47 protein-coding genes and 1 CRISPR repeat array (2 of these 48 only partly in view) are annotated in these 57,671 nt (G+C 36.6%); of the genes, 28 read left to right on the plus strand and 19 right to left on the minus strand.

The window, feature by feature from the left end; genetic code table 11:
* Positions 1-13: a CRISPR direct-repeat array (repeat unit 30 nt); it begins 5,187 nt to the left of the window's first position.
* Between the two features lie 99 nt (positions 14-112).
* The 4 genes from JKA74_RS01245 (at position 113) to JKA74_RS01260 (ending at position 2,798) form a co-directional block, all read left to right on the plus strand.
* Positions 113-1,165: an aminotransferase class V-fold PLP-dependent enzyme gene (locus JKA74_RS01245; RefSeq protein WP_201429332.1), complete on the plus strand. Its 1,053-nt coding sequence runs from the start codon at positions 113-115 to the stop codon at positions 1,163-1,165.
* Positions 1,166-1,213: 48 nt separating this feature from the next.
* Positions 1,214-1,777, plus strand: a complete 564-nt coding sequence (locus tag JKA74_RS01250; protein WP_201429333.1) for a MarC family protein — start codon at positions 1,214-1,216, stop codon at positions 1,775-1,777.
* The gene (gene rnhA, locus JKA74_RS01255) at positions 1,777-2,247 is read left to right on the plus strand and encodes a ribonuclease HI (protein ID WP_201429334.1); all 471 of its coding nucleotides are present in this window, start codon (positions 1,777-1,779) and stop codon (positions 2,245-2,247) included. Before JKA74_RS01250 ends, rnhA begins: the two co-directional genes overlap by 1 nt.
* A gap of 77 nt (positions 2,248-2,324) precedes the next feature.
* On the plus strand, positions 2,325-2,798 hold the full coding sequence (locus tag JKA74_RS01260) for a hypothetical protein (RefSeq protein ID WP_201429335.1): 474 nt from the start codon (positions 2,325-2,327) through the stop codon (positions 2,796-2,798).
* 83 nt (positions 2,799-2,881) lie between these two features.
* Here the strand turns inward: JKA74_RS01260 and JKA74_RS01265 are convergent, their stop codons facing one another.
* Both JKA74_RS01265 and JKA74_RS01270 read right to left on the minus strand, forming a co-directional pair.
* Positions 2,882-3,610, minus strand: a complete 729-nt coding sequence (locus JKA74_RS01265; RefSeq protein ID WP_201429336.1) for a tetratricopeptide repeat protein — start codon at positions 3,608-3,610, stop codon at positions 2,882-2,884.
* A gap of 4 nt (positions 3,611-3,614) precedes the next feature.
* Positions 3,615-4,196: an RNA polymerase sigma factor gene (locus JKA74_RS01270; protein WP_201429337.1), complete on the minus strand. Its 582-nt coding sequence runs from the start codon at positions 4,194-4,196 to the stop codon at positions 3,615-3,617.
* A 101-nt stretch (positions 4,197-4,297) separates the two neighbouring features.
* Between JKA74_RS01270 and JKA74_RS01275 the strand changes: the two genes are divergently transcribed.
* The 5 genes from JKA74_RS01275 (at position 4,298) to JKA74_RS01295 (ending at position 11,213) form a co-directional block, all read left to right on the plus strand.
* Positions 4,298-5,305 carry a hypothetical protein gene (locus JKA74_RS01275; RefSeq protein WP_201429338.1) on the plus strand — a complete coding sequence of 336 codons (1,008 nt, stop codon included), beginning with the start codon at positions 4,298-4,300 and terminating at the stop codon, positions 5,303-5,305.
* Positions 5,306-5,402: 97 nt separating this feature from the next.
* On the plus strand, positions 5,403-5,606 hold the full coding sequence (locus tag JKA74_RS01280; RefSeq protein WP_201429339.1) for a hypothetical protein: 204 nt from the start codon (positions 5,403-5,405) through the stop codon (positions 5,604-5,606).
* A 188-nt stretch (positions 5,607-5,794) separates the two neighbouring features.
* Positions 5,795-7,765: a PKD domain-containing protein gene (locus JKA74_RS01285; RefSeq protein WP_201429340.1), complete on the plus strand. Its 1,971-nt coding sequence runs from the start codon at positions 5,795-5,797 to the stop codon at positions 7,763-7,765.
* A gap of 25 nt (positions 7,766-7,790) precedes the next feature.
* Positions 7,791-10,370, plus strand: a complete 2,580-nt coding sequence (locus JKA74_RS01290) for a CHAT domain-containing protein (protein ID WP_201429341.1) — start codon at positions 7,791-7,793, stop codon at positions 10,368-10,370.
* 135 nt (positions 10,371-10,505) lie between these two features.
* Positions 10,506-11,213: a tRNA1(Val) (adenine(37)-N6)-methyltransferase gene (locus JKA74_RS01295; protein ID WP_201429342.1), complete on the plus strand. Its 708-nt coding sequence runs from the start codon at positions 10,506-10,508 to the stop codon at positions 11,211-11,213.
* A gap of 13 nt (positions 11,214-11,226) precedes the next feature.
* On the opposite strand, the gene JKA74_RS01300 is transcribed toward JKA74_RS01295, so the two are convergent.
* The gene (locus tag JKA74_RS01300) at positions 11,227-12,555 is read right to left on the minus strand and encodes a saccharopine dehydrogenase family protein (protein ID WP_201429343.1); all 1,329 of its coding nucleotides are present in this window, start codon (positions 12,553-12,555) and stop codon (positions 11,227-11,229) included.
* A gap of 433 nt (positions 12,556-12,988) precedes the next feature.
* On the opposite strand from JKA74_RS01300, the gene JKA74_RS01305 reads away from it, so the two are divergent.
* The 10 genes from JKA74_RS01305 (at position 12,989) to JKA74_RS01350 (ending at position 25,720) form a co-directional block, all read left to right on the plus strand.
* Positions 12,989-13,819, plus strand: a complete 831-nt coding sequence (locus JKA74_RS01305; RefSeq protein WP_201429344.1) for a CheR family methyltransferase — start codon at positions 12,989-12,991, stop codon at positions 13,817-13,819.
* A gap of 22 nt (positions 13,820-13,841) precedes the next feature.
* Positions 13,842-14,438 (plus strand): chemotaxis protein CheB, encoded by a 597-nt coding sequence (locus tag JKA74_RS01310; RefSeq protein ID WP_201429345.1) that lies wholly within the window; start codon positions 13,842-13,844, stop codon positions 14,436-14,438.
* Positions 14,439-14,781: 343 nt separating this feature from the next.
* Positions 14,782-15,615: a GAF domain-containing protein gene (locus JKA74_RS01315; RefSeq protein ID WP_201429346.1), complete on the plus strand. Its 834-nt coding sequence runs from the start codon at positions 14,782-14,784 to the stop codon at positions 15,613-15,615.
* An 18-nt stretch (positions 15,616-15,633) separates the two neighbouring features.
* On the plus strand, positions 15,634-19,083 hold the full coding sequence (locus JKA74_RS01320) for a PAS domain S-box protein (protein WP_201429347.1): 3,450 nt from the start codon (positions 15,634-15,636) through the stop codon (positions 19,081-19,083).
* 94 nt (positions 19,084-19,177) lie between these two features.
* Positions 19,178-19,720 carry a SiaB family protein kinase gene (locus JKA74_RS01325; protein WP_201429348.1) on the plus strand — a complete coding sequence of 181 codons (543 nt, stop codon included), beginning with the start codon at positions 19,178-19,180 and terminating at the stop codon, positions 19,718-19,720.
* A gap of 35 nt (positions 19,721-19,755) precedes the next feature.
* Positions 19,756-20,118: a DUF1987 domain-containing protein gene (locus tag JKA74_RS01330; RefSeq protein ID WP_201429349.1), complete on the plus strand. Its 363-nt coding sequence runs from the start codon at positions 19,756-19,758 to the stop codon at positions 20,116-20,118.
* Between the two features lie 140 nt (positions 20,119-20,258).
* On the plus strand, positions 20,259-23,354 hold the full coding sequence (locus tag JKA74_RS01335) for an ATP-binding cassette domain-containing protein (protein ID WP_201429350.1): 3,096 nt from the start codon (positions 20,259-20,261) through the stop codon (positions 23,352-23,354).
* Between the two features lie 160 nt (positions 23,355-23,514).
* Positions 23,515-24,417, plus strand: a complete 903-nt coding sequence (locus JKA74_RS01340) for a hypothetical protein (RefSeq protein WP_201429351.1) — start codon at positions 23,515-23,517, stop codon at positions 24,415-24,417.
* Between the two features lie 8 nt (positions 24,418-24,425).
* Positions 24,426-24,854, plus strand: a complete 429-nt coding sequence (locus tag JKA74_RS01345; protein ID WP_201429352.1) for a hypothetical protein — start codon at positions 24,426-24,428, stop codon at positions 24,852-24,854.
* A 233-nt stretch (positions 24,855-25,087) separates the two neighbouring features.
* Positions 25,088-25,720, plus strand: a complete 633-nt coding sequence (locus JKA74_RS01350) for an alpha/beta hydrolase (RefSeq protein ID WP_201429353.1) — start codon at positions 25,088-25,090, stop codon at positions 25,718-25,720.
* On the opposite strand, the gene JKA74_RS01355 is transcribed toward JKA74_RS01350, so the two are convergent.
* Positions 25,715-26,482 (minus strand): polyprenol monophosphomannose synthase, encoded by a 768-nt coding sequence (locus JKA74_RS01355; protein ID WP_201429354.1) that lies wholly within the window; start codon positions 26,480-26,482, stop codon positions 25,715-25,717. The genes JKA74_RS01350 and JKA74_RS01355 overlap by 6 nt on opposite strands.
* 70 nt (positions 26,483-26,552) lie before the next feature.
* Between JKA74_RS01355 and JKA74_RS01360 the strand changes: the two genes are divergently transcribed.
* The gene (locus JKA74_RS01360; protein ID WP_201429355.1) at positions 26,553-27,062 is read left to right on the plus strand and encodes a D-glycero-alpha-D-manno-heptose-1,7-bisphosphate 7-phosphatase; all 510 of its coding nucleotides are present in this window, start codon (positions 26,553-26,555) and stop codon (positions 27,060-27,062) included.
* A 390-nt stretch (positions 27,063-27,452) separates the two neighbouring features.
* Here JKA74_RS01360 and purB read toward each other — a convergent pair whose 3' ends face one another.
* Both purB and JKA74_RS01370 read right to left on the minus strand, forming a co-directional pair.
* Positions 27,453-28,796, minus strand: coding sequence for an adenylosuccinate lyase (gene purB, locus JKA74_RS01365; protein WP_201429356.1), 1,344 nt, complete (start codon positions 28,794-28,796; stop codon positions 27,453-27,455).
* A gap of 66 nt (positions 28,797-28,862) precedes the next feature.
* Positions 28,863-29,207 carry a DUF3817 domain-containing protein gene (locus JKA74_RS01370; protein ID WP_317193542.1) on the minus strand — a complete coding sequence of 115 codons (345 nt, stop codon included), beginning with the start codon at positions 29,205-29,207 and terminating at the stop codon, positions 28,863-28,865.
* 86 nt (positions 29,208-29,293) lie between these two features.
* On the opposite strand from JKA74_RS01370, the gene JKA74_RS01375 reads away from it, so the two are divergent.
* Entirely contained in the window at positions 29,294-29,689 is a 396-nt protein-coding gene (locus tag JKA74_RS01375) for a DUF3127 domain-containing protein (RefSeq protein WP_201429357.1), read from the plus strand.
* Positions 29,690-29,843: 154 nt separating this feature from the next.
* Here JKA74_RS01375 and JKA74_RS01380 read toward each other — a convergent pair whose 3' ends face one another.
* Positions 29,844-30,914: an isoaspartyl peptidase/L-asparaginase family protein gene (locus tag JKA74_RS01380; RefSeq protein WP_201429358.1), complete on the minus strand. Its 1,071-nt coding sequence runs from the start codon at positions 30,912-30,914 to the stop codon at positions 29,844-29,846.
* A 144-nt stretch (positions 30,915-31,058) separates the two neighbouring features.
* Here JKA74_RS01380 and JKA74_RS01385 point away from each other — a divergent pair, with 144 nt between their 5' ends.
* Positions 31,059-35,798, plus strand: a complete 4,740-nt coding sequence (locus tag JKA74_RS01385; protein ID WP_201429359.1) for a tetratricopeptide repeat protein — start codon at positions 31,059-31,061, stop codon at positions 35,796-35,798.
* Positions 35,799-35,906: 108 nt separating this feature from the next.
* Here the strand turns inward: JKA74_RS01385 and aroQ are convergent, their stop codons facing one another.
* Positions 35,907-36,326, minus strand: coding sequence for a type II 3-dehydroquinate dehydratase (aroQ, locus tag JKA74_RS01390; protein ID WP_201429360.1), 420 nt, complete (start codon positions 36,324-36,326; stop codon positions 35,907-35,909).
* Positions 36,327-36,346: 20 nt separating this feature from the next.
* Between aroQ and xerD the strand changes: the two genes are divergently transcribed.
* On the plus strand, positions 36,347-37,246 hold the full coding sequence (gene xerD, locus JKA74_RS01395; RefSeq protein ID WP_201429361.1) for a site-specific tyrosine recombinase XerD: 900 nt from the start codon (positions 36,347-36,349) through the stop codon (positions 37,244-37,246).
* Positions 37,247-37,309: 63 nt separating this feature from the next.
* Here xerD and coaD read toward each other — a convergent pair whose 3' ends face one another.
* From coaD to JKA74_RS01415, 4 genes are read right to left on the minus strand one after another with little or no spacing between them, the layout of a single operon-like run.
* Entirely contained in the window at positions 37,310-37,768 is a 459-nt protein-coding gene (gene coaD / locus JKA74_RS01400) for a pantetheine-phosphate adenylyltransferase (RefSeq protein WP_201429362.1), read from the minus strand.
* Positions 37,769-37,770: 2 nt separating this feature from the next.
* On the minus strand, positions 37,771-38,658 hold the full coding sequence (locus tag JKA74_RS01405; protein WP_201429363.1) for a DUF3822 family protein: 888 nt from the start codon (positions 38,656-38,658) through the stop codon (positions 37,771-37,773).
* Positions 38,659-38,661: 3 nt separating this feature from the next.
* Positions 38,662-39,234, minus strand: coding sequence for a hypothetical protein (locus JKA74_RS01410; RefSeq protein WP_201429364.1), 573 nt, complete (start codon positions 39,232-39,234; stop codon positions 38,662-38,664).
* 42 nt (positions 39,235-39,276) lie between these two features.
* Positions 39,277-39,783, minus strand: coding sequence for an NUDIX domain-containing protein (locus JKA74_RS01415; protein WP_201429365.1), 507 nt, complete (start codon positions 39,781-39,783; stop codon positions 39,277-39,279).
* A 44-nt stretch (positions 39,784-39,827) separates the two neighbouring features.
* On the opposite strand from JKA74_RS01415, the gene JKA74_RS01420 reads away from it, so the two are divergent.
* The 4 genes from JKA74_RS01420 to JKA74_RS01435 all read left to right on the plus strand — a co-directional run bounded on the left by JKA74_RS01420 (position 39,828) and on the right by JKA74_RS01435 (position 43,501).
* Positions 39,828-40,289, plus strand: a complete 462-nt coding sequence (locus JKA74_RS01420; RefSeq protein ID WP_201429366.1) for a PaaI family thioesterase — start codon at positions 39,828-39,830, stop codon at positions 40,287-40,289.
* Positions 40,282-41,685, plus strand: coding sequence for an ATP-dependent DNA helicase (locus JKA74_RS01425; RefSeq protein ID WP_201429367.1), 1,404 nt, complete (start codon positions 40,282-40,284; stop codon positions 41,683-41,685). The genes JKA74_RS01420 and JKA74_RS01425 overlap by 8 nt, the downstream gene beginning before the upstream one ends.
* A 60-nt stretch (positions 41,686-41,745) precedes the next feature.
* Entirely contained in the window at positions 41,746-42,141 is a 396-nt protein-coding gene (locus tag JKA74_RS01430) for a DUF1573 domain-containing protein (RefSeq protein ID WP_201429368.1), read from the plus strand.
* A 175-nt stretch (positions 42,142-42,316) separates the two neighbouring features.
* Positions 42,317-43,501, plus strand: coding sequence for a thiolase C-terminal domain-containing protein (locus JKA74_RS01435; RefSeq protein ID WP_201429369.1), 1,185 nt, complete (start codon positions 42,317-42,319; stop codon positions 43,499-43,501).
* 166 nt (positions 43,502-43,667) lie between these two features.
* On the opposite strand, the gene JKA74_RS01440 is transcribed toward JKA74_RS01435, so the two are convergent.
* Both JKA74_RS01440 and JKA74_RS01445 read right to left on the minus strand, forming a co-directional pair.
* Entirely contained in the window at positions 43,668-45,518 is a 1,851-nt protein-coding gene (locus JKA74_RS01440; RefSeq protein WP_201429370.1) for a PLP-dependent aminotransferase family protein, read from the minus strand.
* A gap of 111 nt (positions 45,519-45,629) precedes the next feature.
* Complete coding sequence (locus JKA74_RS01445; RefSeq protein WP_201429371.1) at positions 45,630-46,241, minus strand: transposase; 612 nt, start codon at positions 46,239-46,241, stop codon at positions 45,630-45,632.
* Between the two features lie 127 nt (positions 46,242-46,368).
* Between JKA74_RS01445 and JKA74_RS01450 the strand changes: the two genes are divergently transcribed.
* The gene (locus JKA74_RS01450; RefSeq protein WP_201429372.1) at positions 46,369-50,871 is read left to right on the plus strand and encodes an ATP-binding cassette domain-containing protein; all 4,503 of its coding nucleotides are present in this window, start codon (positions 46,369-46,371) and stop codon (positions 50,869-50,871) included.
* Between the two features lie 277 nt (positions 50,872-51,148).
* Here JKA74_RS01450 and tnpA read toward each other — a convergent pair whose 3' ends face one another.
* From tnpA to JKA74_RS01475, 5 genes are all read right to left on the minus strand, one after another.
* Complete coding sequence (gene tnpA, locus JKA74_RS01455; protein ID WP_201429373.1) at positions 51,149-51,607, minus strand: IS200/IS605 family transposase; 459 nt, start codon at positions 51,605-51,607, stop codon at positions 51,149-51,151.
* 788 nt (positions 51,608-52,395) lie between these two features.
* Positions 52,396-54,387 (minus strand): elongation factor G, encoded by a 1,992-nt coding sequence (locus JKA74_RS01460; RefSeq protein ID WP_201429374.1) that lies wholly within the window; start codon positions 54,385-54,387, stop codon positions 52,396-52,398.
* Positions 54,388-55,096: 709 nt separating this feature from the next.
* Positions 55,097-55,708, minus strand: coding sequence for a TIR domain-containing protein (locus tag JKA74_RS01465; RefSeq protein WP_201429375.1), 612 nt, complete (start codon positions 55,706-55,708; stop codon positions 55,097-55,099).
* Positions 55,709-55,710: 2 nt separating this feature from the next.
* Positions 55,711-57,153, minus strand: a complete 1,443-nt coding sequence (locus JKA74_RS01470; protein WP_201429376.1) for an SIR2 family protein — start codon at positions 57,151-57,153, stop codon at positions 55,711-55,713.
* Between the two features lie 98 nt (positions 57,154-57,251).
* Positions 57,252-57,671, minus strand: the 3' portion of a protein-coding gene (locus JKA74_RS01475) for a toll/interleukin-1 receptor domain-containing protein (RefSeq protein ID WP_201429377.1). It continues 165 nt past the right edge of the window; 420 of the gene's 585 nt are visible here — the last part of the coding sequence; its start codon lies beyond the right edge, outside the window — the gene reads right to left on this strand; it ends in the stop codon at positions 57,252-57,254.

Raw genomic sequence — 57,671 nt, forward strand, 5'->3', positions numbered from 1 at the left:
CTGGAATTGAATCATCACTCACTCCTTAAATAATAAAACCTACTATTTAGAACCCACAAGGTTTCTAAAACCTTGCGGGTTTGTTTAACTTTACCCTCTCAACAACATATCCATGATCAACTTCTATCCCGGCCCATCCAAACTCTATCCTGAAATAGGTACTTATTTACAGGAGGCTTTTCAATCCGGTATTTTGGAAATGAACCATCGATCTGAAGCTTTCATGGAGCTTTATGCAAGCACCAAAAATTTACTGAAAGAAAAATTGAACATTCCGGAAGATTATGAAATTGTGCTGGTTTCTTCTGCTACAGAATGTTGGGAAATTATTTCCCAGTCCTTTGTAGAGAAAGCAAGCGTACATTTATTCAATGGAGCTTTCGGAGAGAAATGGTTTGACTATGCTAAAAAAATTCATTCGGCCTCATCGGCTGTATGTTTTGAAGCTCATGAACTGCCTGTAATGCAGGAAATGCCAAAAGCAGAGTTGTTGGCACTAACACATAATGAAACTTCTAATGGAACCGCTCTGCCAGACAGCTTTCAGGTGCAATTAAGGAAAGAGTTTTCCCACAGTTTAATTGCCTATGATGCCACGTCTTCTATGGCAGGCTATAATTTGCAATGGAAAAATGGAGATATCTGGTTTGCTTCAGTGCAAAAATGCTTTGGGTTACCGCCTGGTTTGGCGATTATGGTAGTGAGTCCGGAAGCTGTGGATAGGGCAGCATTCATTAAAGATGATCGCTATTACAATTCCTTTAATTACATTTTAGGAAATGCCCGGAAAAACCAAACTCATCATACACCCAATATTAGTAATATATACTTACTCAAAAGTACATTAAGACAGAGAGCAGATATTGAAAATATCCATCAGGATTTAATGGAGCGAAAACTTCATTTTTTTGAAGAAATGAAACAGTTTCCTCAATTGCAGAATTATATTTTATCATCTGATCAGCAATCTGATACTGTTTTTTGTCTGCGGGCTGAAGAACCTGCTATTGTAAAGCTGAAAAATGCTACCAAGGAAAATGGTATACTCCTTGGCAATGGTTACGGTAGCTTAAAAAACACCACCTTCAGAATTGCTAATTTTCCTGCTTTATTACAGGCAGATTTTGACCGTTTACTCCTGTTTTTTGCTCATTTTTTTAAATAACATTAATATATCAATCCGTTATTGTACCTTTGCGCGAAATTTAAGTAAATGCTCAATTTTAAAGAAATTATTTCTGTCTCGCTGATCCTGTTTTCAGTGATTGATATTTTAGGTTCAGTGCCCATTGTAATTGATTTGCGTAAGAAATTAGGCCATATTCAATCGGGTAAAGCTACCATTGTGGCTGGTGTAATTATGATAGGTTTTCTCTTCTTAGGAGAATCTATTTTAAAGTTATTTGGTATCGATATTGGCTCTTTTGCTATTGCCGGTGCTATTGTAATGTTCCTTATTGGCCTGGAAATGGTTTTGGGAGTTACGCTCTTTAAACATGAAGAAACCACAGCTTCAAGTGCTTCCATCATGCCAATTGCCTTTCCTTTAATAGCCGGTGCGGGTACCATGACAACCCTTATCTCCTTAAGGGCTGAATATTCTCAAATCAACATTATAGTAGGAGTGGCATTGAACCTGGTTCTGGTATTCATCGTATTGAAAACCTGCGGCTGGCTGGAGCGGAAAATTGGCCAGGCAGGATTTAGTATATTGCGAAAAGTATTTGGGATTATTTTATTGGCCATCTCAATCAAACTCTTTAAAAACTTCTTTTAATGATTACAATCTACACAGACGGATCAGCTTTGGGCAACCCGGGACCCGGGGGCTATGGTATAGTGATGCGTTTTGGAGAAAAGAAAAAGGAAATTTCTGCAGGTTACAGGAATACCACCAATAACAGAATGGAGTTGATGGCTGTTATAGTGGCTCTTGAAAGTTTAAAAACAAATAAATATCCGGTACATATCTACAGTGATTCTAAATATGTAATTGATTCTATTTCCAAAGGCTGGTTAGCCAACTGGGTAAAGAAGGGATTCAAGGGGAAGAAGAATGTAGATTTGTGGAAAAAATACCTCCAGGTTTCCAAACCTTATCAAATAGTTTTTCATTGGGTAAAAGGTCATGCCGGTAACCCTGACAACGAAAGATGTGATCGATTGGCAGTTGAAAAAGCTGAAAATGGACCTCATTTAATAGATGAACCATTCGAGAGTAATCAATCTTCATCTAACCTTTTGTAGTGCTTATCGTATTCATAAAGCAATTCGTCTGCTTTGGCAGGGAGGGATTTTTTTAACTAAAACAATTTGATATGAACATGAAAAAGTGCGTAATTTTTATTGGCTTATTGGGACTATTGTTCACAACTAAGGCGTATTCACAGGATTACACAAGATCCATTGGTTTAAGGGGGGGCTATCCTACTGCACTAACGGGTAAATTTTTCACTAGCCAAAATGTGGCTTTAGAAGGTATGCTTACCGGCTATCGGGGCGGGTTTGAATTTACAGGACTATACGAAATGCATAAAAATGCCTTTGATGTTCCTTATTTAAATTGGTATTATGGCCCGGGCTTTCATATTGGAGCTTTTGATGACAGATATGATAACTATTACTACAATAATAGGGGAGATGGATTTGTAGTAGGGTTTGATTTTATTTTAGGCCTGGAATATACTTTAACAGATATTCCTTTTGTTATTGGTATCGATTTTAAACCGGGTCTGGATATTGTTCCTAATTTCAGAGGTAATTTTGGAGCAGGTGTTTCACTGAGATTCTATTTTTAAAAAATTAAATTAATTGATTACAGATAAAAAAAGGCGCTTGTAAGCGCCTTTTTTTATACCTGATTTTGTAGGGGATTTAACTATCATTCCAACCTATCAAGCAGCTTCCTGGCTTCAGCATACTTTGCTTCTTCTTTTGGAATGGTTTTTAATATTTCTGCGGATTCCTGATACTTCTCCTGTTTTAATCTACTGAGTGCTTTGTACCACACTGCTTCATATTGATAAACAGATGTGCTATTGCTAATTTCATCTAAAATTTCCTCTGCTTTCAGGTAATTTTCTGTTTCAATCAGAGAAATAGCCCGGTATAGTTTCAATTCATGATTGTTATCATCATCCTCCAGTATTTCTTCAAAATACTTTTCCGCTTCCTGGTACTTTCCTGCATTAAATGCTTCTTCTGCTTTGAACAGTAATTCATTTTCAGCTCCTCTTTCTGTCAGGCTAATAGCCTGATAGTTGGCAAACTCCTGATAACCTGGTCGTGAAAATTGTTGAAAAAAGTAAAGTCCAACAAACAATAAAATGCAGGCTGCAGCTGCCACTTTCCACCACAAGGAACGATTGTTTGAGGAGTTGTTCTTATTGAAATAGTTCTCTGATATATTTTTTAAATTTCCTTTAAAGGATATCAATTCATCTTCATTTTTATATTTATTTTCAAGAAAACCGGAAGTCTCTTTATATAACTCAAATGCATGTGAAAACTCAGGATCAGCTTTAAGCCTCAGCTCAAAAGCTTTCAATTCCTCGTGAGACAAGTTCCCCGAGAGGTAATCCTCAAATAAAATGTAATCAGCATCTTTCATCAGTTTATGGTTTTATTCGGTTATACATAGGCGACTCCTTGATCATTTTTGTAAGGTTCCCAATACATAATGATTTCTTCTTTCGGGCATAGGCATAGCTCACGTTTAATTTTTGAGCAACCTCTTCCATTGATTTTGTTTGAAAAGCTGTTTTAAGTAAGTCTTTACAAGCTTTGCCTAATTTTTCAAACATCTGATTAAAAAGTTGCTCCTGCTCCTCAAATAATTCAGTTGCCTGGGCTTCCTCAGAAGTTTTGTCATCTATAGATGTGGTCTCTTCATTAATTGTTACCACTGTTCCACTACTTTTCTTTAATTCATTTAGCCATTTTCTCTTGCACAGCAGGAAAAAATAGGCATCAAAAGGACAGCTTAGTACTAAATTTTTATGCTGGGCTTGCTTAAAAATGATGATGAGTACTTCTTGAATAACATCCTGTGCAGCATCCCTGTCTCCGTTATTCTGACAAATATAATTGATCACCTTGGGAGCGAAATCTTCATATATGGAGCGAATAATAAATGAATTGTTTGCCAACAATCCTTCAATATAACGCTGATCCGGATGGGTATCTTTTTTAGTCATTAAATAAACTTTCCCTACAAAAGTAAAAAAAAGATTGAGAATAGGGGTAACAAAAATAAAAGCCATTGATATAGGGGAGTAAAACAAAAAATATAAAAATCATGAAAAATCTAAAACACTTATTTCAATGGATAATTTTGGCATGCATAACTACTATGATGGCTTGCAACAATGAGGATGATGGTACTGCTGTAATTCCGGATGACCCCACCATAGAGGCACCTTCCAAAGAGGATTTCAGCATTATGAGAGAAGATGCGCTTAATGGCATCAGGCAATCAGCCAGCTTTAATGCGGGGGAAGGGATTAGCTTTACTTCCGAAAATGGTGTGGTATTAAACATTAATGCCGATTGTCTTACTTTGGATGACGATAATGTTACCGGAGAGGTTGAGCTGGAGTTTATTGAACTTTTTGACAGGGGCACTATGCTCTCCACTAATAAACCTACTATGGGCATTACTCCTGAGGGCGGCCGGTCACTTTTGATTTCAGGAGGAGAGTTCTACATCAACGCTACCCAAAATGGACAATCATTGGAATTGTCTTGCGGAAATATGCAATTGATAGTTCCAGCTGATCTTAGCGGGGGTGCAGATCAGGAGATGACTTTATGGAGTGGCATAATTGACGATGATGGAAATTTAGCCTGGGAAGAAGATAAATTTGAGGACAACCCTGATGGTGTTGGTGGTGACAGGCTTTTTGTTGAAGGGGATCAATATTTTGCTTTTGTTGGGGATTTTGGCTGGACCAATGTGGATAGATTCCACAGTGATCCAAGACCTAAAACCACTGTTCAGGTAGAAGTTCCTGAGGGATACGATGCAGAAAATAGTGCTGTTTATTTATCATATGATGGCGAAGGGAATGCATTGGCACAATTGGACACTTACGATCTTAATACGGGTATCTTTTCAGAGCATTATGGTATGATTCCGATTGGATTGGAGATGCATATAATTTTCATCACGGAAGAAGATGGTCAATGGAAGTATGCCATCAAAGGAGTGGTAGTGGAAGAGGATGATATTTACACCTTTACTTTGGATGAAACCACTACCGGTTCCGAACAAGATCTTAACAATGCAATTAATGCATTGCCTTAATTAGACCAACAGGAAGCCCTGCCTATTTTTATAGCAGGGCTTTTTTATCCTTTTTCTGAAAGATTTTATTTAAGCACAATAATTTAATACAAGTCCCATGGAAAGATTAAAGTTGATTCTAATTCTTTTGTTATTTATGTCTGCGGTACTTTTGGAATGCGATAAAATAAAAGCAAGACATGAATTTGTTTTGACTGATTCTCTGGAGTTTTCAAATACTTATGCAAACATAGATGATGGTAAAGCAGATAGCTTAAAAATAGAGCCTGAATTTCCTCAATCGGGAAGTAAATGGTATTAACAATCTTCCTTCTCCCATCAGAGAAGGACAAAAGGTTGAGGTTTGAATAAAATCTTAACTTATAGCATTAACCGGGAAATGATCGGATAGTGGATGTGAAAATATAGATTTACAATAATTACATCAGTATTCAATTGCGATAGCATAAAAAAATTACCATTTTTACTTTTTATAATAATAAGATTTCTATGAAAACGCTTCTTTCTCTTCTGATATTTTTTTTCTTAACCTGTCATATTATTGTAGCTCAAAGTTCTCAAAATACAGATACACTAAGAGTAGCTACTTTTCAATATGATTTGATGGGAAATGAAATTAGCCTGACACCTGAAACCCCACCTTTGCAACCCATTGCGGGTGCTCCAAAAGGTTTTTATACCTACTATTGGGAGTTTGGAGATGGTGCTTACAGCAAAGAAGAAAAACCGGTTCACACTTATAGAAAAAAAGGAACCTATGAGGTGAAGCTTTGGGCTACCAATAACTATGATGCAGGAAAACCGCCAGCTACCCGCCCTCAGCAGGTTAAGGTGAAGAAAATCACCAACGAAACACTTGAATCTGCTTCCATGACTGAGGATTTTATACTTCAGAAAAACAGGGAGCCTATTCCTAATGAGGAGTTGGTGTTAATATTGAGCTATAAAAATTCTAAAAATTATCTAACGAATGGTAAAATCTACCTCTTTTTTAACGAGAAAAAGTATAAAGCCAACAATTTTGAGTTGAGTGATATGCGCTTGCACCATGGGGAAAATCTGGTTACAGAAGAAGCTGTTGCTGCAATTAATGGAATCAATCCCTACGGAACATTTTTGGCTTCTGCCCAAGAGGATTTATTTATTGCTCATTCCTTGCCGGGCGATTCCACTGAAAAAGTGAATCTTCCACTTACGTTGGAAGAATCCAGGGCCAGGTATAAAGACTGGCGAATTTTAAACTTTGATCAATTAATGCCGGGGGAAGAGCGCAATATCTTTTTTACCCTTCGTGCTACTCCTGAAATGTTGAAAGACACCAGTGCTATCATTAGCGTGCGGGGCATATATGTTCCTGATGGTAAATATGACAATCATAAAGTAAAGGATATGGAAATGGAAATAGTTACTTCCCATGATCCCAATAAAATGTCGACTAGTGCTAATTTTATAAATTTTAGAACTGTCAGGAATAAAAAATTCAAATACAAAATTAAGTTTCAGAATAATGGCGAAGGCCCGGCCAATACCATCCGACTAGAAACAGAGGTTCCGACCATGTTCAATAAAAACACGATTGAAGTGACGGATATGTACCCGGAATGTCCTATATGTCCTAAAGATGAAATAGTGAGCTATAGTTGCATTGATACTACATTCACAAATGAGAAAGCAATTTTTACTTTTAAAAACATCTACCTGCCAGGTAGCAGACAAGAAAATGTACAGGAATATGATTCTACCAAAGGCTTTGTAGCATATAACATTCAACTGAACGATAAAATTGAAAAGCGGAAGACAAAGACTAAAACAGCCATCTATTTTGATAAAAATGAGCCGATTATTACCAATTATGCCACCACAAGATTTTTGCCCGGGATTTCTATTGGTGCTAAAGTGGGATTTATGAATGTATCGGCACGTAATGACTACCAGGAATTTTTCTTCGGGGCCACCATTTCCCCATATAAATCCTACAGAGGCTATCTTCAGGCGGAACTACTATTTTCTACCAATTCCTACACAGAATCCAGGCAATATACAGAGACAACAGATGTAGATGATGTGTTTACCGATTCATATGATTATGATGAATTCAGTGAGTTTAACAATACCTCCATTTACCTTATTCCGGCATCTTACCGTTACAATTTAAATAAGTTTTTGGCATTGGGAGCCGGCATGCAATTTAGGTGGGATCTCGTAAGCAGGCAAACTATTGAAACAAGTGGTGAATATACAGAAGTCATTAGATCTGAGAATTTTGAAAGAAGAGATGAATCAAGAGACACATTCACAACGGATGAAGTAAGGAGTAGCTTCAGTAACCTGCAAACCGGGGCTTTTATTGACCTTAGTGCAGGACTTGTAAGGATTGGCCCCAGCATAGGAATGCGTTATGTACATCATTTTTCAACTCCCAATAAGCAATTACAATTCTATGCCATCTGGAAATTTTAAAAATAGATGATTCTGATAAATGACTATGATTAGATCATTCTTCATTTTCTTGTTCTTAACAACAAGCATGGGGGCTTTTTCCCAAAGTCTCACTGATTCTATTTATAATGACCTGGATACTTTTATTGCCAATAAACCCAATGAAAACTCATTGCATGCTTTAGGTGAAAGAGCACTTCATTATACAAGTAGGGTGGAAGAAAAAGAAGAAAAACTTGCCTTGGTTATTTTACAATGCAATTTGGCCTACTATCATAAATCATTTGACCATCATACGGAGGCCATCAATTTATATGAAAATGCCTACAGGAATTACTCAGGAAATCAATTAATCGGTTATGATATCATTGAATACTGCTTAAAGCCCTTGGGAAATCTTTACACCATTCGGGGGGATTTTACTAATGCTGAAAACACCATTAAACAATATATTTTTATGGCCGGCAAGCAAGGTGACGAGCCACAAAAAATAGCAGGTATAATTAATCTTTCAGTAGTATACCATAATACTGGAAATTATGATTTGGCCATTAAAATACTGAAAGAGGCCATTAAAAATCCCGAGATAGGCACAGAGCAAAAGAATTTGTTGGAGAATAATCTTACCGCTAATTTGATAGCTCTCCATAAAATAGAGGAGGCACAAAAGACATTGAGTCTTGGTCAGGAAGAAAACAATTCTGTTGAAGATTATAAAAATGCGGCTCAAATGGCTTTCAGAGAGCAGGATTTTGATCAGGCATTGCATTATCTGGAAAAAGCTGGAAGCAAGCTTATCAAAAGCCCTGATTTCACAGCACGCCAAATAGCTAAAATTTACGTTGAGCAATCTGATGTGTACCTGGCTTCGGAGCAATTTCAGAAAGCCGATTCAATCTTGCGTGCTGCTTTAGCTATTTTAATTCCAGTTTTTGATGGTAAGAAAGGGCCTGTTGAGGAGGAACTTTATCCTGAAAATACTTTGCTTGACATTTTCGATGGTTTAGCCTATTTAGCAACAGATTGGCAAGAAGCTTTAAAATATTACGATTTAAGTTTTTACGTATCTCATTTACTTCAGCAGCCAATAAATACTCAGGAAGCCAGGATTATCAATCAAAGGGAGAATAGAAAAAGAAGTGAAAAATGCATTGAATTATTGTATCAGCATTACCAAATCACGGGAGAAACAGAGATATTAAAAAAGGCATTTGATTATGCCGAGAGTAGCAAAGCGGTGGTCTTGAAAGAAGCCTTGAACAGGAAATCCCTTCTAAAACAATATCCGAAGGACTCTTTACTCATTGCAGAAAAAGAACTTGCCTCTAAACAAGAAACTACTATAGACTTATTAGTACGAAGTCAGTTGACAAATTCCTCAGAAGAAACCATTCAAGCAATTATTACTGAGCTAAACAGAATTAATTTTTCACTCAAAAAGGTGAGAAGAAGTATTTCGCAAAAATATACAGAGGATAAAATCCCGCGTTTTACAATTGAACAAATACAGGAAAAATTGAAAAATGAAAAGGCCGGAATGTCCTTCTACTTTTATGGACAAGATGCTATTTACCAGTTTATAATAACAGAAAGTTTGGCAGATCTGAAGCAAATCCCATTTGACAATGATTTGAAAATATCTATTCAGAACTTCATTGCTTTTTTTGATACACCTTCGGCCATTAATAATAATATCAATTCCTATAAAACAACTGCTTTTGAATTATACCGGAAACTTCAATTAGATCAATTGAATGAGGTGGAGAATTTGCTTATTATTCCTGATGGCGTCTTAGGGTTCATCCCTTTTGAAGCGCTTCTCACACATAAAACACGGACGAATATTTATAAAGAAATGCCATTCTTAATGAAACATTCAAAAATGTTCTACAATACTTCAGCTGCTTTTTATATGAATGCACAGGTCAGGGAGAAAGGTGAAAAGGTATTGGGGATTTTCCCTGTTTTTGAGGGGAGAAAAAGAATGTTAAAGTATTCTCTGGATGAAGCCGAATTGATGAGAGCTAATCCTAAAGCGCAGATTTTTGTAAGAGAAGAAGCAACAAAAGCCAATTTTTTAAAACAGCTTGGGCAAAATGATATATTGCATTTATCCACACATGCCAGTGGAGGCAATTTTGTTGTGCCGGCCAATATAGAGTTTATCGATGATGTAATGTTGGTTCATGAGTTGTATGGGTTGTCTATCGATCCCTATTTGGTGGTGCTGAGTGCTTGCGAAACTGGAGTTGGTAAGCTTCAGAAAGGGGAAGGAGCAATGAGTATTGCCCGCGCTTTTCAATATGCCGGAGTCCAAAATTTATTATTCTCTTTATGGCAGGTGAATGATTACTCTACAGCCCGGCTGATGCAGGAATTTTATCAAAGTTACGATAAAACCCACTCGGCCTTTGTGGCTAATCAGCAATCCAAGTGGCATTATTTGGAAAATGAGGAAATTAGCAACCCAAAGAAATCACCTTATTATTGGAGTGCTTTTGTTTACTATGGAGTGCCTGAAACTGTTGAGTCGGGAAATGGATATTTTTACATCATAATCATCTCCACTCTATTGAGTATTTTAATAATAGCGATAGCTCTGAAGTATAAAAAGCCCAAGGGATAGATTTAATAAGAACGGTAACAGCTTTTATCATTGGAAGAAAAACATTGAAGTATAGCCCTTCTTCCAGGAAAAACTATTGGTCAGAATAATTTAAAGAGCAATATTTGTCCTGCCCTTAACCAGTGTGTAATCCCAATGTCTATTTTCCAATTCAAACAATTTACCTTAACTCAATCTGATAGCGCAGCAAAGCTCACCACAGATGCAACAATTTTTGGTGCCTGGATGCCAGTTGAAGCCAATGTGCAAAATGCTTTGGAAATAGGGGCTGGTACTGGAGTACTTTCATTAATGCTCGCTCAACGGTTTCCTTTTGAAATAGAAGCAGTAGAAATAGATGAAAAAGCTTTCCTGGAAGCAAAAAGGAATTTCCTGAATTCACCATGGAGTAACAGACTAACAGTTGTTCATCAGGATTTTAAAAGGTTTAATTCTAACAAAAAGTATGATTTAATTTTCTCTAATCCCCCATTTTTTACCAAAAATCTGCAATCACCTAAAAACGCAGAAAAAAACACGGCTTATCATACCAATCAGCTTCCTCTTCAGGCATTGTCCGATGGTATTAATGAGCACTTAACGAAGGATGGAACAGCCTATATTATGCTTCCCACATATGAGATGGGGCAGTTTGAAAAATTAATGAAGCAACATGGATTATTAGTGACCCGATCTGCTACCATCCATCATAACCATCAAAAAGCTGCCTTAAGAATAATTCATGCTTTTTCCCGATCAGAAAAAAAGGATGATGAAATAAAAAAGCTGTACGTAAGGGATGAAAATTCTCATTTCCATCCCGATTACATACAGCTTTTAAAGCCATTTCTCACTATTTTCTAGATAAGAAGCATTCTTAAGAATGTGTTTCGTTGATAGAAACGCCATGGTGTACCAATTCCTTCAAAATGGGTTCATATAACTCTTTCACGATGGGAATATGTACTCCTCTAAGTTTGATATTTCCATTTAAAATGTTTTTAACAGCAATCCCAATAGGTAAACCTACTGTTTTGGCCATTGCAGTTTCATGTTCATTTTCACCATATGAAACAATGGATGAGTCTATATAGTGCTTTTTCCCATCTAACAAATACTCAAACTGATGTTGCATCACTATCATGTCCTTATCACCTTCTTCAAGGCTTAATTTTTTCTCACATATTGCCTGAAGCACTTGTGCAGGAGATCCTTTTTTAAGAGGTAATTCGGTTTCATCGAAAATTCCCAGCCATTTTAATTTCTCGAAAGTCTCGGAATTTCTTTGAATGCCTACATATTCACAAAGTTTGTCTTCAATGGATTGCGTTTCTTCATATTTCAGGAATGCATTAACAAAATCACGATTGGTCATGCTCTCCAATCCCTCAATTTCATAAGTGTCATCGGTAATACCTATTTGTACAAATACATTCCAGGCTTCTGAAAAGCCTACTTTACGCAAAGTTCCTCTCAATAATGTAGGTATTTTCTCCAATCCGTAAATTTTCCTATAGGAAAGTGAATCGCGGTTGGGGTAACCTTCAAAATCGCCCAATCCATTTACGTGTATTTGATCCAGTCTGGTGAACAATCTGTGATAGGGAATATATTTATATCTTCCATTTCTGATGAACTTAGCAGCTCCCTGTCCTGCCAGAATAACATTTCTGGGATTCCATGTAAATTTGTAATGCCATGGATTGTTATCACTTTCAGGGGCTATCAATCCGCCTGTATAAGATTTAAATGAGGTCAATTCCCCGCCTTTTTCTTTTATTTCATCAATAACAGCCATGGCGGTCATGTGGTCTATTCCAGGATCAAGACCACATTCCATCAAAATCAAAGTATTTTTACTTTTGGCAATATCTGAAAGTCCGTTTATTTCAGGATTGTTATAAGAGGCAGTTACTAAATGTTTGCCTAAGTCCACACATATTTCTGCTACTTTAAAATGTAGAAAGGCAGGAAGCATGGATATTACCAAATCAGCATTTTCTATTTCTTCTCTCGACTGAATTTTATTCAATATATCGAATTGGATAGTTGAGAAAGAAGGGTGCCCCGCTGCTTTTTCATTGGCCAGGCTCACATCAAAATCTCCTAATCTAATTTTCCAATTTTCTTTTTCAGCCTTGTCTTTCAGATAATTGATAAGTGAGGTAGCGGATCTTCCGGCCCCTAGTAATAGTATGTTTTGCATCGTTTTTTATTTTTAATGACGCAAAGTTATCAATCTGTATTCCCCAAAAAACTATCGGGATATTTTATTAGTCGAAAAATGACAAATTGACTGCTTTTTCTAAATTCCCCAATGTATTATTGCAGTAGTTTAATTTATTAATCTTATTATTAACTGATATATTGGAATAGGATAATTTTTATGTGAAAAAATATCTCATATTTAATACTAAGCAAGAAGGGCGAGAAATGATTTTTTATTTGTAATATCCGTGATTATCATACATAAAACCTGTTAATTCTATTTTTTTTTGTAATTAACAGCTTGAAGTAAGTTTGATTTAAAATAGAAAATGGATAAGGAATGATTCTTCAATCATTTTTCAAACCAGATATTATATAAAATATTGAATAGTGGAAAATATTATTAACAACGAACTGATACAAAATCCCCTATGGACAGACAGGATATAGAAATATCAGACTTAAGGCGCATTACGGAATTAGTGAAAGAGCAGTATCGATATGATTTCACTAATTATGCTATGTCGTCTTTTAGAAGAAGAATTCTCCGGATAATGGAGCTTTATAAGTTTGGGTCGGCAGATTTACTCATTAAAAGATTAAAAGATGATAAATCTTTTTTTGATGAGTTTATTTCTGAAATCACAGTGAATGTTACTGAAATGTTCAGGGATCCTTCCTTTTGGAGGGAACTCCGTGATAATGTAATTCCTAATATCTTACTCAATCATAACACAATTAGTATTTGGCATGCGGGATGTTCTTCGGGGGAAGAGGTTTTTTCAATGGCTATCCTTTTAAAGGAAATGGGCATTTTGAACAAGGCTAAAATCATAGCTACCGACATTGATAAAGTAATACTTGATAAAGCGAAGCTTGGACATTATTCCATGAAAAATATGGAATTGAATGAAAAGAACTATATCCGGTTTGAAGGAAAAGGAAGCTTTAAGGATTATTTTACAGAGCAGAATGGTAAGGCCGTAATGGATAAAACACTCATTGATAATGTTTCATTCCGTGAACATGATTTGGTGCAGGGCGTGGTCTTCAATAAGTTCGACTTGATATTATGCAGGAATGTAATGATATATTTTAATCAGAATTTACAAAATGAAGTATTAAAGAAACATCATGAAAGTTTATTCAAATATGGCTATTTAGTAATAGGGTCTAAAGAATCGCTGATTTGGTGTGAGATTGCCAATAAATTCATTGTAGTAAACAATGAAGAGAAAGTTTACAAAAAAATTAAAGACTAACTAATCAGCAAAAAGATACTAAATGAGTCGATTTAATCTCGATAATAAGTATAAGGCTATAGTAATAGGCGGTTCTGCCGGGAGTTTCCAGGGCATTACCCAAATATTATCTGCCCTGCCTGCTGATTTCAGCTTGCCTATCATCTTGTGCCTGCACAGGTTGAAACATGTGCGAAATGGATTTGTGGAGGCTTTATCAATAAAGAGTATTAAACCGGTAGTAGAACCTTATGATAAGGAAGGAATCAAAAAGGGCAAAGTATACCTGGCTCCTGCCAATTACCATTTATGCATTGAATTGGGTAATACTTTTTCACTTTCAACAGAAGAAATGTACAATAATTCAAGGCCTTCAATTGATATAACGCTGGATACTGCAGCTTATACTTTTAAAGACAAGTTAATCGGTATTTTACTTTCAGGAGCGAACAGGGACGGAGCACTTGGAATGAAAAGAATAAAAGACAGGGGAGGGTTGACTATTATCCAGGATCCTGAAGAGTGTATGATTGATACCATGCCTAATGCGGCAAAGAATCTTACGGAAATCGATTATACTTTGAAGGTTAAAGAGATAATACAGTTTTTGGTCGAATTGGATAAATTATATTTCAAATGATTTTTGGATAAATTCATTGGAGGTGATAAATTATATATATTTGATCGGATTTATATTTTTAGTAACAAATGATGATAACTAAAAAACAAAATTATAACACATGATATGAGCATAAATATTCGAGGGCGAATCCCGATAGCCCGGTAGCTATCGGGGGGACCAAACGCCAGATGAATATTTATAGCGAATTCTCCTGAAGGGATCCCTTTGGGGCATGTGACAACTTAAAAAAACAATTATATACACATGAAATGAGAATAAATTTTAGAATCCATACCATACCAACTGAGGATGAATAAAATTTATTGAATTCCATGTGGCCTTAAAAAATAAACTTATACACATGAAAGCAGTTTATAAAAATTTAGCGCTTATTCTATCTTTAATATTCACTTTGAGTATTATTGGTTTAGCGTACTATCTTTATATCTTTCCTGAACGAATTGCCAATCAGACAAGCCTTATCAGCTTAATGGATGTCTCTGAGCTAAAGCCAGTCCTCACGGAATTATACCTGTTCTGCGGTGCATCTTTGGCCCTGGGCTTTACAGCTATTTTATTCCTCATCTTTGCTAAGAATAGTGAGAATGATAGCAATATAGTATATATTGAAAAATTTAAGGACAAAAAGAAAGACAAAGGAAATGGGGCGAATTCCGAAGATAATGAATCAATTGTAGACGATGAGTTAGTAGATATAAGCAAAGCGATTGGGCAGGAAAAAGATGTTAAAAAACAAGCCGAACTATTATTGTCATTACTTGCAAAAAAACTAGAAGCTAGTCAGGGAGCTATTTATAAAGCAGGCAAAGAAGAGAAGAAAAATATTATCTCATTATTTGCTTCATATGCTTTTGTATTGCCCGAAAGCCAGACGATCTCCTATGAATTTGGAGAGGGCTTGGCAGGTCAAGTAGCAAAAGAAAAGAAATTGATTAATATTTCAGATGTGCCAAAAGGCTATATTAATATTCTTTCAGGATTAGGAGAGGCAAAACCCTCTTACTTGATCATTTGTCCCATCATGAAAGACAGCCAGTTACTAGGCGTAGCGGAAATAGCTTCATTTAAGAAATTTTCAACACATGATGAAAAACTGGTGGAAAGTGCAGTGCATCTATTGGCCGGAAGCCTCATCAAAAAAGATACAGATAAGTCAGATAAAACTAAATCATAAGGGTAGAAAAAAACGCACATGTTCAAGAATATTAAAATAGGAACGAAAATAACAGCTGTTTTACTCTTCGTAGTACTGCTGAGTATTATCATAGTCAGTTTCATTACTTACAATATGAATAGGCAATCTATTGAGAAACTGAATTTTGAAAAGCTGATGGTGAGATCCACTTTAAAAGCAGATAATATCAACTCATATTTTGAGAGTATAGAAGCCAATTCGAATCACATTTCCGAGCTCCTCATTATTCAATCAGGAGTGCGTAAATTGCAAGCTGAAGAAGATACAACAGTTAATCAGGATAGTCTGAAAGCTGCAGTGCTTTTTGAGATGGAAGGTCAATTAAGAAAGTTTATTGACAACTATCCTATTCATTCTATTTTGATCACCAATCTCTCGGGAGAGATAATTTTCAATACAACTTCCAATGGTGATTTCGCAGTGGGGGACAATTTAGAAGATTTGCAACCTGAATTTTATGCAACAGCCTTACATAACAGCACTTTCAGCAAAGTGATTACAACTGAATCCGATAAATTAATTTTATTTGGGAGGCCTCTTATTGATGATTATAACTCTCCGGCAGGAGTGTTGACAATAGTTAAGGACATGTCGCCCGTTTTGGAAATCGCCAATAGTAGAAGCAATGATTTCGAAACCTCTGAAAGCATACTAACCTATCAGGATGAGAAGAAGGCTTATTATGTGAATAGCTTGAGATTTGTACCGGATAGTATAGCACCCAAATCAGTTGATATGGAGTCTGATATAGGGACTTCCGTTCAAAATGCGGCCAAAGGGAAAGTAGGCTTTGCCAAAGATATTGACTACACCGGAACACCTGTTTTAGCTGCCTGGACCAATATTCCTGCTTTGGGATGGGGATTGGTAAGTACTGTAAGGGAAAGCGAAATACAACAGCAATTTACAGAATTACTGAAGAAATTTATTTATACAGGACTGATCCTGCTTTTCTTTACATTTATTATTTCCCTCATATTTTCCAAAGTATTGATTAGCCCTATTTTATCATTAAAGGAAACACTGAAGCTGTTAGGTAAAGGGATTTTGCCTAATAATGTACCAAAGAATTCTGAAGATGAGGTAGGGGAAATGGCTGTAATATTAGACAATTTTGTAAGTTCTTTGAAAGGTACTGCAAATTTTGCCAAGCAGATAGGAGAAGGGGATTTTCAGGCTGATTTCAAACCAATCTCTGAGGAAGATACTTTAGGAAACTCACTTATTAACATGCGTGACTCTATTCAGGAAGCTGAAAAACGAGACAAGGAAAGAAATTGGATTGTTACAGGTGTAGCTGAAATTGGCGAAATTTTAAGGATCAATGATGACTTAGAGCAGCTTGGAGATCAGATTCTTGGCTATGTGACTAAAAAAATTGATGCTATTCAAGGAGCTTTCTATGTACTGAATGATGATGATCAGGACGACTACTTTATCGAAATGAAGTCGAGCTATGCCTATAATAAAAAGAAGCACTTAAAAGCCAGGTTTAAATTTGCTGAAGGCCTTGTTGGTCAATCAGCTATAGAACAGGATACTTTGTTGAGAACAGAAATCCCGGAGGATTATGTGAGCATTACTTCCGGTTTGCTGGGAGATAAGAGGCCAAATTCTATCTTAATAGTTCCCCTCATTACCAATGAAAAAGTATACGGAGTATTGGAATTTGCCGGATTCGAAAAATTTAATCCTAGCCAGGTGAAATTCGTGGAGGAAATAAGCCTGATTATTGCAAGAACTGTTTTCAACATCAAGGTAAATGAGCGTACGAGGAAACTTCTGGCGGAATCACAAACAATGAGTCAGGAACTGCAGGAGCAACAAGAAGTATTGCGACAAAATGCAGAGGAAATGGAAGCTACTCAGGAAGAGTTGAAGCGCACTAACCAACGATTGGAAGATCAGATTGAAGAAGTAAACAGAACGCAGAAACGAATGCAGTTACTTCTTGAAAATGCCTCCGAGGTAATTACTATTTATGAAAAAGATGGTATGGTACGCTATATCTCACCATCTGTTGAGAAGATTTTGGGTTATAGGCAGGAAGATCTTATCGATACCAATGACATTGATAAAGTGCATCAGGATTCGCGTGATGAAGTGCGCAGATTATTTGTTCAGCTAGTGGAGAACCCTGGAGAATCCATCACCACACAACACCAATATGCCAACAGCGAGGGTGAATATGTATGGGTGGAGGTTACCGGATCCAATCAGTTAGAAGATCCGGCCATACAGGGTATTATCTTTAATACCAGGGATATCACTGAAAGACGCAGAGCAGAGCAGGAAGAAAGAATGCGAAGCAAAATGCAAGCACTTTCGGAAAACTCTCCTGATTTAATTACCAGGATTGATAGTGAGGGTAAGTTCTTCTACGTTAACCCAATGATAGAAAGCTATACCGGCAAAAGGCCTGATGAGGTTATTCAATTGGAATTGAACAATTCCGGAATTGAACCGAAAATCATAGAAGAGTGGAATAAGCTATTGACCTATGTGAAAGACAATAACTCTAAAATCACGGAAGAAATGAATTTCCCATCCTCTATGGGAGATAGGGTAATGCAGGTAAACGCTATTCCTGAATATGATGAGGAAATGAATCTGGAGTCGGTTTTAATGGTATCACATGACATTACGGAAAGGAAAGCCATTGAACTTGAGATCGCGAGCAAAAACAAAAAGATCACCGAGAGTATTAATTATGCAAAAAGGATTCAAGGTTCCATATTGCCTAACAATGAGGTAATCAGACAAAAGCTGCCGGATTCCTTTATCCTGTACAAGGCCAAGGATGTGGTAAGTGGTGATTTCCCATGGTATATTGAAGTGGATGATGTTATTTACATCGCTGCAGTGGATTGTACAGGACACGGTGTGCCAGGGGCTTTGATTTCATTGATAGGTTACTTCTTGCTTAACGATATTGTACGTTCTCAAAAAGTTAGTGATCCGGGTATTATTCTTGATAAATTAGATGCTGGCGTTACAGCTACTTTAAGGCAGGACAGGGATGATTCAACCACAAAAGATGGTATGGATATAGCATTCTGTAAAATAGATAAAAAAGCAGGTACTATTGAGTACTCTGGTGCGCACAGACCTTTGTATTATTTGAATGCCAATGGAGAATTGGATGAAATCAAAGGAAATAAATTCCCAATTGGTGGAGGTATTTACAGAAACCAAACCAACTTTGAAAATCATAAAGTGAAATATAAAAGTGGAGATTCTGTATTTTTCTGTTCAGATGGATTCCCTGATCAATTTGGAGGTCCGGAAAACAGAAAATTTGGTCCAAAAAGGCTGAGAGAGCTAATAGTCGACAATCAAAGCAAATCTATGGACGAACTGCATCAGGTGTTTGACGAGGCATGGGAAAACTGGAAGTCGGACTACAAACAAACTGACGATGTACTATTAATTGGGATTAGATTTTAACAGGGAAAAGTTAAATTATAAATAAAATTATTTAATTTGAAGCTAAATTTGGAGATTATCCGGTTTTAATGAAAAGCATATTAACCTAAAAAGCATGAAGTATATATATGATCTGCATAAGACCATGTTGTCCAGAAACCTGATTTTGGTTTATGAAGGAGAATTCACACAAGAGATTACCAAATCCGTTTTGGCCATGGCTGAGAGGAATATGGATTCTATGGGTGAAGAATCAAGCATCAAAAGGAAGGTTTTTAATGTAATGGTAGAATGTTTGCAAAATATTGTGAAACATTCAGATGATTTCAATCCTCTTTCTGCAAAAAGAAATGCAGCCATTTTTATCATTGGCAAAGAAGATGATCGCTATGTGGTAACTAGCGGCAACCCTGTGGACACAGATGCTGCCAATTCACTGAAAATAAGAATAGATGAAATCAATGGATTGGATAAAGAAGGTTTGAAAAAAATGTATAAGGACATTATTAAAACCAACCACTTGTCCAATAAAGGTGGCGCAGGTCTGGGATTTGTTGATATGGCAAGAAAATCAGGTCAGAAACTTGAATATGATTTTGAAGACATGGGAGAAGGATTTCATTTCTTTTCCATCACTACTACTATACTCCGATTTTGAGTAATTATCTTAACGTTTAAATTTTATTAAAGAATATGGAAATCATAAACTTAGAAGGAACAGAAGACACACCAAAAATATTATTGGATAAAGGAAATGGTATTTTCGAAATTTCCGGAAGGTCACTACCTGAGGATTCAGCAGAATTTTATCAACCAATATTGGATTGGATAAATGCTTACGGAGAAGATCCTAACCCGGAAACCTCATTTGTTTTTAAACTAGAATATTTTAATACTGCTTCCTCTAAATTAATACTTGATGTTTTGTCTGCATTAGAAGAGATAGATAATGTTACCATTAACTGGTACTTTCACGAAGACGATGAAGATATGGAAGAAGCAGGAGAAGAGTTTTCAGAATTGGTAGAAATACCTTTCGAATTTAATACGTACTGATGTAATCTTCATATATTCTGGTAGGCCATTGTTTTCATGGCCTATTACATTTGTTTTTACAACAGACAGCGTACAATTGAAATAGCTTAAGCAAATTTCTGAAGCCATTTCATAAAAAATTTAACTAACAGTTTTTTTCTATGAGTGAAGAAATACTCAAAGCTTTAACCCAACTTTTCGCAATCATCACTAAGCAAGATGGTGGTGTTACTGAAAAAGAAAGAAATTTCGTTATCAGTTTCTTCCAACAAGAACTTGACCAGGATTCAATAAAAGAATACCTGGAGCTTTATGATCAGTTTGCGGGCTATGGCGAGGATATAGATAAAGAGGAGGAAGATGAAGAAGGAGGTAAAACGAAGAAGAAGAAATTAACTTCTGTTCGTGACTCAGTTCGTACGCTTGCTATTTGCAAAAAAATCAATAAAACTCTTACTCAAAAGCAGAAAGTAGTTGTATTGATAAAACTGTTGGAGCTGGTTTCTTCAGACAATAATTTTACCCCTCAGCGGATGGAAATTATTGATACCGTTTCCACAGTTTTTAATATCATTAAAAACGAATTCAAGCTGATTGAGAGTTTTGTAATCAAGCAAAATTCAACTGAACTCAAAGAATTTGAGGAAATTCTGGCTGTTAGTGATGAAACCTCTATTGAACAAACTCTACACGTGCATGCCGATATAAAAGGAGAAATTCTGTTTATGTCGGTAAATAGCGTGGACATGTATTTTGTGAAATATACCGGGGGTGAGGAGATTAATTTGAATGGGTTCATTATGAAGCCTTTTCAGGTTTATTTATTCTCTCATGGTAGCACCATTAAAACCCCAAAAGGTGCCGCACTTTATTATTCTGACTTGATCAGACAGTTTTTGTCCGAGGAAGAAATAGTGAAGTTATCCTTCAATGCCGAAAATATTTATTTTAAGTTTCCAAATGGTGAAACGGGTTTGCGTAACGTAAATATATTTGAAGGCCCTGGTCAACTGGTCGGAATAATGGGAGCATCCGGTGCCGGGAAAACTACCTTATTAAATGTATTGGCAGGAATAGAAAAGCCATCGGAGGGCAAAATTCTTATTAATGGCTACGATTTAAATGCCGATCATGACGAACTACAGGGCATCATTGGCTATGTGGCGCAGGATGATTTATTAATTGAAGAATTAACAGTATACCAGAATCTTTATTATAATGCAAAGCTATGTTTTGCCCATTTAAATGAAGATGAAATCCACAAGCGGGTGATGGATACACTGGAAAGCCTGGGGCTTGATCAGCGTAAAGACTTGAAAGTGGGAAGTGTTTTGGATAAAACCATTTCCGGGGGGCAAAGAAAAAGACTTAATATAGCACTGGAACTTATAAGGGAACCGGCTGTTATGTTTGTTGATGAACCAACTTCCGGCCTCTCATCAAGAGATTCAGAGAATGTAATTGATTTATTAAAAGAACTTACCCTTAAAGGGAAGCTAATATTTGTAGTAATCCACCAGCCCTCTTCTGACATCTACAAGATGTTTGATAAAATGGTGATTATGGACACAGGGGGCTATCAGATATTCTACGGGCACCCCGTGGAGGCAGTCACATATTTTAAGAAAACGACTAACCAGGTAGACGCGGAAAGAGGTGTATGTCCTACCTGTGCAAACGTAAACCCTGAGCAAATATTTAATATAGTTGAAGCCAAAGTAGTAGATGAATACGGACAGCTTACCAGCAAAAGAAAAGTAAACCCAACCCAATGGAGAGAATTCTTCATGGAGAATTTCCAGCTTTCCAGGGTGGAAGATGTGAAGGAAGAGCCCCACTCTACCTTAAAGATACCCAATCGATTGAAACAATCAGTGATCTTTACAGTAAGGGATACTCTTTCCAAAATCAGCAATAAACAATACCTATTCATCAATTTACTTGAAGCCCCATTACTGGCTTTATTATTAGCATTCATTATCAAGTATAGAAGTGCACCAGGTGGAGAAGAGTATGTGTTCAGGTTCAATGAAAACCTTCCGGCTTTTCTGTTGATGAGTATTATTGTAGCCCTTTTTATGGGACTTACTGTGAGTGCTGAGGAGATTATACGAGATAGGAAAATACTGAAAAGAGAATCATTTCTTAACCTAAGCTGGAATAGTTATTTGCAGTCTAAACTGCTCATACTATTTACCCTGTCAGCCATTCAAACATTAACCTATGTGATAATAGGTGTATTGGTATTGGAAATCAAAGGGATGACATTTAGCATTTGGGCTGTATTGTTTTCTACCTCCTGCTTTGCTAACGTTTTAGGATTAAATGTTAGCTCTGCTTTTAAATCAGCAGTAACTGTTTACATACTTATTCCATTGTTGCTTATCCCTCAAATGATTTTGAGTGGCTTATTATTTAGTTTTGATAAACTGAACGACTTTGTAAGTACTAAAGGGAAAGTGCCCATTGTGGCGGATTTAATGGTTTCACGTTGGGCTTATGAGGCGATGACTGTCGATATTTTTAAGAACAACGACTATCAGGCACCTTTTTATGAAATTGAAGCAGTGGAGAAAATGGCTGATTTCAAATCCTCATTTAAAACAAAAAAAATAAGGGAAAAGCTTCGCTATGTAGAAAACAATCTGGATTCTAAACAAGAAAAAGATATCCAATCAGTGGACAATGCATTGCTAATAATCCGAAATTCAATTGAAAATGAAGAATTCAAAGGAAATCTTGAAGGGCAGGACATTGCAACTTTACTGAAAAGAGAGAATTTTAATGCTGAAACTATCCAAAAGATTGATACTTATGTAAATCTATTACGCGATCATTATCTCAATGAATTTAACTTAGCCATTAAAAAGAAAGAGACTCTGCAGTACTTTTTGGAAAACAACAAAGAGTATGATTTTAACCTGAATGAAGTGAAGAATGAATATTTTAACGAAAGTTTGTCTGATTTGGTACGAAATGTAACTGTTGCAGATCGGGTGATAGAATTTAAAGGAGAATTGGTTCAACAAATTGATCCTGTATTTCATAAACCTGTAAAGCCTGATAACCCACTTAATTACAGGACACATTTCTTTGCACCTGAAAAATACTTTGCCGGATTGTATGTAGATACTTTCTATTTTAATATTATTGTGATTTGGTTTATGTCATTATTGCTTTATATTACATTGTATTTTGAGCTATTCGGCAAAATGTTGGCCTATTTTAGTAGGTTTAGCTTTAAAAAGAAAGCTTAATATTACATGCTCTACGGATAAAAAAAAGAGATGTTAATATTGAGCTTATAATTTTTTAAGATAAAAGCTGTAGTTTTAGAAATAATATACTGAATTAAAAATTTGATAATTTGTAAAAAGTAAGGGAATTTCTATTTTTGTTATGGTAAAAATAAGTTTTATGAAAAACACACTCATTGGGTTCATTGGAATTATCTTCCTGTTTGCCTGTGATTCGAAGAAAAAACCTTCGGCTGATGAAATTTCCGGAGTCTTGGATTCAGTTAAAATTGAGGAACCTGCTATTTCTGAAGAGGTGATATCTGATATCATTCAGCAGATTCCATCACCTTTGGAAATATCTTCACTTTTAAAGGAAGCTGAAACCAAATATGATAAGAGTCATTTGAACGACCCTGAAAATATTTCTAATTATAATAGTAACTTTAAAAAGGCCCTGGCACTTGGGGTGTATGGAACAGATTTGGGGTACACCAATATCTACGGACAAAATCAGGATGCACTTTTCTATCTAAATGCAATCAAATCGTTAGCCGATGATTTAAGTATAGGACAGTTTTTTGATATCGGTACCATTAAGAGATTAGCAACCAACAGTAAGAATCTTGATTCTTTACTTTTGATTACCACTAAAAACTTCAACAGTATTAATGCCTACCTTCAAAGTCAAAAAAGGTCTAACTTAAGTGTACTGTTACTATCCGGAGGTTGGTTGGAAGCATTGTATATCGTATCCCAGGTATCGGAGAAAAACCCGAATAACCAGCAATTGAAGGAAACAATTGGAGAACAAAAAATCATCATGGATAATGTGGCTTTGTTATTGTCTTTTTATACGGATAACGATCCTAATATCAAGGACTTGGCAGAGCATTTTTCACAGTTGCAGGCCGAGTTTAACAAGATTGAAATAAAAACCGTTTATCGTGAGCCAACCTACGAAGTAGTAGATGGCATGCTTGTTGTAAAGGACAATAGTAGCAGTGAAATCATCATGACAGATGAAAACATTGACTCCATTAGAAAAATGGTTTACGAAATAAGAAATAAAATTATTAATTAAGAGCCTGTATGAAAAAGCTAATCTTTGCATTAGGAATAATATTCGTTACCTCATCGATCAATCAAGTAGTAGCTCAATGTAATACTGATCAATACATTGAAGCTTGCATTCCAAAGTTACAGGAAGGGTTTACTTTTTTGAAAAGTTACAACATAGACGGAGCTGGAGGTAGTAAAAATAAAGTTGAATATTCTTATGTTTTTACGAAAGGTGCCACCTACCAGATTTTAATTTGTAATGGGGGCCAAGGAACAGATGGTATAGTTTTAACACTATATGATTCAAACAGAAAACAAGTGGCTTCAACAAAATACGAAGGTTCTACGCTTTCTGCTATAGCATTTCCATGTCAGGTGACAGGGATATATTATATTACTTACACCTTTGAGAATAGTACAAACTATTGCGGTGGAAGTGTTTTAGGATTTAAAAGATAACATCCTATATCTTTAGATGTTGAAGAGCAGGTTCTATGAATCTGCTCTTTTTTATTGTTCATTTAGTAATATCTGATGCGTTAAAAGCTGCTGATTTATGGTAGTGCATTTTGCTATTGCGCTTATGAGACAAGTATATATGAGTCAGATCAGATGTGGTTTATTGTTTTCGCAATAAAATAATGTCATGTAAAATTCAATATCAGGCCTTTATCATAAACAAATTCAAAGAAATGAGGAAATCCGTCAAATTTTCATTCGAAGCTAACTATTATCAGTCCGGTACTATTTCGGAAGTTACAGAGGAAATGTGGTTTGTACTTCATGGATATGGTCAATTACCACAATATTTTTTGGAAAAATTCAGGTCAATTGCCAGTGATAAGCGTGTAATTATTGCACCTGGAGGATTGTCCCGTTTTTATCTGGAAGGTTTTTCCGGGAGGGTGGGCAGCACCTGGATGACCAGGGAAGAACGTGAGTTGGATATCAATAATTATGTAAATTATTTACATGCGGTGCTTGAGGATGTCTATTATGGTAATTCACAGTGTAAAATAACCTTATTAGGCTTTTCTCAGGGAGCTGCTACTGTTACCCGTTGGGTGCAAAACTTCAAGATCAATTTTGATAGACTAATACTATGGTCTGGAGCTTTTCCACATGATATGGAGATTCCTGAGATTAAAAAGAAACTTGAGAATAAAGAGGTATTGATGATAAGGGGTGATAAGGACTCTTTCATCAACGAGGAGAAACAATTGGAACAACAAAGGTTAATTAAGGATTTGGACATTAAAGTCTATCATAAAATATTTGCAGGAGGACATGATATTGATACTCCTACCTTGGAATCATTATTATGATTCCGATACTTTATGTACTTTGGTATCTTTTCTGTCGTATTTCTTGAATAAACTATTTAGTTTCATTTGAATTACTCCAAAGATTGCCTCTTTAAATATCCTTTTCGACATTTTGGATTTTCCACGGCTTCTGTCAGTAAAAATGATTGGCACTTCCTTTATTCCAAAGCCATATTTCCATGTAAGGAACTTCATTTCAATCTGAAAGGCATAACCGATAAATCGTATTTTATCCAAATCCAGGGTTTCCAAAACAGATCTATGGTAACAGATAAATCCCGCAGTGGCATCATATACAGGCAGGCCTGTAATGAATTTAACGTATTTACTGGCAAAATAGGACATTAAAACTCTGCCCATTGGCCAGTTCACGACATTTACGCCTGTTACATAGCGGGAACCAATTACCAACTGTATATTTTCATTTTCTTTGCAGGCTTTATATAGTTCAAGTAGGTCCAAAGGGTTGTGCGAAAAATCGGCATCCATCTCAAAGATGTATTCATAATTATGCTTCAAAGCATAATTAAAACCTGTAATATAAGCTGTTCCCAGACCCATTTTCCCTAATCTTTCTATGATAAACAGATTATCGGGAAACTCTTTCTGTAGTTTTTTTACTATTTCAGCAGTGCCATCAGGTGAATTGTCATCTATAATGAGTAAATCGAACTTTTTGGTCAATAGGAATATGGCGCGAATGATATCTTCTATATTTTCGCGTTCATTATAAGTAGGTATGATTACTAAACTATCATTCATATATTTAGATCAGCTTCAAAACTAAAAAATCTTTTTAGATATTGAATCTTAATTTTTCAAAAGTATTAAAATGAAATTAAAACCTTGCATATTTTTAGATAGAGATGGCGTAATCAATGAAGAACGGGGAGAATATACTTACAGATTGGAAGATTTCAGGATTCTACCAAAAGTAAAGGAGGCATTTGAGCTTTTAAAAGATGCTGGTTATTTATTAGTTGTCATTACTAATCAGGCAGGCATAGCCAAAGGGGTATATGGAGCTAATGATGTAATTCAATGCCATCAATATCTTCAAGAACGCACCGGTCATCTGATTGATGGGTTGTACTATGCACCTCAACACCCTACAGTTACGGAATCACTCCTAAGGAAACCTGACAGTCTGATGTTGGAAAAGGCTATTGTGAAATTTGGCATTGACCCATCTCAATCCTGGATGGTGGGAGACTCTGAAAGAGATTTAATTGCTGCCGGAAAAGTGGGTGTAAAGGGAATACTCATAACCGATCAATTAGGGCAGAGAAGCGATTTTGAGGCTGAGAATTTGTACGAGGCAGTTATTAAGTTTATTTTGTAGTGAGATCATCAAAAATACCACTCCTGCAATGAGATGCATCAGATGGTTCTATGAGATGGTAAACAACCGTCATAAGTCTGATGTGTATAACAAGTAATTCAAACAAACTTTATAAAAGATTTCCTACAACTCCTTTATGCCATCGAAGAGTTGAACCCCAACTATCCGTAGAGTTCCGCAGGGTTCTACGGATTAGTTAATAATTTAGAGTCATTGACTCGGTTTACACAGCTGTTTGTTTTAGTGTTTTATTTTTTTACATACCAAGGTTTGTGAGCTACAAAACTTGGTATATCAAATAGGCGTCAGACGGTTCTATGAGATGACAAAACAACCGTCAGAAGCCTGATAGATAATATATCTATAACCTCTGGACTTACTAGCTTTGATTTAAACCCCCGTATAATTAAATGGCGTAATATCCTTCAATTCATTTTTAATAGCATCGGTCACTTCTAAGCTGTTAATGAAATCGGAGATAGTGGAAGCAGTTATTTTCTCATTCTTTCTGGTAAGGGCTTTTAAAGCCTCATAAGGAGCAGGGTAGCCTTCCCTTCTCAATACTGTTTGAATTCCTTCCGCAACCACTGCCCAGTTCTCTGTCAGGTCATGTTCAATGGCACTAATATTCAGTTCCAGTTTATTGAGTCCTTTAATGATCGATTGGAAAGCAATCAATCCGTGGGCCAATGGTACACCAATATTTCTTAAAACAGTTGAGTCGGTCAAATCTCTTTGCAAACGTGAAATGGGTAACTTTGCAGATAAATGTTCGAACAAAGCATTGGCAATGCCTAGATTTCCTTCAGCATTTTCAAAATCAATAGGGTTTACTTTATGAGGCATAGCAGAAGAACCTACTTCGTCTTTGGCTATTTTTTGCTTAAAGTAATTCATGGAAACATACTGCCAAACGTCCCTGCATAAATCGACCAAAATAGTGTTTATTCTTTTATAGGAATCAAATCGGGCAGCTAAATGATCGTAATGTTCTATTTGGGTGGTTGGCTCACTACGTTTCAATCCTAAGTATTTCTTAGCAAAGGTGTTGCCAAATGCTTTCCAATCTATTTCTGGGTAAGCTACATGATGCGCATTGAAATTACCTGTTGCGCCACCAAATTTAGCAGCATGAGGTATAGCATCCTCTAATTTCAATTGTTCTTTTATTCTTACTAAAAAAACCTGCAATTCTTTTCCTAAGCGTGTAGGAGAGGCTGGTTGTCCATGGGTTTTAGCCAGCATTGGAATATTAGCCCATTCCTTTGCAAATTTATTCAACACTTCTGTTAATTCATCCAATAAAGGTAAATACACTTTCTTAATACAATCTTTGAGCATTAAAGGTGTGGCAGTATTGTTAATATCTTGCGAAGTAAGGCCGAAATGGATAAATTCCTTTTGTGCACCTACGCCTAAGTCCTCAAATTTTTGTTTTAGGAAATACTCCACTGCTTTTACATCATGGTTGGTTGTTCTTTCAATTCCTTTTATAAGCAGGGCATCTTCTTCAGAAAAATCAGTTGCGATTTCCCGGAATTTAGGAAATAAATTTTTATCAATCCCTGAAAGTTGTGGTAGCGGCAATTCACATAATGCTATGAAATATTCTATTTCAACATGTACTCGGTATCTGATGAGTGCCCATTCAGAAAAATAAGGAGCCAGCTCAATGGTTTTGTTTCTGTAACGACCGTCAATAGGAGAAATAGCACTTAATGTAGTTAATTCCATAAGATGATTTTTTAAAGGTGCAAAGATAAGGAAATTGGAGGATATGGGTAATTAGTCTGTTATTATCTATTGTTTAATTTCCATCATCTTAAACCATCTCCAATCAGCATAAAAAGTACCGAAAGGAATGAGAGATGCCAATAAGGCCATAAAAGTCATTTGTAATTTCCAGTTCATTTTAATAGCTACCTGTATCACTAACAAACAGTAAACGATAAATAATACGCCATGAATCATTCCTACTATATAATTGGGCGTAGGCATATCATGTAAATATTTAAGAGGCATGGTAACGCCCAAAGCTATATATGAAAGCCCTTCTAAAATGGCCATTATTCTTAATCTGCCGAGCGGAGTTTTAAATGTATATCCCATAACTGCAAAGAAAAGACCCAATGCTTCATAAAACAATTTTTATATGAATTTTAATAATCAGAATTAGGTCAAAGGGAAATAATTTAACAAATTTGTTTACTCAAAAAAATACTGATTGAAAAATGGAATTGACCGGAAAAGTAGTAGATGTACTGGAGGAAGAAAAAGGAACTAGCCGTAATGGCGAATGGCGTAAGCAAGGTTTTGTAATAGAAACACAGGAGCAATATCCCAAGAAAGTTTGTGCCGTGGCATGGGGAGATAAAATTGATACTTTTAATATTCAAAAAGGAGAAGAAATAACAGCAAAAATCAACATCGAAAGTCGTGAATATAATGGCAAATGGTATACAGATGTGAAGATTTGGGCGGTGGAAAGAGGCGGTGCGCAAGCTGCTCCTCAAAACAATAATAGCGGTGGTTCTGCTGCTTTTCAGTCAGAAGGCCCGCAAGGACAAGGTATGAGTGCTCCACAAGAAACACCACCTCCCAGTGAGGATGATGAATTGCCTTTTTAAAGTGAGTTGATATACATGATGAGTCCAAAGTTTATCTGAAAAAAAATTGAGAGTCGCTGTACTCATGAATTTGACATAAAAAAAGCCTCTTACATAATGTAGGAGGCTTTTTGAGTTTCATCTGAACTATATCATTGTATAGAATATAAAAGTATTATTCTTTCTCATCGGCATATATAAATACCTTTGCAGAACCAGCAGCATTCATATACCCTCTGTACATTCCTTCTGAATTAAAGGGCATACTAATGTTTCCCTGGCGATCCAGGGCAATCACACCACCGGAACCTCCAAAATCCACTAATTCTTCCATTACTACTTCGTTGGCTGATTCTTCTAAGCTCTTTTTTAAATACTTCATTTTGGCTGCAATGTCATAGGCCACTACACTTCGGATAAAATACTCACCATGACCTGTAGCTGATACCCCACAAGTAGCGTTGTCGGCATAAGTGCCTCCTCCAATAATGGGAACATCACCCACACGCCCGTATTTTTTGTTGGTCATGCCACCGGTAGAAGTACCTGCCGCTATATTTCCATCTTTATCCAATGCCACACAGCCTACAGTACCGAATTTACTATCTGGAAATTCTGCCATGGCTGCAGCCGTACCTTTTTCAGCTTCTCTTTCTTTTATTCTCTGCAAGGCATCATACCTGCTTTGCACGAAAAAATAAGAAGGATCCACTATTTCCAAGCCTTGCTCTTTTGCAAATTGCTCCGCTCCCGGGCCGGTCATCATTACATGCGGGCTTTTTTCCATTACTGCCAGGGCCGCTGAAATAGGGCTCTTAATATTGGTTACCCCTGCTACTGTTCCGGCATCTCTTGTTTTGCCTTGCATAACTGCAGCATCCATTTCATTTTTACCTTCACTGGTAAATACCGAACCTCTTCCCGCATTGAATAATGGAGATTCTTCCATAATTTGAATAGCAGCAATAATGGCACTCATGGCCGGTTCGCCTTTTTCTAATACTGCATATCCGGCTTCCAATGCCTCAGTAAGTTTTGCACGATAGGAGGAATCCTGCTCTTCAGTCATATTTTCTCTCCTGATTGTGCCTGCACCACCATGAATGACCAAAGTGATAGGTCCTTGTTTAATTTCTTTGGTATCTTTTTCAGTAGTTTTTACTGATTTTTCTTTTTCAGTCGGTTCGCAAGCAACACCTATAAAAAACAATGCTGCAATACATGTGGCTAAATAATATTTCTTCATAATTATTTTTTTGTAGAAAATTTAATCGGAAGTTACATAATATTGCTAATCAGAAAAATTATTAGTTGTAATTATAGCGGGGAATTTCTTCCATAAACGCCAAAAAATGAATAATTTTCCTACTATTATTTAAATCTTTGATTTATGCGTAAAATTTACTTTCTCCTTATAACCTGTTTTACTTTGTTATTTTCATATGACTCTGATGCACAGGTGCAAAATAGTTTATACTTTCTTCAAACTTATGATGCCTCCGGTAAAGTGGTGAAAAGTGGAACAGCCATCATTGCTGATCAACAAGGTTCAGGTATTGCTCATCAGAATATTTTTATAGGTGCATCCAGTGGTAAAGTTTTTACCATGGATAGCACCATGCATAATATTTCAACTATTAATGCGCATGATTTAGCAAGTGGCTTGGTAAAGTTTACTGTAGATAACAATCTCACAGTTAAATTTCAACCTGTTAAAGTAGGCTCGAAATCATTGAACAAAGAGGAAGCTGGCAATCTCCTATTTGCAACAGATATACAACAAGTAAAAGAAAGTGGCACTAAAACCAATCAATCAGTGAATGTTGAGGGATTTGGACAGATATATGTTATTCCTGATAATTTACAACAAGACGGTATTGGCTCAGTATTGGTAAAGAATGATGAGTTAATAGCGATTGCAGTGCCGGGTGTTGCCGGTGTAAATGGCACTTTTTTAATTGATGCCTCTAGGATTTCCCAGTTGCAAAACACTACCAGTGGGTTGTCCAATTTTGCAAAAGGCATAAAAGCAGATGGAAATATTTTGGCTGCTGTTAACTTTTATGCTAATGAAGATTGGCAAAAGGCGGCAGAATCTTTTTCAAGTTTTGCCCAGGTAAATAGCAAGGAAGCCTTTGCCTGGAAAATGGCTGGTTATGCAGTATTTGAATTGAAAGATTACGCCAGGAGTATTGAGCTTTTAAGTAAGGCACTTCAAATTAAAGCTGATCCACTGGCTTTCTCTACCAGGGCTTTTGCTTATTTTGAATTAAAGGATTATACAAAATCTATTAATGATTTTAGCCAGGGTACAGCAGCAAAGCGGGATGAAATAAGGTGGTATACCTCTAAAGGCATAGCTGAATATGAATTGGATCAGTTGGATCTGGCTATTCCTGATCTGCAGAAAGCTGTATCCTTACAGTCTGGTGATCCGCAAGTGGCTTATTATTTGGGGAATGCGCTTTTCAAACAGGAAAAATATACAGAAGCGATAAAAGCGTATGATGTAGCAGTAGAGCAAGAGATGAAGAATGAAGTGCTTTACAACAATAGAGGTAAGGCGAAATTTCATCTTAAGAATTACGATGGCGCCATTGAAGATTACACCCAATCTCTCAGTATTAAAGCTAATTATGATAAAGCATTGGAAAATCGTGGTGCCGCCAATTTCGAACTAAAGAAGTGGGATGAAGTCATCAAAGATTACCGAAAAGCAATCGAACTGGGCGTTACCGGCCAGCAAGTCTTCTATGATTTAGCTACTGCTTATAATAATAAAAATGAATACCCTAATGCAATAGAATTTTACAGTAAAGCCATATTGGCGGGATATAATGATGTGAAGGTATATGAATTGAGGGGAGCAGCTTATCTTACAGAAAAAAATTATCCAAAGGCAATTTCTGATTTTAAGGATGCTATTACTCGAGGAGCCAATGATGGTGGTATATATCAAAAGCTCGGAGAAGCAGAATACAAAAATAAAAGTTATGAATCTGCTGCTTCCAATCTGGAAAGAGCTGTTTCTTTTGGTATAAAAGATAGCGCTTTATTTACTTATGCCGCGGAAGCAAACCTGGCACTGGATAAAAAGGAAACTGCAATAGCTTATTACAAAAAAGCATTGGAAAGTGGGGTTACAGACCCTAAAATACTCACCAATTACGCGATCACATTATATGATTTAGGCAAGAAAGAAGAAGCGAAAGTTAATATTGAAAAAGCATTATCTGCAGGAGCTACTTCTACAAAGTTAGTATTGTTCAAAGGGTTGATTGCTGTAGAGGATAAGCAATGGGATGCTGCTATTGAATCATTACTCAAAGCAAGGGAGAAAGGTGAAAAAATACCCGCCCTCACAGCAGGTTTGGGTAAGGCTTATTATGCTAATAAGGATTATGGAAATGCCATTACAAATTTACAGGAAGCTATTAGGCAAGGAGAAAATGCTCCGGAAAATTATGAGAATTTGGGCTTGTCATATTTTGAGGAAAAGCAATATGCTGAGGCTTCAAAGTCATTGGGGGCTGCCGTTCAAGGAGGGATTAACACAGCAGCAGTGAACAGGGCACTTGGTATTTCATTATTTCACCAAAACAATTTTAAAGTAGCTGTAGATTATTTACAGAAAGCTGAAGAGTTAGGAGAGAAAAGTTTAGATATATATGAATTCAGGGGCTTGGCTAATTATGAGTTAAAACAAGCGGATCCCGCACTTCTTGATTTAACCAAAGCGACTGAGCTGAGTTCGCAAAATTCTAAAGTTTATTACTACAAGGGAAATCTCTTATTCAAAAATGAGAATTTTGGAAATGCTATCTCTGCCTATGATAAATCCATACAATTGGGAGCGGATGAGGCTGTGATCTATAACAATCGAGGAAAAGCAAAGTTTAATCAAAAGCAGGTTGCTGAAGCAATTAAAGATTATAACCTGGCATTGGAAAAGGATCCTGCTTATGCTCAGGCACTGTTGAACAGAGGAACTGCCTTTTATGATCAGAAAAATTATTCTTCCGCTATTACAGATTTGGAGAAAGCCGAACCTAAAAATGCACCGATTACTGAAATGCTGGCCTTAGCTTATTACCAAACAGAAACCTGGGATAAGGCACTTCAAAACATGGAAGAGTCAATTCGACTGGGAGTCAACAATCCACAACTTTATTTTTATAAAGCCAATATCCTTTATGATAAAAAGGAATTCAGACAGGCAATAGCGGATTACCAAAAAGCGGAGACTGCAGGAATTACGGAGAAGCAATTATTTGCTAACAAAGGGAATGCCTTTTTTGAATTGAAGAACTATTCCGAGGCTGCAGCCAGTCTATTAAAAGCTGTTCAAGAGGGTGCTAATGATCCTGTTGTTATAGAAAATTTAGGAAATTCGCTTTATGAAGGGAAAAAGTATGAAGAGGCTGCTGAATACTTAAAGAAAGCCACTTTAGCGGGTAGTCAAAATCCTGAAACCTTCTACAATTATGGCAATACGCTTTTTCGACAAGATAATTTCAACGCAGCAATCAATGCTTATGACAAAGCAATTGAATTAGGCAGGACGGATGAAGTTATCTATAATAACAGAGGTAAAGCAAAAGCACTTACAGATGAACTAGAAGCGGCTATAGCTGATTATAACAAATCCATTGAAATAAAAGCTGATTATGGACAGGCATTATTGAACAGGGCAAATGCCTTTTACAGTTTGAAGAACTATGAAAAAGCCATCAAAGATTATGATCAGGTGGTTTTATTGAATATTACAGATGATAACACATTCCTTAATTTGGGCTTGAGTCATTATAATCTTAAAAATTACGAGTTAACTATTGAAACCCTAAGCCAGGCTTACCAAAGAGGTAATCAATCTGCGGAATTGTTTTACGGAAGGGGCAACTCTTATTTTGTTTTGGGTGAAATGGAGTTGGCATATGCTGATTTAAACCAGGCAGTTGCAAAGGGAGATCAACATGCAGAAACCTACAAAAACAGAGGATCCATTTTATTTGTCAAAGGAGAATACGAAACTTCTATAACCGATTTTAATAAAGCAGAAGAATTAGGGGTTAAAGACGCTGATTTACTTTATAAAAGAGGGGTAGCACATTATGAAACCAAAAATTGGAACAAAGCACTTGCCGACTTTGATAGAGCCATTGAATCGGATAGCAAATTGTACGAAGCATATGCCTTGAGAGGAAATACTAAATTCCGTCTGGAGGATTATAAAGGGGCTATTAATGATTACAACAGTGCTATCTCTGGGGGGATAGAAGAGGCTATCTATTACAATAATAGAGGTAAGGCAAAGCAACTAACTGGTAGCTTGTCACCCGCCATTGAAGATTATAATAAAGCGATTGAGTTGGATGGTGATTATTCGAAAGCTTATGAGAACAGAGCCATTGCTTTTTATGAAACTGAAAATTATGAGGGAGTGATTGCTGATGTGGAGCAAATTGAACAGTTGGGAGAGGCAAATGCAGGATTATATTTATTAAAAGCGGAGTCGTTTTACATTTTGGAAGAATGGCCTGGAGTTATATCTTATTTCGAGAAAGCTATTCAGGGAGGAGCTGCTAAATCAGACTCTTATTTCAAAAGAGGTCGTGCCTACCTGGAAGTTCAGGATTATAGTACCGCACTATCTGATTTCAACCAGGCTGCGGAAAATGAGCCGAATAGCCCTGCAATATTTTCTTATCGCGCCCAATGCTATATTTATTTAGGTAATCCGCGTTCCGCATTGGATGATTATTCCAAGGCAATTATCTTAAACCCAACAAGTACAGATGCTTATAATAACAGGGCGGTACTTAAAGAGGAACTGGAAGACTGGGAAGGAGCATTGCAGGATTATGATAAAATTATTCAGCTGGATGCAAGCGATGCTGCTATTTATTATTACCGTGGAAATGTAAAATCCATTTTAGAGAACTATTCTACAGCAATAAAGGATTTGGACAAGGCGATAGAACTGGATAATTCCAAATCGGCTTATTTCAAATTACGTGGAAATATAAAATATCAGATGGAGGAGGACGAGGGAGCTTGTAAGGACTGGGCACAAGCAAAAAGTATGGGAGATAAAAGTGTTGATTTTTATATTAATCAATATTGTAAATGATTGTAGAACATCTTGGGGAGCAAAAGAAAAACAGATACTATTAGAAATGGTTATTGAGAATTCGCCATTCGCGATGTGATAGTTTTATTTTGGTCTCTCCTTTGAAGATCATCTGTCTTTGAAGTAATCAATCCCCAATTGATAACCTTTCAAGCCTAAACCAGCAATTAATCCTACACATTTAGAGGAAATGATGCTTTTATGTCTGAATTCTTCCCTTTTATAAATATTGGAGACATGAATTTCTATCACAGGAGTATTAATAGCACCAATAGCGTCATGTATGGCTATTGAAGTATGTGTGTAGGCAGCTGCATTCAATAATATACCATCAAATTGCTCATCTGCCTGCTGGATAGTATCCACTAATTCTCCTTCAATATTCGACTGAAAATAAGCTAAGTTCACATCATTATTTTTTTGTTTTAATGCATGGTAGTATTCCTCAAAAGAAGAAGCTCCATAAATTTCAGGCTCTCTTTTACCTAACAAATTTAAATTTGGTCCATTAATGATGATGATTCGCATTTTATATTTTATTTTCGTTGATGGCCTGGACTACATTCTTACATGAATTTGAAAGTTATCTCAAACTGGAGCGCTCACTTGCTGAAAATACAGTGAGTGCTTATGTTCATGATGTGCTAAAGCTAAAACAGTTTCTTGACATCTGCAATCGGAAAGTCACCCCTTTAGAACTTACACCAGTAGATGTGCAAAACTTTTTAGAGTACGTGCATGAATTAGGCATGACCGTCCATACTCAGGCCCGTGTAGTTTCCGGCATTAAGGCTTTTTATAAATATTTGGTTTTCGAAGATGTTATCTCGGTAAATCCTACGGAATTAATTGAAGCACCTAAACTAGGACGAAAGCTGCCTGATGTCCTAAGCTATGGGGAAATTGAGCGCATTTTTGTTAATATGGATTTAAGCGAAAATAATGGGCAAAGGGACCGCGCCATGTTAGAAGTGCTTTATAGCTCGGGATTACGTGTGTCTGAATTGATAAATCTCAAAATTTCCAATGTGTATTTTGATATAGGTTTTTTAAGAGTGATAGGAAAAGGCAGTAAAGAAAGATTAGTCCCTATTGGAAAAGATGCTTTAAAGCATATACGGATATATATTGACGAAGTAAGAATACACCAAAACTCTAAGCCCCAATGCCGGGATATTGTTTTCCTTAATCGATTTGGAGCAGGTTTAAGCAGGGTGTCTGTTTTTACTATGGTAAAGAAAAAAGCAATGATGGCTAATATCAACAAAAAAGTAAGTCCCCATACCTTCAGACATTCTTTCGCTACTCATTTGATAGAGGGCGGAGCTGATTTAAGGGCTGTTCAGGAGATGTTGGGGCATGAATCTATAACCACTACAGAAATCTATACTCATCTTGACAGGGACTTCCTGAGTCAGACACTGAAGGCATTTCATCCCAGAGCATAGTTTTTCTCTGGAATCCATAATATGGCTTGGAAAATGTGTTTTAAAAAAAAGAGTTAGAAAAATCTAAATTTTGTAAGGCAGAAATTCATCAATATCACCCTTAAATTTGTGCACTTCTCTTATAATAGTGGAGCTAATAGCTGCATATTTAGCCGATGTAATTAAAAATACAGAATCCAGGTTTGCATTAAGGTATTTATTGACCTGGGCAATACTGTTTTCGTACTCAAAATCAGTGGTATTACGCAACCCTCTTAATAGAAATCCTGCATTCAGTTCTTTCGCTAAATTCGAAGTTAATTGGTTATAAACTATCACTGAAACCCTGGGCTCATCTTTAAAAGTTTCATTCAGTTTTTCCACCATAAAATCGATATCAAAATAGCGGTTATGCTTTTTTGAATTGTAGCCAATTGCTATAACAATTTCATCAAAAAGCTTTAATCCTCTATTAACTATATCATAGTGCCCTTTGGTGAAAGGATCGAACGAGCCGGGGAATAAAGCAATCCGCTTTTGCATAATTACAGGTTAAAGTAGTTTCCAAATACATCAAAATACTGATGTTCGGGAACCTCGTCAAATTTGTAGCCAAAATTCAGAACAGTGGTTCTGTTCCCTATTTTAATAGTAGGGAAATGTTTTTTTAATGAATTGAAGTGATTGGATTCTTCGTTGATATAACCCCATACTTTAATAAGAGACTGGGTTTTGCTCATTTTAAATTCATGTAGCACCAGATTAATGAACTTTATATATTCATCAAATTTTGAAATCTTAAAAGAGTTAAAAAACAAAAGTTGATCCTTTTTCGATACTGCTGCATGCAGGTAAAACCTATCTATATAAAGTGAAACAACCACATCATCAGGAAAAGGTGAGTTTTTAAGGACACTGTTAATGATCATCCCACTCTGATGGGTTACTTTTATTTTGCTATTGATATAGATGGATCTAAACCATTGCAATATTGCCTTGTCATAGGTGAAAATATTAACAGAATCATTACTGTTAATTTTATAGTATCCTACAGAATCAGAATCTTCTACCGGACAGTTCATTTTTAATAATGGCCGAGCATTTTCTTTGGAGAAAAAAGAAAGAGGTACTACTGTAAACTTATCAGTTTTAAAACACAGTATTACCTCTTTCCAAAATCCTACCATCAATAGGTGATGATGATCAAATAATGATTTTAAAAGCTCAATTTTATCTTCAGGGTTATCAGTGGCATCAATAATGTAATCTTCCAGAAACAAAACCCTGTTTGTTTTTGAGTCAATGATAGACACCTGTAAATCGCGACTCCCTATTTGTAGAATTAAGCAATACTGCTCAATTTTTTCAATAGAGAATTTATCGTCCTTTACTTTTTTTATTTGTTTGAAAGATGTTGATTTCGCTGCTATCAAAATTTATTCCCAGTTTCCTGATGTTGTTACGTCTGATCTGGAACCAATTCTTAATGCCCTTTCATTATCATCCTTACGCCTTTTAGGATTGATTGGGTTAGGATCCTTCACCTCGAATACATCCACTTTTATGGCACCTTTTACAATTTTATCTGCATAAATGTCAAACTTGGTTTTGGTGCCCGGCTTGTAAGGAAGGTTGGACAATTTGAAATTAGGAACATCAGCATATAATGAGTCATATACAGGAATTGTCCCCAATGTATCAATGTTTATCACCACACTATCCCCACCATAATCACGTGGGATAATCCTTTCAGAGCGTTCTGTAAGGTAAAATTTACCCGTATCAATAAAATTGATTAATTTATCCCAATCACTGGTATACTGCCCATTTACTTTTTGATAGGCAATCATACCTGATCGGATTAATTTTAGCTTTTCTATTACCCTTCTTTCCTCTTTTACAATTTGTTCTTCTCGTTGTATATCATCTGCTACACTTCTTACGAAGAAATAACCAATTACCACTGCAACTAAAAAAAGGAGTATCGAAAATATCTTTGTTTTGCTCATCTTATCCTAATATTATGTCTTCTTTGAATTTTATTTAAAATGCTATTTTAAGGAATTATTCACAAATTTAAAATATCCTGTTAGATTTAAAACTTCTTCGGGTTTATTTATTGTATGAAACATATTATGAAGTCGGTTTTTCTGCTCATTTCTTAAACTATTTTGATCAAAAAACCTTAAATCACTTAAAATCTGATTTTGTTTCATTTCCGGATCTGTACCCAAAACCAAGCTGCCCCCTTTACGTTTCACTTTGAAAAATAATTCAACTGCATGAATATTGCCATTTATAAATTCATTTACAAACAACAGTTGATTTACTTCAATTTCCAAGCCTGTTTCCTCTAAAAATTCTCTCTTCAAATTAATTTCTGCATCTGTTCCAAATTCCAATCCTCCACCCGGAGGCGACCATAGATATTTATTGGAGCCCACTCCTTCATGTTTCAGTAATAATATCTTGCCGGACTCTATCAAAATTCCTCCAACCCTTACTCTTATTTTTCCACCAAATAACTGATTGATGCCTTCCTTTGCTTTCTCACTCATCAATATCCTTATATTTGTGATAAATTACCGGAAAGATAATAATAATGAACGATAATCTATTGAAAGAAGATTTCAAAAACAGGGTAGAAAAGTTCTTGCAAAGGCAGGAGTTTATGAAACACATTGGTTTCAATTTGAGTGTGATAGAAGAGGGCAGAACAGAAGGCTGGTTAGATATTCAAACTATTCATAAACAACAGAAGGGACTGGTGCACGGAGGTGTTACTGCAACCTTGGCGGATATTGTTGCAGGTTTTGCAGCTTATACCACAGTTCCGGCCGACTGCCATGTGGTAACAGCAGAGATAAAGGTGTCTTATTTTAAAGCCGGAATGGGTGAAAAACTACACGCTATTGGATATGTAATAAAGCGAGGACGTAAACTAAATTTTTGTGAGGCCGAAATATGGGCGGTTACTGGAAAAAAAAGAGATTTGATAGCAAAAGCGACTACCACTATGGCAGTGATTACTCCAAATGATGTAAATCACAAAATGAATGCCTAAGGCATCTGACATTATTCGCTCTAAATTTCCTTTTGAGCCCACTCCGGGCCAAGTTCGTTTTTTTAATGCCCTGGATGTTTTCTTTGAGCTAAAAGACGATGACAGGCCCATGATGTTGTTGAAAGGATATGCAGGAACGGGTAAAACCACTATTGTAAGTGCCTTAGTTCAGTTTCTTCCATTATTTAACTATAAATATGTATTGATTGCCCCTACAGGCAGGGCTGCCAAAGTGATGAGTAACTATGCTAAACGAATAGCATTAACAATACATAAAAAAATTTATAAACAACTTGCCGAGCCAGGGAGTGGGGAGCCTTCATTTTCTTTACAAAAAAATTACCACTATAAAACTTTATTCATTATAGATGAAGCAAGTATGCTTTCAGATGATGTGGGGTTTGGCAGCTCAAGTTTACTGAATGACCTGGTCACCTACATTTTTCAGAATGAAGGAAATAAAATCTTGTTTATTGGTGATGATGCACAGCTACCTCCTGTAGGTAAAACCACCAGCCCAGGCTTAGATGTCCAGTATTTGACCCATACTTTCAGAAGTAAGGTGATAGAAACAGTGCTTACTGAAGTAATGCGTCAGGCGCAGGATTCCGGTATTTTGTATAATGCTACTTTACTCAGGGCGGAATTACCTAAAAAGGAGTTAAATATAAAATTTCAAACCAAGTCGTTTAAAGATATTTTCAGGATGACAGGAGAGCGCCTGGAGGATGGGTTACGCTATGCTTATGATAAATACGGAATAGACAATACCACTATTATTTGTCGTTCCAACAAAGCAGCAGTTCAGTATAATGAATATATCCGCAGGCAAATTCACTTTATGGATTCTGAACTTGAGGTAGCTGATTTTCTAATGATTGTTCGCAATAACTATGTATACCAATCAGAAGATACACCGGGTGGTTTTTTAGCCAATGGTGATTTTATGGAGGTGGTAAAAGTGATCAATTTTGAGGAAATGTACGGCTTTCGCTTTGCGGATTTGGAAATTAGACTGACCGATTACAACGACCTTCCCAATCTTCAGGTAAAAATCATGATGGATACTTTGCATTCTCCCACACCTTCCTTAAACACAGAAGATTATCGGAAGTTGTACCAGGCAGTATCAGAGGATTATATGGATTTGGCCACTAAAACAGAAAGGAGGGAGGCTATGAAGAAAGACCCGTACTTAAATGCATTGCAGGTAAAGTTTGCCTATGCCTTGACTTGTCATAAATCACAAGGGGGGCAATGGAAGGCTGTTTTTGTGGATCAGGGATATTTAACTGATGAAATGCTTGACAAAGAGTATGTCAGGTGGCTTTATACAGCCGTTACAAGAGCTACAGATGAACTTTTTTTAGTGAATTTCAATAATCGTTTTTTTTAAAGGAACCATTTTAATTCCATTTTTGTATATTTACGATTGATCAATAAATTTTAATACATTATGAAGAAATTAACTTTTATCCTAATAACGTTATTTGCAGTGAACTTTGCGATTGCGCAAACAGCAGATAGTAAAAATGGCCCTGATATTACATTCCAGGAAACGAGCCATGATTTTGGCGATATCACACAAGGAGATGTAGTTGAACATGTTTTTAAATTTGAGAACACAGGTAATGAGCCACTTATCCTTGCAGATGTAAAGACTACTTGTGGTTGTACAGCCCCTTCATGGCCAAAAGAGCCTATTTCTCCGGGAGAAACTGCTGAACTTACGGTTAAATTTAACAGCCGCGGTAAAATGGGAAGGATTACTAAAGTAATTACTGTTGTTTCTAATATAGGAGAAAATAAAACAGTAAAAATTGTTACTAATATCTTACCAAAGGAATCCTAAGGATTGAAAAATATTTATATTTGAAAAGGCGGGTCATTGATCGGCCTTTTTTTGTTTAAGAGATTTCATTTCATTAAAAGCGTCAAGTAGTGTGGACATAATAGTCTCCATAATTTAGACTCAATCATCCAATATTTCTTCTCCACTTTTATTAACTTGATAGAAAATAATACATATGGATTTAGGTGTAAATATAATCGGAGCTTATCATTCTTCATTCGGTAGGTTAGAAAACGAAACTTTGTATTCGCTATATGAAAAAGCAGCTAAAGGAGCAATTGAAGATTCCAAAATTGAGACAGCATCAATAGATGGTGTATTCGTGGGTAACTATAGTGGAGGAGCGTTCAATCAGCAAGAAAATATTGCTTCTTATGGTGTAAATGCAATACCTGAATTGCGTCATAAACCCATGTATAGAACCGAAACGGCCTGTTCTTCGGGTTCTTCTGCCATTCATATGGCCATCATGGCTATAAAATCAGGCATGATGAAACGGGTTTTGGTAGTCGGATTAGAGAAAATGACGGATTTAGATATTGCAGGAGTTACACAAGCTTTAGCCCTGGCCACCTACTGGCCGGAAGAAGGAAGCCAATCGGTAACAGCTCCCTGCATGTTTGCGGATTTAGCCAAAGGATGGATGAAAAAATACAATTATTCTGAAAAACAGCTCCGACCTTGGCTAGCCCAAATTTCTGCTAAAGCTTATACCAATGCGGCAGAAAATCCATTGGCTCAATTACAAAAAGCTAAATCGGTAGAAGATATTTTATCCCTTCCGGATGAGAAAAACCCTATGATTTTCAAGCCTTTGAGATTGCATGATTGCTCTTTGGTTTCAGATGGGGCTTCGGCTTTGGTATTGGAAGATGCCAGTTTAAGCACTGGAAATAATGTAGCCATTAAAAGTTTTTACAGTGCAGCAGATTATCTGGATAGTTTTGGTAAAAATAAATCCGATCATTTTCTGGAAGGCGCAGCTTTTGCGGTGGATAAAGCCTTAAAAGGAGCTGGTCTAAAAATCGAAGATATCAGCCTGGCGGAAGTACATGATTGCTTTACCATAACAGAGCTTTTATTATACAGTGCCATGGGAATAGCACGAGCAGGTCGAGAGTTTGAAGCTTTAGAAAGTGGGAAAGTCTATGCGAATGGCGCATTACCAGTAAATGTATCTGGTGGATTAAAAGCCAAAGGCCATCCTATTGGCGCAACAGGCGTTGGAATGCACGCCTACATCTACAAACAATTGATGCAAAAAGCCTGGGGACATCAAATAAAAGATGCCCAAACAGGCTTAGTGGTGAATATTGGGGGTTCTGGTACTAGTAATGCGGTTTCTGTTTTAGCCCTATAGCCCCCTTTAATTTCCCCCAATGGGGGAAGACGCACGGAATTACTTTGGTTTTTTAATTTGATGCTTTAGTCATATATCAAATTTTTGGATTAAGTATTTTGAGAGTAGTGATAAAATTAATTGTTTTTTGATGGTATATAATCTGTGAATTATTCCCCCTTGGGGGCTAGGGGGCTATACTTTTCACAAAATCCAAAAAAACTTTCTTATGATGCTCCAAATCTAAATCAGGAGAAACAGACACCCTGGCAATATAATCTTTATCCTTTTCCTTGGTTGTTCCTTGAGTTGAAGTTGCAGGGATCGTCCAGTAACAGCCTTTTAGCTGACCATAGCTCACACAGTATTTACTTTCCTCAGGAATTTCATTGATCATCATATTAATCAGCTTAAGGTTTAAAGCCCTTTTATAGTTTTCTCTTTCTTCATCAGTATTTCCTTTGGTAGGAAGATCTAAAGAAAAGACTGAAGGAGTAAATCCTGCATTTGCTAATTCTTCTGAAACGAAATTGATCTTAGCTGTTGGCAAAACTTCCTTGATATGATTTACAAATTCCCTTGTGTTTTTATAGGCATCCGCAATTCTCTGATTCATGGAAGGCAATTGCTCAGCTAATATCTCAGTTTGAAGATCAGTAGCCTCATTATCGCATAGGATTAGGTGCTTTTCTATATTCCCCATCAGCTTGGCTGCTTTTTGATTTGATGAAACATAGCCTGCCGTGCATTTTCCACCGCTTGGGAACTTAGATCCACTCACATAGGATATCACACGAATATTGGAGAGAATGCCTTCCTCGCTTAAAAATTGTATGTTCGGACAAAAAGTTTGGTCTAAAATGAAAACCGGATCAATCGCCTTTTCACCAGTTGGAGTTTTTCGCTCTTTACTAAGTGCTGCTCTTAATTGCTCCATATCTGGAACTTCAACTCTTGGGTTAGTTGGAATTTCCGCAATGATATAGGGCACAGCATTTTCTTTTGCTACACGATCTAAAACCTTATCAGTACTTTGCACCATATCATTATCACCATCTACTGGTAAATCCAGAATTTCCACATTAGGAATACATGCCGCTACTCTTCTGGCTTGGTCGTTTGTTCCACCATAGCAATTAGGGGGAACTATAATTTTGATTTCTTTTCCTGGATGATTTTGCAATGCCTCCTCAACTAAGCCCATCATGATGGCATACTGAATAGATAACCCACAATTACCCAATAAAGCTTTTGTATCAGCAGCCGTGATTTTTTTAATGGAATCTAAAACGGAAGCTTTATCAGCTTTGAATTTAGCTTGGTCTTGTTTTGGCAGGGTTTGACCTTGCAATAATTGCAGAGCAGCATAACAATTTTGAGGGGTCATGCTTATGGTTTCCCTTCTTCGAACATGCTGAATGGCGGAAATGTAAGCTTCATTTTCCACGCCATTTACCAACAAAATACTTCCTAATTGGCTGTGTAGGCTAAGATAAAAATCAATATTATTGTTAAGAGCTACTTTACCAATTTCATCATTTTGTGAAATGAAAATAGTGCTTCCTTCAAAGGCAGAAACGTCCTCTACTTTTTCAACCTGCTTTAAGTCAAAAGTATATTTGTAAACAGTCTTTACAGTCTCTAAATCAAAATAAGCAGGTAGCTCACCTTTATAAACAATTTGAGTATTCTTTTTATCAAATAGATTTTTTCGTAAAACGGCTAAAACCGGAACTGTTCGTGAAGAAAAACTGATGACCTGATCAGCTGTAAGATTATTTAGTTTAGCAATTGTCCATTCCAATACAGAGGATAAAGGATGCCCTAATCGAATATAGTCATAAGCAGTTGGTAACTCGCTTAATTTAGAAGTCTCAGCATCCTCTTGCGCATATAGCTTTTCAAAACGCTCCAAGAATTCTGTTTTTGCTAATTCCTCCTTATAAATATCCAATCTGTGGGTGGTCAATTTTAACCAATCAGAGGGTACATTCTTTACTACATTATCTATATAATTCAGGGCTTTGCTGTCGATCATTATCATCTTTTATATTTGGGTGCTTCGGATATTATTACCAGATGTTCTATTTAATTGTTTTTTGGTTCACAAAAGTAAAACAATATGGGGGAATGGAAAAATTAGGGGATATTACCAATCATTAAATGTGTCATCCCGCCAATTCCGAGGATTATTTTTAATGTACTCTGAAATGCGATGAAATGATTTTTTATCACGGATAATATGGTCATGAAAACGCCCCTGCCATCCAAAATCAGGATTAATCAATTTGGCATTAACGGTCACGGCCGATTTAAAACCCCGAATAATGGATCCCAAATTTTTTGATTGTGGTCCGAATTGGTTTTTTGGTGGGTTGGTGCGTGGATTATTATCGGTGGTTGTGGTCACCGTAGAGACGCAATTCATTGCGTCTCTACCACGGATCGTACCACGATCCGTCCCCAACGTATTATATTCATTTTCACCAATCCCAATAATCCCATGAAAATGATTGGGCATCACAATATATTCGCCCATATATAAATTCATATCTGGTCGCAATTCAAATGTTTTTTCCCATTCTGTTTCAACGATTTTACCCAAATCGTTTAATATCATTTCTCCATTTCTAACATAACCGTAAAAACATTCCCTATTTTTTGTGCAAATGGTTACAAAATATTTTGCATTGCTACCGTAATCCCAATTTTGTAATCGTGCAGATTCTACGCGGTATTTGTTTCTGAATTTGTCAGGCATGGTTCAATCGTTTGTATTACCAAAATATTAAATTGTAATTTCGTAAAAAATTTGTGGAGACGCAATGCATGTGCAGAGACGCAATGCATTGCGTCTCTGCACATGGTCATGGCAAAAATTAAACCAAATGCGCATCAAAAACGCCCACCAAAATAATCTCAAAAATATTTCTTTAACTATCCCTGAAAATCAATTGATTGTGGTGACGGGTCTTTCGGGTTCAGGGAAATCATCATTGGCAATGGGCGTTATCGCCAATGAAGGTTACCGCTATTTTTTGGAAAGCCTGCCTACCTATAATCAACAAAATGCGCAATCAATTCCCACTGCTGAGGTCGATGACATACAAGATTTACCTCCTGTGATTAAGGTGGAGCAATCCAAACGCTTTCAGTCCATCAATGCCACTTTTGGTACGCTCTCAGAACTGACGCCTATTTTCAGGATATTATTTGCCCGGTATTCAGCAGAAGAAAAGATGAGCAAATCCCTCTTTTCTTTTAATCACCCAAAAGGGGCTTGTGAAAAATGCCGTGGAATAGGTGAAGCGGAATATATTGACTTGGATAAATTAATTGGGGATGAAAATAAAAGCTTAAGGGAAGGCGCCATCACCACTACTTTGCCCAATGGCTATATCGTCTATTCGCAGGTAACAGTGGAAGAATTGAACAAGGTTTGCAAGGCACATGGTTTTAATGTGGATATCCCTTGGAAAGAACTGACTGCCGAACAAAAGAATGTGGTGCTAAATGGAAGTGAGCGTATCAAAGTGTTTTATGGAAAGCATAGTTTAGAATCCAGACTCAGGTGGGAGGGACTGAAAGCAAAGCCCCGTGAAGAAGGCTATTACAAAGGCATGTTGCCGATTATGCAGGATATTTTAAGACGGGATAGAAATCCCAATATCCTGAAATTTGCGAGTTCAAAAACATGCCCTAGTTGTAATGGAGCCAGACTAAAGGAAGACCATCTGAAATATGAATGGAAAGGAATGAACTTCCATGCATGGATGGAGCTTTCCTTGAGCGAATTATATGAAAAGCTGGATAATTTAGCATTATCGGAAGGAGAAAAAGCCTTAGTCGATAAAATTGCTATCCAATTATTTGATTTGATTCGATTGGGGATGAGCGATTATCAGTTAAGCACTCCCAGCGCGGAAATTTCATCAGGTGATGCGCAGCGCATTAAACTCATCAAGCAAGTCAACAGCCATTTGCAAGGAATTTTATATGTCTTTGATGAGCCTTCCATTGGTTTGTCTAAAGATTATAAGCAGTATTTACTGCATATTCTGAAAAGATTGATTAGCCGTGGCAATACGGTCATGGTAGTGGAGCATGATTTGGATTTTATCCAGTCTGCGGATTGGATAATTGAATTGGGGCCAGAAGCGGGTATTCATGGGGGAGAAGTAATTTTCAACGGAAGCATACAGGACTTTCTCCATGCAGAAAATATTTCCAGTCCTACTTTATCGGTACTAAAATCATCAAAAGAGAATGCTGATAAGGCCTCTAAAAACAAGGCGCAAAAAGTATCTGTAGAAACTTTTCAACCCATTTTGGGAAGCTTGAGTACAGTGAGCCGAAAGACTCCTCAAATCCTTGAAAAAATTAATGCTTTTTGTGAGAAAGAAGGATTAAACCTCCTGAGCGTTTCAGACCAGCCGATTGGCAAAACGCCCCGAAGCAATCCTGCTACTTATACCGGTCTGGCCGATAAAATACGTGATCTGCTGGCGAAAACCTCAGAGGCAAAAGCCTTAAAGTTGGGAAAAGGAGCCTTCTCTTTTAATAACAAAAGCGGGAGATGTGAAAGTTGCGAAGGGGCTGGAGTTATTACCCTCTCTATGAGTTTGATGGGCGCTATTAACCAGATTTGTCCGGTCTGCAATGGAAAGCGCTTTAAACCAGAAGTACTCCAAGTGCATTGGAATGATAATAACATAGCCGACATCTATAATTTAAGTATAGAAGAAGCCTATGATTTCTTTAATTCTGAAAAAAAGATTAAGGAAATACTGTCCCTGATGTTGCAACTGGGATTGGGCTATATCAAATTGGGACAACCTTCCAATACTTTATCGGGCGGGGAAGCTCAGCGCATTAAACTCACCAAACATTTTGCCAGACAATCAAAAAAGACCCTTTTATTATTGGAAGAACCCAGCATAGGATTGCATCAGCAAAATGTCCAGCAACTGATGGCCGCTTTGCACCAACTGAAAAAGCAAACGGCTGGCATTATATGCTTTGAAAACCATACTGAATTTCAAACCGCATGCGATATATGGGTAGATAATTCTCTAAAAGCATCATCATTCGATTACAAGGAAGAAAAAGTACAGCAAAGGGTTAAAATTCAAATTTCCGGTGCCAGCACGCATCATTTGAAAGACTTAGACCTCGAATTCCCCAAAAACCAATTATCCGTTGTCACGGGAATTTCGGGTTCGGGTAAATCTTCCCTGGTGATTGATACTCTGCATGGTTACGGGCTTCAACAAATGACCCAGCAATTCTCGACTTATCAACAATCACGGGTGGGTGTAAATTTTCAATTTGAAGTAAATCATATTGAAGGACTGACTCCTACGATTTGCATTACCCGCAAGGAAAAGAATTACTCGCAGAGCTCAGATATCTCCAAGCAAACGGGCATAGATAAAATCTTGCGCTTTGCCTTTTCCAGAAAGGCGCAGTATGAAGGGGAAGAACTATCCGCCAGTCATTTTTCCGATAATCATGAGCTTGGAAAATGTGCTGTATGTGATGGAGTTGGGGAAGAGCTCTTGCCTGATTTGGGTAAATTGGTTTTGGATGCCAATAAAAGCATAGCCAAAGGATTGTTTGCCCACAATAAAGCCATTGCCTATTATGGAAATCCCGAGGGGCAATATATGGCGATTTTGAAAAAAGTAGGCGAGGAATATGGCTTCCATTTGGAAACCCCTTTCACTAAATTTACTAATCAGCAGAAAGAAATTTTGTTGCAGGGAACAGGCGAAAAAGTGTGGAAAGCTACTTGGGAATACCGCACCAAAACCCGAAAAGGAAAGCAGGAAGTAAGCATGCTGTGGCTTGGTCTTTTTCATTATTTGCAAGATGAATATTATAAAACCCGAAAAAATAAAAACATCAGTCAGCTTACTGCCCTTTTTACCCCGGCTCAATGTAGCCACTGCCATGGAAGTGGGCTGAAACCAGAAAGACTAGGTTTTAAAATTGCCGGAAAATCTATTCACGATATCAAATCAATGGATTTTACTGCTTTGGGCGATTGGCTCTCTGGCAGCCGTAGCATAAAAGGGGTGGATGGAGAACTGCTTTCCAAAATTAAGCCTCATCTCCAAAATACGATTAGCAGGGCAAGGCAATTACATATTGACCATCTGCAACTCAAGCGAAAATCCCCCACGCTTTCAGGCGGAGAAAATCAGCGGGTGGAATTAATCAAACAATTGAACAGTCCGCTCAAGGGCATCACCTATTTGCTGGATGAACCTACCGCTGGCTTATCGAATGAGAACATTCCGGATTTGATTCAAATTCTTAAAGAATTAATTGAAAAGGGAAATACAGTTATTGTAATTGAACATAATAAAGCCATTATCCATTCGGCTGACCATATTTTGGAATTGGGGCCACAAGCGGGAAAATTGGGCGGTCATATCACTTATCAAGGAAATTTAGAAGGCTTTATAAAAAAGCCAGACTTACATCCTTTTTTGAAAGTGCCAGCAAAACCGGTTCAGCTTAGTAATGGGAAAGAACATATTGTCATACGTAATCTTGCCAAACATACACTGGTGAAAGATCTATTGGAAGTACCTGTTGGAGGCATTACCGCCATTAGCGGAAAATCGGGGATAGGAAAAACCACTTTCGTGAAAGATATTTTGATTCCAAGTATTCAGCAAGGTAAGCCTGTGAATTGTGAGCGCATTGACTTTCCTAAAGGCTATGTCGAAGCACATTATTTTGAGCCCAAAAAGCTCAGGACTTATGCGGCTACCTTACTGGTGGATTATTTGGATTTACTAAAAGATATTAGCAAAATTTTCGCAAAGGAAACGGGTCTGAAAGCACAGGACTTTTCCTATAAAACGAAAAGCAGTCAGTGTCCTAACTGCAAAGGCAAAGGTTTTGTAGAAACCAGTCTGGATGTAACCGCCAATGCCATTGAAAAATGTGAAGTGTGTAATGGGCTCCGCTATCAAAAGCATATCTTGAGGCATAAAGTAGGTTTGAAAAATATTGCAGATGTGCTTGCACTAAACTTAACCGAATTAAAAATTTGGTCAGACGAGTTTATATCTTCTGCAAAAAGTCTCGAACTCCTTAACCGACTGGAAGAAATCGGATTGGCGCATCTTCGCTTAGACCAGCCGGTGCAGTCCCTTTCTTCCGGTGAAAAGCAAAGATTATTGCTGTTGAACTGGCTCCAAAAGCCAACGAAAAACACCCTATATATTTTAGATGAACCTAGCACTGGTTTACATTATGCGGATGTTGATTTGCTGTATGGTATTCTGGAAAAATTGGCCAATGAAAATGATATTCTGGTCATTGATCATAATTTGTATTTGTTGGAGATGATTGGAGTTGGAACGGTTTTAAATTAATGACTATTTCTGTTTTTTTGGTTAATAAGGAAACAAATGAAACACGTGCCAAAGGGGGATGATATGATTTCAAAACTAGAACAAGTGGACGCTTGGGAATTTTTCAGTTGCAGTTTGTTAAGTAATGGAACTAGGATTAAGGCTCCACATGAACAGTCGGCATCAACTAGATACAAAAGCTTGCTTGATTACGGCTCCATAGGAGCCTACTTATGGTAACTGAAAACTGTTGGACAATCCTAAGCTCCGTAGGAGCGTCCTTATCGCCTACATTCTCTCAATAAAACTCAAACACATATTTCTCCTCATAATCAACCTCAAACTTTTCAAGAAACCCCAGATACTCTTCCTTAAAACTCATGGTTCTATGATGTTCTTCCTGATTTTTTATATAATTAATTACATTCGACCGTTGAGATTTAGAGTATGAAAAAGCACCGTATCCTTCCTGCCATCTAAATTCACGATTATTAAAGTAATTGTCATTTAACCACTTTGAAGAAGTAGATTTAAGCATCATCATATGGTCTGCAATTGACATCTTCGGGGACAGTTCAAAAAAGACATGAACGTGGTCTTTCCAACCGTTGATAGCTAAAGGATAAGCATTGTCATTTTTTAGAATACCATGCATATATCGGAACAATTCTGTTCGTATTTCTTTGGTTAATAAATATTTTCGTCCTTTTACTGCGAATATGCATTGAATGTTAATTTGCGAGTAGGTATTTGCCATGGTTGATTTTTTTTTAGATTCAAAAACTAATGATTACATTTTAATTTTTAAAACTTTTGGCTAATTCTTCTCATATAAGGTCGTTCCTACGGAACTTTTAGGGTTTATATTATAGCAGTTACCAAAAGGTCGTTCCGCTGGAACTAAGGGAAATACTACTAGAAAGAGCATGCTTTTATCTCGCCATCATTTCATCCGCTTTTAAAACACCCGAATTAGCTAAACGAACATGTGGAAGCATTATATGGAAATGTGTGCTTGAATTTAGCCCCATCGGGGCTGACTTACGGTAACAAACGATGAAGAGCTGTAGTCTAGCTCCGTAGGAGCGACCTTATCATAGACTACAACCTATCTACACCTTGCTCATCTATCTCACATAAGGTCGTTCCTACGGAACTCAGGTCTACTTTACCTTATCCTGTTACCATAAGATCGTTCCGCTGGAACTTAGGGTTTTGGGCTAATCGTAAAAGCATGAAGGAAATCTTTCCTCCCGTTATACAAGCCAAATTAGTAGAAAAGATCATTTGGTAGCATTTTATGCAACAGAGTGCTTGAATTTAGCCCCATAGGAGCTTACTTATGGTAACCGACAACTAAGGGCAACAACCTAGCTCCGTAGGAGCGACCTTATCATAGACTACAGCCTATCTACACCTTGCTCATCTATCTCACATATGGTCGTTCCTACGGAACTTAAGTCTACTTTACCTTATGCTGTTACCGTAGGGTCGTTCCGCTGGAACTTAGGTTTTTGGGCTAATCGTAAAAGCATGAAGGAAATCTCACCCCATCATCCGTTCATCAGCCTTAAAAGCCCCGCGCATATGCAAAATCCACTGCGATTCATTAAGCGGAGAAACGCCTTTGTAGGGACGGGTTTTATCTTCTGTAAGTATAGTTTTTTCATAGCCATCCAGGCGGAGTTTTAGTCTGCCTTTGCCGGAAGTGGTGGCGCTGAATTGAATAGCATAATCCATAGCTTCGGCTACGGATACTCGACCTTTTAAAATGAAAAATTCCCCATCGAAAAAAGGGCTTTCCAAAGTGGCACGCATTTGACTTAAATCACTGGAGACCGCCCCAAGATAATCCTGATGGGCTTTGATTTCAAAGGCATACATAGGCTCCAAAAGATTGGTGCCTGCATTTTCTAATCCTCGCATAACACCCATGGGCGTGGCTAATAAAAAATCTCCCGGGTTGGAATGCACATTATGCTCTTCGCCTTTAATTAAAGTAATCTTGATATCGGTTACTTCATAGCCATGCAAACCTTGTTTTAAAGTCCACGGAATGGCGCGCTTCACTTCGTTGATGTATTTTTGGCTGATATCGCTAGTGCGGACTTTGTTTTCAAAGCTCACACCACTGTTCGCTTCTCCCGGCTCTATCAGAAATGTCATAATCGCCCAGCAAGGTTTTGGCATCCAGTAGCGGACAAAGCCTTCGGCTGCTTGAGCAGGGGTTTCTTTATAAATCACTTTTGGCGGAAGGAATTCTGCTTCAATTCCCCATCTTTGGCTCAGGCTGTCTTTCAAGACCTCCGTTTGAATTGGCCCCAGAATTTTGAGGTGAAACTCCCTTTCTTCCTTAAACCATTTGAAATCTAAAATGGGATCTTCCAGATTGAGAATTTCTAATGCTTCTCCTAATTTTTGGTAATCTTTTTCTTCTATGGCTTTTACCTCCACCGCCAATACGGCATTACTGATTTTGGAAAAGGAATCCGCCAGTTTTTCATTGCCTAAAATATCTCCCGCCAGGATTATATCAGAAGTCGTGATCAAACCGATTTCTCCTTGATGGAGCTCAGCCACTTGCTCCAGACCTCCGGCTTCGGCTTTAAAAATTTGGTTGATTTTAATGTCTTTGCCCATCTCTTGAGAGGGAATGCTGTCTTTGGTTTTTAGCAGACCGCCATAAGATTTGATATAGGCGAGCCTTCCAAATTTTTCGTGGAATTCGACTTTAAAAACCCTGGCAGCAGGAGTGGAGTAGTAATTTGTAGGGGAAGGGATCAGCTTTTGCATGCTATCTAACAATGCATCTATGCCAAGTCCCAGTTTAGCACTTCCGAAAAGTACTGGATAAAGGCTACCGTTTTTTATATGCGGCAAGGCTTGTGCCAAAATATTGGACATTTCGCCTATATTTCCTTCCAGGTATTTTTCCAGAAATGCTTCATCACATTCGGCTAAGTTTTCCAGGGAACTGTCAAGGATTGCATGATCGGTAAGGTTTCCACAAGCTTCAAAAGGCACTACTTGCACTTGATTGGAATCCGATAAATCAGGAAGGTTTAAAGCAAATAGTTTAGCGTCTAATTCTTTCTGAAAATCAGCAAAAACCTGCTCTGGGAATACGCCATCTCTATCAATTTTATTAAAGAAAATGATGACTGGGAGATTACGCTCTTTCAGGCTTTCCCATAAATTTAAAGTATGAGCCTGAACTCCTTCTTTAGCCGAAACCACTAAAATCACTGCATCCAAAATGGAAAGTGCCCGATCTACTTCTGCCGCAAAATCAATATGACCCGGTGTATCCACCAATTGGAATTGCCTTTGCTTCCAGCTGAAATTAACGGAAGCCGCTTTGATAGAAATTCCCCTGCTTTTCTCCAGCGCCAAACCATCCGTGATGGCAGAACCTTTATCCACACTGCCTTGCGTTTTGGTGGCACCCGCCTGATGCAACAAACACTCCGTCAATGAGGTTTTCCCTGCATCTACATGCGCTAAAATTCCTATGGTTAAAACTGTTTTTGATGACATTGGGGTGCAAACTTAGGCAGACTGGTTGGAATTTAGAGTGGGATTGGATAAATTTTGTTTCATGGAAATAAGAAAGCGTGACAAGCGATCATTAGAGTGGATGATTTTCACGAAAGATTTTAAACTATTTTAAAAATGATGACTGTTAATTATTTTGAATTTATTGATTTCTGTTCTAGTATAATAATACTAGTTAATAATACATTTTTTAAATTTTATACTGAATTCTTACCAAGGATAGGTTTTTTGGCAATAGGTTCCTTTTTGCTTAAGCTGATATTTGATTTGAAACATGATTTCTATTTTGAGAAAATCACCTCTTTGGAAATTTTAATTCTAAAACTTAGAAAGCACACCAATTCAATTAATTTTTTAATCCGCTTTTTTGCTCTTAATATGGTTATAATATTTTCTTGGATGGGGTTATTGGATATATTTATTGAATTAAAACAATATAATAGTTTCACTCATCTATTTCTTAAGAGTGGTTATTTGTTGAGGTCAACCATCAGTTTAATGGGTTATTTCATATTAGGTTTGTTTGCTAAATTATCTATGTTAATGATGGGTGGACTAATTAGTTCCTATGAACAAATTGGTTTGAAAAGAGTGTTAAAGTTTTAATTAAGAGAGTGATGTGAATTTTGTTTTTGCTTATTTTTCAAACCCTTACCTCTATTTTTTATATTTTGATGTTCGGTATTTTTATCTAACGTTGCTTTGACAAATTATAGTTCCAACTTTCTTTACTTTTGTTATACGCATTCTCAATATAATGTGAAGGGTTATTTAGGAAGTTCTCTTCCTCAACCAAAGCTATATAAGAACCATTCAATTGGTCAAATGATTGGCAATTTGGGCAAGAGTATTTATTATCAGTATTTAAATTATACCTATTATTATTTACTATGTCATATAATTTTGAATCATCAATAACTCTTGGAGTACATCCATCTTGATTTTGATTGCGACTAATTAACCAATCGTAACTTCCGTTATATTTCATAATCACACCCACTATACCATTTGTTCTTGAAGTGGTTGATTGTCTTTTATATTCTTTCAATGAATACTGGATTTCCCAGTCTACCCAATTGCTATTTTTTAGATTTGGTGAGATAATCACAATAGTCACTGATGTCTGAAATATCATATCTTTTAAACTATTTTTAATGCGGTCAATTTTATCTCCTGACATATCAGGAGATTCCGCAGTTTCACCTTGATAGTAACGTGAATCATCCCCTAATTTTTCGATGATTTCATCTCTTAAATCAGAAGCTTCATCGTATTTATAAGCAATAAATGTTTCTCTTGCCATTTTTATTTTTTTAAATTTTTTAGTAAATCCTTAATGATTTTAAGAGCCTGAGCGAATGTTGTTTCATCATCAGCTAATTTTTCTAAAATGGGCATTATCATTTTAGGATTTTCAAAATATTTATTTGGCTCTTCTGAAATAATATTAAAAATTTTTTCAGAAGCATATTTAGTTAACCCTATCGGAATACAAACACACCCATTCTTGTGAGCGATTTCAAATTCGCTAATCACTCCGTTAGCTTCTATTATTTCACTGTCAACGAGCTTATTGCCAAATACAAAGAATGAAATACCACACTTAGAAATCATATTTTCTCTATAATCAGACCACAATTCCTTCAAATTTTTTGACCCCGTTTCAAATTGTGGAAAGGGTTTTAGAATCAATTGACTTTCGGAATATTTATTAGAATTGCTATGTATTGCGTCCAATGCTCCATTTATTACAGAACTTCCTATACCCCATCCAAAACCATTTACAATCCTATAATCATTTTCGATGATAATCTTTGATAAATTATGTACGAATCCTATAGCATTGTTCTTATTGTGTGGCTCATAGGTTTCTGCACTTCCTGAAATAAAAACTGTTCGCTTTTTATATCTATTTTCAATTTCAGTTAGAACTGATGTAATGTCATTATAACTCTCTACAAGTAAAGATTTTATACCATAACGCTTTAAATCATTTATTGCGAGAGATTGTCTTCTATTATTGTAATCTAATGAAGCTTGGTCAGGATTTAAAGGGTCTCCAAGTTCATGCTTTTTAACAAAATAGTAGTGTTGTCTTTTATCTTTACTAAACCTGAAGTTTAATCGACTTAAAACATAATCGAGATTTGGGTCAGAAAAACTAAACCCAATGAATAAGAATGTTTTGGTTGTTAGTTCTCCGCTTAATGCATTTATAAATGGTTCATGTGTTTGATGATATTGTTCATACTGTTGTTTGGTTAAAATAGCTTCGTCAGGATGATTGACATCTCCGTGCATTTTGTAAATAACCAAGTCCCTTTTAGGCTTAGTGTTTAATAGTTGATTGTTTCTATATTTAACATCAATTATTTTATTTTCTTTCAGATATGTTTTTTCTAAAAGTTCGTCATAATTTGTAGTCCATATTGACGAAACAGGTAAGCGAGCAATGATTCGATGATTTTCAGTTTCCATCGTATCCTCAGTAAACTCTTCTAAAATTTTTCTATTTAGTTTCGACCGAGTAAGGTTTTCATTGACGTGATATTGAGCAATTGATATTAGGTCTTTTTCTTGGTTAATATTTAAACCTAAATCTTGAGCAATTTCACTCATCAAATCTGACCAATTAACATACCCAGCAGGAATTGATAGTCCAGCACCTGCAAAAATAGAAGCGGTGCCTTCATTCAAATCTTTCACATAGTCGTTTATAAATACTTCTATTTCGTTGCTAAATTTCATCTGATAATTTTTATAAGTGACCACCCTAGAAGCAAGTATGAGTTAACATTCATTCTAGTGATTACTAATTGAATAACTCAAAATGTTTAATTTTTTTTCTAAGATTTCAGCCATTGTTCTAAAGTTATAAATCTTCTCGAATTATCTTCTGAGGGATAGAGTACATAATACCCTTTTGATATATATGTTCCTGTATTGGTCTTTTTAGTTCCATCTTGGTACTCAATGGATGGGTAAATTTGTAGATATTCATTACCTGTCCAATGTCTATTATTATCTGCTAAACCAAGTATTGCAATGTTGTCTTTTGATAGCTTGTAAGTGTCTCCAATTCCGACTTCCCAGTTACACCATTTTGAAGAAACAGCTCTATTTGTTGCTAAGAGAATGAACTTTTCATTCTCAGTAATTTTTGATTTTATCTTGTTAGCAGTAACTTTATTAGTCCTTTCAGGCATCGTGCCATCCATCCAATCTACATAAATACTAATTCCTAAATGCTCAAAAAATATTTTAGC

The sequence above is a fragment of the Marivirga aurantiaca genome, assembly GCF_016679925.1.
In the GTDB taxonomy this organism is placed as follows: Bacteria; Bacteroidota; Bacteroidia; order Cytophagales; family Cyclobacteriaceae; genus Marivirga; species Marivirga aurantiaca.

What these genes read in the sequence shown, in the direction of transcription:
- tnpA (WP_201429373.1), bottom strand. Translation starts at nt 51,607, where the DNA reads ATGGCAAATACCTACTCGCAAATTAACATTCAATGCATATTCGCAGTA.
- JKA74_RS01385 (WP_201429359.1), top strand. Translation starts at nt 31,059, where the DNA reads ATGCGTAAAATTTACTTTCTCCTTATAACCTGTTTTACTTTGTTATTT.
- JKA74_RS01305 (WP_201429344.1), top strand. Translation starts at nt 12,989, where the DNA reads ATGGACAGACAGGATATAGAAATATCAGACTTAAGGCGCATTACGGAA.
- JKA74_RS01440 (WP_201429370.1), bottom strand. Translation starts at nt 45,518, where the DNA reads ATGATCGACAGCAAAGCCCTGAATTATATAGATAATGTAGTAAAGAAT.
- JKA74_RS01355 (WP_201429354.1), bottom strand. Translation starts at nt 26,482, where the DNA reads ATGAATGATAGTTTAGTAATCATACCTACTTATAATGAACGCGAAAAT.
- JKA74_RS01445 (WP_201429371.1), bottom strand. Translation starts at nt 46,241, where the DNA reads ATGCCTGACAAATTCAGAAACAAATACCGCGTAGAATCTGCACGATTA.
- rnhA (WP_201429334.1), top strand. Translation starts at nt 1,777, where the DNA reads ATGATTACAATCTACACAGACGGATCAGCTTTGGGCAACCCGGGACCC.
- JKA74_RS01465 (WP_201429375.1), bottom strand. Translation starts at nt 55,708, where the DNA reads ATGGCAAGAGAAACATTTATTGCTTATAAATACGATGAAGCTTCTGAT.
- JKA74_RS01350 (WP_201429353.1), top strand. Translation starts at nt 25,088, where the DNA reads ATGAGGAAATCCGTCAAATTTTCATTCGAAGCTAACTATTATCAGTCC.
- JKA74_RS01410 (WP_201429364.1), bottom strand. Translation starts at nt 39,234, where the DNA reads ATGAGCAAAACAAAGATATTTTCGATACTCCTTTTTTTAGTTGCAGTG.
- JKA74_RS01340 (WP_201429351.1), top strand. Translation starts at nt 23,515, where the DNA reads ATGAAAAACACACTCATTGGGTTCATTGGAATTATCTTCCTGTTTGCC.
- JKA74_RS01320 (WP_201429347.1), top strand. Translation starts at nt 15,634, where the DNA reads ATGTTCAAGAATATTAAAATAGGAACGAAAATAACAGCTGTTTTACTC.
- JKA74_RS01335 (WP_201429350.1), top strand. Translation starts at nt 20,259, where the DNA reads ATGAGTGAAGAAATACTCAAAGCTTTAACCCAACTTTTCGCAATCATC.
- JKA74_RS01250 (WP_201429333.1), top strand. Translation starts at nt 1,214, where the DNA reads ATGCTCAATTTTAAAGAAATTATTTCTGTCTCGCTGATCCTGTTTTCA.
- JKA74_RS01300 (WP_201429343.1), bottom strand. Translation starts at nt 12,555, where the DNA reads ATGCAAAACATACTATTACTAGGGGCCGGAAGATCCGCTACCTCACTT.
- JKA74_RS01345 (WP_201429352.1), top strand. Translation starts at nt 24,426, where the DNA reads ATGAAAAAGCTAATCTTTGCATTAGGAATAATATTCGTTACCTCATCG.
- JKA74_RS01325 (WP_201429348.1), top strand. Translation starts at nt 19,178, where the DNA reads ATGAAGTATATATATGATCTGCATAAGACCATGTTGTCCAGAAACCTG.
- JKA74_RS01290 (WP_201429341.1), top strand. Translation starts at nt 7,791, where the DNA reads ATGATTAGATCATTCTTCATTTTCTTGTTCTTAACAACAAGCATGGGG.
- JKA74_RS01430 (WP_201429368.1), top strand. Translation starts at nt 41,746, where the DNA reads ATGAAGAAATTAACTTTTATCCTAATAACGTTATTTGCAGTGAACTTT.
- JKA74_RS01460 (WP_201429374.1), bottom strand. Translation starts at nt 54,387, where the DNA reads ATGTCATCAAAAACAGTTTTAACCATAGGAATTTTAGCGCATGTAGAT.
- JKA74_RS01245 (WP_201429332.1), top strand. Translation starts at nt 113, where the DNA reads ATGATCAACTTCTATCCCGGCCCATCCAAACTCTATCCTGAAATAGGT.
- JKA74_RS01375 (WP_201429357.1), top strand. Translation starts at nt 29,294, where the DNA reads ATGGAATTGACCGGAAAAGTAGTAGATGTACTGGAGGAAGAAAAAGGA.
- JKA74_RS01425 (WP_201429367.1), top strand. Translation starts at nt 40,282, where the DNA reads ATGCCTAAGGCATCTGACATTATTCGCTCTAAATTTCCTTTTGAGCCC.
- JKA74_RS01415 (WP_201429365.1), bottom strand. Translation starts at nt 39,783, where the DNA reads ATGAGTGAGAAAGCAAAGGAAGGCATCAATCAGTTATTTGGTGGAAAA.
- JKA74_RS01265 (WP_201429336.1), bottom strand. Translation starts at nt 3,610, where the DNA reads ATGAAAGATGCTGATTACATTTTATTTGAGGATTACCTCTCGGGGAAC.
- JKA74_RS01450 (WP_201429372.1), top strand. Translation starts at nt 46,369, where the DNA reads ATGCGCATCAAAAACGCCCACCAAAATAATCTCAAAAATATTTCTTTA.
- JKA74_RS01420 (WP_201429366.1), top strand. Translation starts at nt 39,828, where the DNA reads ATGAACGATAATCTATTGAAAGAAGATTTCAAAAACAGGGTAGAAAAG.
- JKA74_RS01260 (WP_201429335.1), top strand. Translation starts at nt 2,325, where the DNA reads ATGAAAAAGTGCGTAATTTTTATTGGCTTATTGGGACTATTGTTCACA.
- JKA74_RS01380 (WP_201429358.1), bottom strand. Translation starts at nt 30,914, where the DNA reads ATGAAGAAATATTATTTAGCCACATGTATTGCAGCATTGTTTTTTATA.
- JKA74_RS01310 (WP_201429345.1), top strand. Translation starts at nt 13,842, where the DNA reads ATGAGTCGATTTAATCTCGATAATAAGTATAAGGCTATAGTAATAGGC.
- coaD (WP_201429362.1), bottom strand. Translation starts at nt 37,768, where the DNA reads ATGCAAAAGCGGATTGCTTTATTCCCCGGCTCGTTCGATCCTTTCACC.
- JKA74_RS01295 (WP_201429342.1), top strand. Translation starts at nt 10,506, where the DNA reads ATGTCTATTTTCCAATTCAAACAATTTACCTTAACTCAATCTGATAGC.
- JKA74_RS01470 (WP_201429376.1), bottom strand. Translation starts at nt 57,153, where the DNA reads ATGAAATTTAGCAACGAAATAGAAGTATTTATAAACGACTATGTGAAA.
- xerD (WP_201429361.1), top strand. Translation starts at nt 36,347, where the DNA reads ATGGCCTGGACTACATTCTTACATGAATTTGAAAGTTATCTCAAACTG.
- JKA74_RS01435 (WP_201429369.1), top strand. Translation starts at nt 42,317, where the DNA reads ATGGATTTAGGTGTAAATATAATCGGAGCTTATCATTCTTCATTCGGT.
- JKA74_RS01280 (WP_201429339.1), top strand. Translation starts at nt 5,403, where the DNA reads ATGGAAAGATTAAAGTTGATTCTAATTCTTTTGTTATTTATGTCTGCG.
- JKA74_RS01315 (WP_201429346.1), top strand. Translation starts at nt 14,782, where the DNA reads ATGAAAGCAGTTTATAAAAATTTAGCGCTTATTCTATCTTTAATATTC.
- aroQ (WP_201429360.1), bottom strand. Translation starts at nt 36,326, where the DNA reads ATGCGAATCATCATCATTAATGGACCAAATTTAAATTTGTTAGGTAAA.
- JKA74_RS01285 (WP_201429340.1), top strand. Translation starts at nt 5,795, where the DNA reads ATGAAAACGCTTCTTTCTCTTCTGATATTTTTTTTCTTAACCTGTCAT.
- JKA74_RS01330 (WP_201429349.1), top strand. Translation starts at nt 19,756, where the DNA reads ATGGAAATCATAAACTTAGAAGGAACAGAAGACACACCAAAAATATTA.
- JKA74_RS01275 (WP_201429338.1), top strand. Translation starts at nt 4,298, where the DNA reads ATGAAAAATCTAAAACACTTATTTCAATGGATAATTTTGGCATGCATA.
- JKA74_RS01360 (WP_201429355.1), top strand. Translation starts at nt 26,553, where the DNA reads ATGAAATTAAAACCTTGCATATTTTTAGATAGAGATGGCGTAATCAAT.
- purB (WP_201429356.1), bottom strand. Translation starts at nt 28,796, where the DNA reads ATGGAATTAACTACATTAAGTGCTATTTCTCCTATTGACGGTCGTTAC.
- JKA74_RS01270 (WP_201429337.1), bottom strand. Translation starts at nt 4,196, where the DNA reads ATGACTAAAAAAGATACCCATCCGGATCAGCGTTATATTGAAGGATTG.